At 41.0% G+C, this 57671-nt stretch carries 55 protein-coding genes, 1 rRNA gene and 1 pseudogene (1 of these 57 running past the window's edge); 30 read left to right on the forward strand and 27 right to left on the reverse strand.

The features are described 5' to 3' along the window. A 16S ribosomal RNA gene (locus N523_RS0109340) occupies positions 1-207 on the reverse strand; the annotation flags it as partial. A gap of 581 nt (positions 208-788) precedes the next feature. Here N523_RS0109340 and N523_RS0109345 point away from each other — a divergent pair. Next, positions 789-1328: a gamma carbonic anhydrase family protein gene (locus N523_RS0109345; protein WP_028834916.1), complete on the forward strand. Its 540-nt coding sequence runs from the start codon at positions 789-791 to the stop codon at positions 1326-1328. Positions 1329-1342: 14 nt separating this feature from the next. Here N523_RS0109345 and N523_RS18970 read toward each other — a convergent pair. Continuing rightward, a pseudogene (locus tag N523_RS18970) lies at positions 1343-1597 on the reverse strand (DUF1488 domain-containing protein). Further along, positions 1594-2418: a shikimate dehydrogenase gene (gene aroE / locus N523_RS0109355; protein ID WP_028834915.1), complete on the reverse strand. Its 825-nt coding sequence runs from the start codon at positions 2416-2418 to the stop codon at positions 1594-1596. Before aroE ends, N523_RS18970 begins: the two are co-directional and overlap by 4 nt. Before the next feature lie 52 nt (positions 2419-2470). On the opposite strand from aroE, the gene N523_RS0109360 reads away from it, so the two are divergent. Continuing rightward, the gene (locus N523_RS0109360; protein WP_013463674.1) at positions 2471-2908 is read left to right on the forward strand and encodes a group II truncated hemoglobin; all 438 of its coding nucleotides are present in this window, start codon (positions 2471-2473) and stop codon (positions 2906-2908) included. 102 nt (positions 2909-3010) lie between these two features. Further along, a complete protein-coding gene (locus tag N523_RS0109365; protein ID WP_028834914.1) occupies positions 3011-4615 on the forward strand; it encodes a methyl-accepting chemotaxis protein in 1605 nt (534 codons plus the stop codon). A 46-nt stretch (positions 4616-4661) separates the two neighbouring features. Here N523_RS0109365 and hemF read toward each other — a convergent pair whose 3' ends face one another. The 6 genes from hemF to N523_RS0109400 form a co-directional block, all read right to left on the reverse strand. Further along, the gene (gene hemF, locus N523_RS0109370) at positions 4662-5579 is read right to left on the reverse strand and encodes an oxygen-dependent coproporphyrinogen oxidase (protein WP_013463672.1); all 918 of its coding nucleotides are present in this window, start codon (positions 5577-5579) and stop codon (positions 4662-4664) included. A gap of 2 nt (positions 5580-5581) precedes the next feature. Then, positions 5582-6145 (reverse strand): L-threonylcarbamoyladenylate synthase, encoded by a 564-nt coding sequence (locus tag N523_RS0109375; RefSeq protein ID WP_028834913.1) that lies wholly within the window; start codon positions 6143-6145, stop codon positions 5582-5584. Between the two features lie 23 nt (positions 6146-6168). Beyond that, positions 6169-6744, reverse strand: a complete 576-nt coding sequence (locus tag N523_RS0109380) for a DNA topoisomerase family protein (RefSeq protein WP_028834912.1) — start codon at positions 6742-6744, stop codon at positions 6169-6171. A 111-nt stretch (positions 6745-6855) separates the two neighbouring features. Continuing rightward, positions 6856-7329, reverse strand: coding sequence for a DUF494 family protein (locus N523_RS0109390; RefSeq protein WP_013463668.1), 474 nt, complete (start codon positions 7327-7329; stop codon positions 6856-6858). A 1-nt stretch (position 7330) separates the two neighbouring features. Then, positions 7331-8422 (reverse strand): DNA-processing protein DprA, encoded by a 1092-nt coding sequence (dprA, locus tag N523_RS0109395; RefSeq protein WP_028834911.1) that lies wholly within the window; start codon positions 8420-8422, stop codon positions 7331-7333. Positions 8423-8450: 28 nt separating this feature from the next. Continuing rightward, entirely contained in the window at positions 8451-9572 is a 1122-nt protein-coding gene (locus tag N523_RS0109400; protein ID WP_028834910.1) for a LysM peptidoglycan-binding domain-containing protein, read from the reverse strand. Between the two features lie 119 nt (positions 9573-9691). Between N523_RS0109400 and def the strand changes: the two genes are divergently transcribed. From def to trkA, 4 genes are all read left to right on the forward strand, one after another. Next, positions 9692-10198, forward strand: coding sequence for a peptide deformylase (gene def, locus N523_RS0109405; protein WP_013463665.1), 507 nt, complete (start codon positions 9692-9694; stop codon positions 10196-10198). Positions 10199-10229: 31 nt separating this feature from the next. Then, positions 10230-11183 carry a methionyl-tRNA formyltransferase gene (gene fmt, locus N523_RS0109410; RefSeq protein ID WP_028834909.1) on the forward strand — a complete coding sequence of 318 codons (954 nt, stop codon included), beginning with the start codon at positions 10230-10232 and terminating at the stop codon, positions 11181-11183. Further along, entirely contained in the window at positions 11176-12471 is a 1296-nt protein-coding gene (rsmB, locus tag N523_RS0109415) for a 16S rRNA (cytosine(967)-C(5))-methyltransferase RsmB (RefSeq protein ID WP_028834908.1), read from the forward strand. The genes fmt and rsmB overlap by 8 nt, the downstream gene beginning before the upstream one ends. 75 nt (positions 12472-12546) lie before the next feature. Then, positions 12547-13923 carry a Trk system potassium transporter TrkA gene (gene trkA, locus N523_RS0109420; protein WP_008112933.1) on the forward strand — a complete coding sequence of 459 codons (1377 nt, stop codon included), beginning with the start codon at positions 12547-12549 and terminating at the stop codon, positions 13921-13923. Between the two features lie 85 nt (positions 13924-14008). On the opposite strand, the gene N523_RS0109425 is transcribed toward trkA, so the two are convergent. The 9 genes from N523_RS0109425 to N523_RS0109465 all read right to left on the reverse strand — a co-directional run bounded on the left by N523_RS0109425 (position 14009) and on the right by N523_RS0109465 (position 21920). Then, positions 14009-14224, reverse strand: a complete 216-nt coding sequence (locus tag N523_RS0109425; protein ID WP_010392739.1) for an EF-hand domain-containing protein — start codon at positions 14222-14224, stop codon at positions 14009-14011. Between the two features lie 64 nt (positions 14225-14288). Next, positions 14289-14501: an EF-hand domain-containing protein gene (locus N523_RS0109430; protein ID WP_028834907.1), complete on the reverse strand. Its 213-nt coding sequence runs from the start codon at positions 14499-14501 to the stop codon at positions 14289-14291. Positions 14502-14639: 138 nt separating this feature from the next. After that, positions 14640-14852, reverse strand: coding sequence for an EF-hand domain-containing protein (locus tag N523_RS0109435; protein ID WP_013463659.1), 213 nt, complete (start codon positions 14850-14852; stop codon positions 14640-14642). A gap of 70 nt (positions 14853-14922) precedes the next feature. Further along, positions 14923-15135 (reverse strand): EF-hand domain-containing protein, encoded by a 213-nt coding sequence (locus tag N523_RS0109440; RefSeq protein ID WP_013463658.1) that lies wholly within the window; start codon positions 15133-15135, stop codon positions 14923-14925. A 513-nt stretch (positions 15136-15648) separates the two neighbouring features. After that, the gene (locus N523_RS0109445; RefSeq protein WP_028834906.1) at positions 15649-16311 is read right to left on the reverse strand and encodes a flagellar brake domain-containing protein; all 663 of its coding nucleotides are present in this window, start codon (positions 16309-16311) and stop codon (positions 15649-15651) included. A 24-nt stretch (positions 16312-16335) separates the two neighbouring features. After that, the gene (locus N523_RS0109450; protein WP_013463656.1) at positions 16336-17787 is read right to left on the reverse strand and encodes a TrkH family potassium uptake protein; all 1452 of its coding nucleotides are present in this window, start codon (positions 17785-17787) and stop codon (positions 16336-16338) included. A 93-nt stretch (positions 17788-17880) separates the two neighbouring features. Next, positions 17881-18495: a YigZ family protein gene (locus N523_RS0109455; protein WP_016900036.1), complete on the reverse strand. Its 615-nt coding sequence runs from the start codon at positions 18493-18495 to the stop codon at positions 17881-17883. A 98-nt stretch (positions 18496-18593) separates the two neighbouring features. Then, the gene (pepQ, locus tag N523_RS0109460) at positions 18594-19916 is read right to left on the reverse strand and encodes a Xaa-Pro dipeptidase (protein WP_028834905.1); all 1323 of its coding nucleotides are present in this window, start codon (positions 19914-19916) and stop codon (positions 18594-18596) included. 117 nt (positions 19917-20033) lie between these two features. Beyond that, on the reverse strand, positions 20034-21920 hold the full coding sequence (locus tag N523_RS0109465; RefSeq protein WP_028834904.1) for a lytic transglycosylase domain-containing protein: 1887 nt from the start codon (positions 21918-21920) through the stop codon (positions 20034-20036). Positions 21921-22223: 303 nt separating this feature from the next. On the opposite strand from N523_RS0109465, the gene fadB reads away from it, so the two are divergent. From fadB to tusA, 3 genes are all read left to right on the forward strand, one after another. Next, positions 22224-24383 (forward strand): fatty acid oxidation complex subunit alpha FadB, encoded by a 2160-nt coding sequence (fadB, locus tag N523_RS0109470; protein WP_028834903.1) that lies wholly within the window; start codon positions 22224-22226, stop codon positions 24381-24383. Positions 24384-24387: 4 nt separating this feature from the next. Beyond that, positions 24388-25557 carry an acetyl-CoA C-acyltransferase FadA gene (gene fadA / locus N523_RS0109475; protein WP_013463651.1) on the forward strand — a complete coding sequence of 390 codons (1170 nt, stop codon included), beginning with the start codon at positions 24388-24390 and terminating at the stop codon, positions 25555-25557. Positions 25558-25806: 249 nt separating this feature from the next. After that, positions 25807-26046 carry a sulfurtransferase TusA gene (tusA, locus tag N523_RS0109480; RefSeq protein WP_028834902.1) on the forward strand — a complete coding sequence of 80 codons (240 nt, stop codon included), beginning with the start codon at positions 25807-25809 and terminating at the stop codon, positions 26044-26046. A gap of 170 nt (positions 26047-26216) precedes the next feature. On the opposite strand, the gene N523_RS0109485 is transcribed toward tusA, so the two are convergent. The 7 genes from N523_RS0109485 to dnaA all read right to left on the reverse strand — a co-directional run bounded on the left by N523_RS0109485 (position 26217) and on the right by dnaA (position 35920). Then, positions 26217-26669, reverse strand: coding sequence for a hypothetical protein (locus tag N523_RS0109485; RefSeq protein ID WP_024601485.1), 453 nt, complete (start codon positions 26667-26669; stop codon positions 26217-26219). 79 nt (positions 26670-26748) lie between these two features. Then, positions 26749-28818, reverse strand: a complete 2070-nt coding sequence (gene glyS / locus N523_RS0109495) for a glycine--tRNA ligase subunit beta (RefSeq protein ID WP_028834901.1) — start codon at positions 28816-28818, stop codon at positions 26749-26751. Positions 28819-28820: 2 nt separating this feature from the next. After that, on the reverse strand, positions 28821-29723 hold the full coding sequence (glyQ, locus tag N523_RS0109500; RefSeq protein ID WP_013463645.1) for a glycine--tRNA ligase subunit alpha: 903 nt from the start codon (positions 29721-29723) through the stop codon (positions 28821-28823). 142 nt (positions 29724-29865) lie between these two features. Further along, positions 29866-32292 (reverse strand): DNA topoisomerase (ATP-hydrolyzing) subunit B, encoded by a 2427-nt coding sequence (gene gyrB, locus N523_RS0109505; protein WP_013463644.1) that lies wholly within the window; start codon positions 32290-32292, stop codon positions 29866-29868. Positions 32293-32304: 12 nt separating this feature from the next. Continuing rightward, the gene (gene recF, locus N523_RS0109510; RefSeq protein ID WP_028834900.1) at positions 32305-33399 is read right to left on the reverse strand and encodes a DNA replication/repair protein RecF; all 1095 of its coding nucleotides are present in this window, start codon (positions 33397-33399) and stop codon (positions 32305-32307) included. A gap of 15 nt (positions 33400-33414) precedes the next feature. Further along, positions 33415-34518: a DNA polymerase III subunit beta gene (gene dnaN / locus N523_RS0109515; RefSeq protein ID WP_008112965.1), complete on the reverse strand. Its 1104-nt coding sequence runs from the start codon at positions 34516-34518 to the stop codon at positions 33415-33417. 13 nt (positions 34519-34531) lie between these two features. Then, positions 34532-35920: a chromosomal replication initiator protein DnaA gene (dnaA, locus tag N523_RS0109520; protein ID WP_008467048.1), complete on the reverse strand. Its 1389-nt coding sequence runs from the start codon at positions 35918-35920 to the stop codon at positions 34532-34534. Between the two features lie 506 nt (positions 35921-36426). On the opposite strand from dnaA, the gene rpmH reads away from it, so the two are divergent. The 4 genes from rpmH (at position 36427) to yidC (ending at position 39039) form a co-directional block, all read left to right on the forward strand. After that, positions 36427-36561 carry a 50S ribosomal protein L34 gene (gene rpmH, locus N523_RS0109525; RefSeq protein WP_008112968.1) on the forward strand — a complete coding sequence of 45 codons (135 nt, stop codon included), beginning with the start codon at positions 36427-36429 and terminating at the stop codon, positions 36559-36561. 7 nt (positions 36562-36568) lie between these two features. Continuing rightward, positions 36569-36994 (forward strand): ribonuclease P protein component, encoded by a 426-nt coding sequence (gene rnpA, locus N523_RS0109530; RefSeq protein WP_008467046.1) that lies wholly within the window; start codon positions 36569-36571, stop codon positions 36992-36994. Positions 36995-37120: 126 nt separating this feature from the next. Next, entirely contained in the window at positions 37121-37396 is a 276-nt protein-coding gene (yidD, locus tag N523_RS0109535; protein ID WP_008467044.1) for a membrane protein insertion efficiency factor YidD, read from the forward strand. 8 nt (positions 37397-37404) lie between these two features. Then, a complete protein-coding gene (gene yidC, locus N523_RS0109540; protein WP_028834899.1) occupies positions 37405-39039 on the forward strand; it encodes a membrane protein insertase YidC in 1635 nt (544 codons plus the stop codon). Positions 39040-39093: 54 nt separating this feature from the next. Here the strand turns inward: yidC and N523_RS0109545 are convergent, their stop codons facing one another. Then, entirely contained in the window at positions 39094-40302 is a 1209-nt protein-coding gene (locus N523_RS0109545) for a PepSY-associated TM helix domain-containing protein (protein ID WP_028834898.1), read from the reverse strand. 9 nt (positions 40303-40311) lie between these two features. Continuing rightward, the gene (locus tag N523_RS0109550; protein WP_028834897.1) at positions 40312-42441 is read right to left on the reverse strand and encodes a TonB-dependent siderophore receptor; all 2130 of its coding nucleotides are present in this window, start codon (positions 42439-42441) and stop codon (positions 40312-40314) included. A gap of 205 nt (positions 42442-42646) precedes the next feature. Between N523_RS0109550 and mnmE the strand changes: the two genes are divergently transcribed. The 16 genes from mnmE to glmU all read left to right on the forward strand — a co-directional run. After that, on the forward strand, positions 42647-44011 hold the full coding sequence (gene mnmE / locus N523_RS0109555) for a tRNA uridine-5-carboxymethylaminomethyl(34) synthesis GTPase MnmE (RefSeq protein ID WP_028834896.1): 1365 nt from the start codon (positions 42647-42649) through the stop codon (positions 44009-44011). Positions 44012-44972: 961 nt separating this feature from the next. Next, positions 44973-45422, forward strand: a complete 450-nt coding sequence (locus N523_RS0109560) for a flavodoxin domain-containing protein (RefSeq protein WP_024601476.1) — start codon at positions 44973-44975, stop codon at positions 45420-45422. A 428-nt stretch (positions 45423-45850) separates the two neighbouring features. After that, positions 45851-47740: a tRNA uridine-5-carboxymethylaminomethyl(34) synthesis enzyme MnmG gene (gene mnmG, locus N523_RS0109565; RefSeq protein WP_013466270.1), complete on the forward strand. Its 1890-nt coding sequence runs from the start codon at positions 45851-45853 to the stop codon at positions 47738-47740. A gap of 15 nt (positions 47741-47755) precedes the next feature. Further along, a complete protein-coding gene (rsmG, locus tag N523_RS0109570; RefSeq protein ID WP_008464169.1) occupies positions 47756-48376 on the forward strand; it encodes a 16S rRNA (guanine(527)-N(7))-methyltransferase RsmG in 621 nt (206 codons plus the stop codon). Between the two features lie 14 nt (positions 48377-48390). Beyond that, on the forward strand, positions 48391-49176 hold the full coding sequence (locus tag N523_RS0109575) for a ParA family protein (RefSeq protein WP_008112117.1): 786 nt from the start codon (positions 48391-48393) through the stop codon (positions 49174-49176). A gap of 20 nt (positions 49177-49196) precedes the next feature. Then, entirely contained in the window at positions 49197-50123 is a 927-nt protein-coding gene (locus tag N523_RS0109580; RefSeq protein ID WP_016900011.1) for a ParB/RepB/Spo0J family partition protein, read from the forward strand. 142 nt (positions 50124-50265) lie between these two features. After that, on the forward strand, positions 50266-50646 hold the full coding sequence (locus N523_RS0109585; RefSeq protein ID WP_013466267.1) for an ATP synthase subunit I: 381 nt from the start codon (positions 50266-50268) through the stop codon (positions 50644-50646). Positions 50647-50661: 15 nt separating this feature from the next. Next, positions 50662-51519 (forward strand): F0F1 ATP synthase subunit A, encoded by an 858-nt coding sequence (gene atpB, locus N523_RS0109590; protein ID WP_028834895.1) that lies wholly within the window; start codon positions 50662-50664, stop codon positions 51517-51519. Between the two features lie 59 nt (positions 51520-51578). Further along, a complete protein-coding gene (gene atpE / locus N523_RS0109595; protein ID WP_008112128.1) occupies positions 51579-51821 on the forward strand; it encodes a F0F1 ATP synthase subunit C in 243 nt (80 codons plus the stop codon). Positions 51822-51862: 41 nt separating this feature from the next. Then, positions 51863-52333, forward strand: a complete 471-nt coding sequence (gene atpF, locus N523_RS0109600; RefSeq protein WP_013466265.1) for a F0F1 ATP synthase subunit B — start codon at positions 51863-51865, stop codon at positions 52331-52333. Between the two features lie 16 nt (positions 52334-52349). After that, positions 52350-52883, forward strand: a complete 534-nt coding sequence (gene atpH, locus N523_RS0109605) for a F0F1 ATP synthase subunit delta (protein ID WP_016900009.1) — start codon at positions 52350-52352, stop codon at positions 52881-52883. Positions 52884-52897: 14 nt separating this feature from the next. Further along, the gene (atpA, locus tag N523_RS0109610; protein ID WP_013466263.1) at positions 52898-54439 is read left to right on the forward strand and encodes a F0F1 ATP synthase subunit alpha; all 1542 of its coding nucleotides are present in this window, start codon (positions 52898-52900) and stop codon (positions 54437-54439) included. A 59-nt stretch (positions 54440-54498) separates the two neighbouring features. Beyond that, positions 54499-55359 carry a F0F1 ATP synthase subunit gamma gene (gene atpG, locus N523_RS0109615; RefSeq protein WP_008464174.1) on the forward strand — a complete coding sequence of 287 codons (861 nt, stop codon included), beginning with the start codon at positions 54499-54501 and terminating at the stop codon, positions 55357-55359. A 33-nt stretch (positions 55360-55392) separates the two neighbouring features. Beyond that, positions 55393-56778 (forward strand): F0F1 ATP synthase subunit beta, encoded by a 1386-nt coding sequence (gene atpD, locus N523_RS0109620; RefSeq protein ID WP_008464175.1) that lies wholly within the window; start codon positions 55393-55395, stop codon positions 56776-56778. Between the two features lie 13 nt (positions 56779-56791). After that, positions 56792-57214, forward strand: a complete 423-nt coding sequence (locus N523_RS0109625; protein ID WP_008464176.1) for a F0F1 ATP synthase subunit epsilon — start codon at positions 56792-56794, stop codon at positions 57212-57214. Between the two features lie 298 nt (positions 57215-57512). Beyond that, a protein-coding gene (gene glmU, locus N523_RS0109630) for a bifunctional UDP-N-acetylglucosamine diphosphorylase/glucosamine-1-phosphate N-acetyltransferase GlmU (RefSeq protein ID WP_028834894.1) crosses the window boundary here: on the forward strand, positions 57513-57671 show its 5' end (the start). Its footprint extends 1200 nt past the window's final position; 159 of the gene's 1359 nt are visible here — the first part of the coding sequence; its start codon is at positions 57513-57515; its stop codon lies off the right edge, out of view.

Consider the following 57671-nt stretch of genomic DNA (forward strand, 5'->3'; position numbering starts at 1 on the left):
CGAAGCCCCCTTTGGTCCGTAGACATTATGCGGTATTAGCAGTCGTTTCCAACTGTTGTCCCCCACCTCAAGGCATGTTCCCAAGCATTACTCACCCGTCCGCCGCTCGTCAGCAAAGTAGCAAGCTACTTTCTGTTACCGCTCGACTTGCATGTGTTAGGCCTGCCGCCAGCGTTCAATCTGAGCCATGATCAAACTCTTCAATTAAAAAGTTTTATGTCTTTCGACAGCTCAATGAATTCTGAATTTATTTAATATCTTTCGATATTGAATTGACTGTGCTGCAATTCCTACCGAAGTAGTTATTGCTGTTGGTCACTCAGTTTAAATTGAGACTCTAAATTTGTTTGCCTCACTACCTAAATAGCTTGGCTGTTAGAACTCAATCTGTACGAGTGCCCACACAGATGATTGCTTTATATTGTTAAAGAACGTTGCGACGTTGTCGCTAGGGATGCGTATAATACATCCTTTATTTTTCGAGTCAACACTTAATTTTAAACTTTCTTTCGATGATTTGAATTTAAGTTTTACTTAACTCTCTGAGTAGCTCATGCCTCGCTATGCGTTGGCGTTCCCCGTCTCAGTGGGGTCGCATTATAGGGAGAACAGATTTTTACGCAAGTACTTTTTTAAAGAAAAACTAAAAAAACACACTGTTCGGTCAGTATCTGAGCTAAAACAGATGAAACAGCTAGTTTTATAATCAAATCAGGCTTTGCTGGTACTTAAATAAGCGCTACTGTTACACTGATACTATTCATATTGTTTAATTTAAAGGTGCTTATATGGCAATACGTTCTTATAAAGGAATAACTCCTGCGTTTAATGATTCTGTTTATATAGACGAGTCGTCTGTATTAGTCGGTGATATCACCCTAGGTGATGATAGTAGTGTATGGCCACTAGTTGCTGCCCGTGGTGATGTTAATCATATTCGTATCGGTAAGCGTACTAATATACAAGATGGCAGTGTTTTACATTTATCAAGAGCGACTAAAAGCAATTCTGAGGGTTACCCACTTATTATTGGTGATGATGTTACCGTGGGTCATAAGGTAATGCTGCATGGCTGCGTATTAGGTAACCGCATACTCGTGGGCATGGGCGCTATTATTATGGATAACGTGATTGTAGAAGACGAGGTGATTATTGGTGGTGGTGCTTTAGTACCTCCTAATAAGCGTTTAGAGTCTGGCTATTTATATGTAGGTAGCCCAGCGAAACAAGCCCGCCCTTTAACAGAGCAAGAGCTGAGCTTTTTAAAAGTGTCTGCCGATAATTACGTGCAGCTTAAAGATGAATACTTAGCTGAAGACGCGAAATAACCACAACTTTTTGCTTAATTAAGTAAACTCACTTCTATTTGCCCTGCCGAGTTATAGCTTTCGTCTTCGATTAGCTGCTCGGCACGCTCTTCATAATCAAATCGGTATTATTCAAAATAACGCGTTGCATGACTCTCATCGGCTAAATTTAAACTACTTACAGCAATCACACACTCAACTAGCATTCCGCTTACTTGTGCAAAAAAAACTAATTGATGAGTTGGCTCTCTAAATTCGAGTCTGTCTATAAACTGTATTGCTTGATTCATTTAAGTACTCCCTGCTTTAATGCAATAACAACGGGAACAATGTCCGGCATTTTATTTCGCCATACATAATAAGCTTGTGCAGCTTGCCCTACTAACATGCCACTGCCATCTAATAGCTTAGCCGCTTTATTGTGTTCGCTCACCCAATTCATAAATAGCGTATTTTGCGTCGCATAAAACATATCATAAGCCATTTCACATGCGCTTAAGTGCTTTTCGCTTAACGCAGGTAACTCGTTATTCATGCTACTTGAGGTTGAATTTATAACCAAGTGATAATCAACTTGAGGAAGGTCGTCAAAACCATACCCCGAAACATTGCCGTGCTCGGTAAAGAGTTTTGCCAAAGTTTGGGCTTTATGTGCAGTGCGATTAACAATAGTGATTTCTTTAGGCTGCTGCTCAAGTAAAGGTAAAATAACACCACGGGCAGCGCCACCCGCACCAATGATCAACAGGCGTTTACCTGTTATTGTTATTTTATTCACTAGTAAATCGTTCACAAAACCTATGCCGTCGGTGTTATCACCGAGTAAACTGCCATCATCGCGCTTTTTAAGGGTGTTTACTGCGCCTGCAAGTTTAGCAACTGGAGTGAGTTCATCGGCTAAAGCAAAGGCCTGCTCTTTAAAAGGAACAGTGACATTTGCGCCTTTGCCCCCTTGCTCAAAAAAAGTCGCGACTGTTTTTTCAAACTCATCGATAGGTGCTAAGATTGCGCTATAGTCGATTTGCTCTCCCAATGACTTAGCAAACTGCTGATGTATGCTGGGAGATTTTGAATGTTTGATTGGATTTCCAAAAACCGCATATTTGTCCATTTTAAACAACCTCTTTGCAGTTTTAGTACTGCCTATTAACGATGATAAAACTATGATTAAAAGACTCTTTTCAAGATCAAAGCCGTCTACAACCACTCAAGCGCCTACGCCAGAGAAAACCCCGTATGAAATCATCGGCGGAGAAGCGCCCACGCGTGCAATTGCCAATAGATTCTACGACATAATGGCCAGCGATGAATACGCTAAACCGTTATATGATATGCATCCTCAACCATTAGATAGAATTCGCCAAGTATTTTTTGAGTTTTTATCCGGTTGGCTTGGTGGCCCAGACTTATTTGTAGAAAAACATGGCCATCCAATGCTGCGCAAACGCCATATGCCATTTCCTATTGATCAAGATTTACGTGATCAGTGGATGTATTGCATGAATAAAACCTTAGACATAGAAATTGATAACCCCGTTTTACGCGAAGGTTTACGCCAATCACTGGCACAGCTTGCCAGTCATATGATTAATCAGCATTAATCTATCCCGCTTTTTAATTGGGGATTATTTGCGCTAAGTCAAAACCCGCTTTTCTAAAATAAAGATAATACCCTATTAAATAGTTAGAAAAGCGTGGCGCGTGTGAAATCAATCCAACATAAAATTTATGCTTTGTTAGCATTAACCGGCATTATAGTACTCATAGCCAGTATTTTTAGTAGTGCGAGTCAACAGCGCACGCTCGCACAAGATACGGTGGCAGAAAACATCAAGCTACTTGCCGATAACTATTTTGATTCAATAAACACCATGATGCTAACGGGTACTATGGCTAATCGAGAATTGTTGAGCCAAAAGCTTCGTAAACATCCTAATATTGAAGACGCTCATATTACTCGCTCTGACATAGTCAATAAGCTGTATGGACCAGGCAATAAAAACCAAACAGCGAGTAATAATAGTGAACGCGAAGCGCTGCGAGGCAAAGAAAGTTTATTTATAGAGCAAAGCAATAATAACCGTAGTATGACCTATCTTCGCCCTATGTTTGCTAGTACAGACTACAAAGGTACAAACTGTTTAGGCTGCCATCAAGCACAAGAAGGCGATGTACTAGGTGTGGTAAAAATTAGCTATTCCTTAGCCGATATTGATAGCGAGGTAACTTACAACACCTTAATAACCACCAGCCTACTGTCTACTATTTTTATTATTGCCTTTGTGCTGCTAGGTATAGTGTTTAGAAAAATATTTATAGTACGCCTTAAAAAGCTCGGCCATGCAATGCACTTAGCCACTACTAATAAAGATTTAACCTTACGCATTGAAGATAACGCCGAAGATGAACTCGGCTGGCTTGCCACTAGTTTTAACCAAATGATTGCTACGTTTAAAGATAACATTGCTCAGGTATCTCACTCTTCAAAAGTGCTTATTCATTCAGCAGAGAAAATTTATACTTCTGCCGATACTACTGAGCGCGCTATTTTAGAACAAAAGAAAAGTACCGACTCGGTAGCTGCAGCAATTAATGAGCTAGAAAGCTCATCCAATGAAGTAAGAAACACCACTCATTTTGCTCAAGAAAAATCTGAGAACAGTAATGAGCTAGCACAGCAAAGCATGCAGGTTGCAGAGCAAACCGAACTCAGTATAAATCAACTAGCTGAAGATGTACGCCAAGCGGCAGATCAAGTGAGACAACTGCAAGAGCAAACGCTTGAAGTGGGTAAAGTGCTTGAGGTGATCAGCAGTATCGCCGAGCAAACAAATTTATTAGCGCTTAATGCTGCCATTGAAGCTGCCCGTGCAGGTGAAGCTGGCCGAGGCTTTGCCGTTGTTGCTGATGAAGTACGTACTTTAGCAACTCGAACTCATGCCTCTACCGATGAAATACGCCGCACCATTGATAAGTTGCAATCAGAAGCAGCGCAAACAGTTAAAACCATGGGTGAGTCGTGTGCAGAGGCAGACGAAAGAGCGCAACAAGTACAACAAGTTGCACAGGCTTTAAAAGATATTTCTAGCCAAATGAATGAAATAAATGAGCTGAATATTCAAATAGCCGATGCGACAGAGCAGCAAAATCTAGCCGCGGAAGAAATAAATAGAAGCGTTGTTGGTATCAGTGATAATGCAGAGCAATCGTTAGTAGATGCGGATGAAAATCAAAAAGTCAGTGAAGAGTTACTCAATTTAGCTCGCTCGTTAGATGAGCAGGTACGAAGCTTTAAACTAAAACAATAACTTTAAAAGCCAGTCAATAAGTAGTTTATTGACTGGCGGACAATTTCTAGCCTAGAGCTAACCAATCACGTGGCTTTAAGAAATCTTTATATAGTAATGCCTCTGCACTGTCTTCGGCTGGGGTATAGTTATATTCCCAACGTGCTAAAGGTGGCATCGACATTAAAATAGATTCAGTTCGGCCACCGCTTTGTAAGCCAAATAATGTGCCGCGGTCCCAGACTAAATTAAACTCAACATAACGACCACGGCGATATAATTGAAAATCGCGCTGTTGTTCGGTGTACTTATCGTTTTTGCGACGCTCAATAATAGGAACGTAAGCATCTAAAAAGCCATTACCCACCGATTGCATAAATGCAAAACTTTGCTCAAAACCTAACTCATTCAAATCGTCAAAAAATAAGCCGCCTACGCCGCGAGTTTCATCACGATGTTTTAAATAAAAGTATTCGTCACACCATTTTTTATATTTTGGATATACATCATCGCCAAACGGCTGACACACATCGTGCGCAACTTGGTGCCAATGCACTACATCTTCAAGTACAGGGTAAAACGGGGTTAAATCAAAACCACCACCAAACCACCAAATCGGTTCTTCACCTTCTTTCTCGGCAATAAAAAAGCGCACATTGGCATGGCTTGTTGGTATATGTGGGTTTTTAGGGTGGATCACTAACGATACACCACACGCATGAAAACTGCGCCCGGCAAGCTCAGGTCTATGTGCAGTGGCAGAGCCCGGCATAGAGGCACCAAATACATGAGAGTAATTAACTCCCCCTTGCTCTATCACATTACCATTGGTGATAACGCGAGTACGACCACCGCCGCCCTCTTCTCGCTGCCAGCTGTCTTCAACAAACTGTGCTTTCCCGTCTGCTGCTTCTAAGCCTTGGCAAATGGTATCTTGCAAAGCCATAAAGTACGCTTTTACTTGTTTTAATAATTCGCTTTGCATCGTTAACCTCTGAATACATTGCCTGTCATGGCATCTTTAATGGTACTTGGTTGCGTATTACCACCTAACGGTTCATCAACATAAAAACTAACCTGCTCGCCAAACTGCTGCTGAGCTTCAACAATACTTGTTACCGTTGCTTGGCCGGTTAAATTTGCACTTGTTGATACCAGTGGTTTACCAAACTGTTGGCATAAACGTTTAACTGTAGGGTGGTTAGTTACTCTTACTGCAATAGTATCAAACTGCCCTGTTAACCACTTTGGGGTAGACTTAGCTGCAGGCATCACCCAAGTGAGTGCGCCTGGCCAACTTGAAAAAATATCGGCACGTTTATCCATAGGCAGCTTAGCGTCATCGACGTATTTTAATAATTGCCCGTAATTGTCAGCAATTAAAATAAGCCCTTTTTCAACGGGGCGTTGTTTAATATCAAGTAAACGTTCCACCGCCTGTTGATTGTCAGGATCGCAACCAAGGCCATAAACAGCTTCGGTTGGGTATAAAATAACATCGCCTTGTTCTAAGCTAGTTATTGCAGCAGATAAAGAAGAAAGGTCAGACAAAATTGTCTCCAGAGATATTTACGTTATACAGTGGCAGCAAACTTATGCATACAGCTTTTTTGTGGGCATTGTAACACAACACCACTCGCGGTTTTTTTCTCAGTAACAACTGGCCAGTCACATACAGGACACGCTTGAGCTACTGGCTTGTGGTTTAGCGTATATTTACAGCTTGGATAACAGTCGCAAGAATAAAACACTTTCCCAAATTTATTGCTGCGTGAAACCAAGTGGCCTTTTTTACATTTAGGGCAACTAATCACAGGCTCTTCACTTGGCGTATTGTCATGCTCACTGGCAATATAATGACATTCAGGGTAACCGGTACAGCCAATAAACATACCGTAGCGGCCATTTTTCACCACCAGCGGCTTGCTACACTCTGGACACTCGCTGTCCTCAAGTATTTTGATTTCATTGCTATCATGATGTGCAAGCGGGCGAATAAAATCGCACTTAGGATAACTAGCGCAGCCTAAAAAAGGCCCAGATTTACTATTACGAATGACGAGTTCTGAACCACATTGCGGGCATATCTCATATTCTTTTTCTAAGGCGTGTTTATTAGCCGAGAAAAGTGAATGATCGATTTTACTCATGTAAATCCTAGTGGTTGGTGAATTTTCGCCTAATATACCCAAAACCCTTAAAGATACAAGCTATGGCAGTTGGTTTGTTAACGCTGAAAATAATAAAACACGCAATAATGATTAATGTAACACTTCACTGGGCTCATCAAAAATAAGATCTTCCATTTGCTCATACGCCTGCTGAGAATCAGGGGCGTTAAATAACACCATAAGAATTAACCATTTTAAATCTTCCAAAGTAATAGCTGAATTATCAAGCGCCGCTAAACGGTCCATCACCATTTCACGAGTGGTGCTATTAATAACGCCCGTTTGTTCAACAAACATTAAAAAGCCGCGACACTCGGTGTCGAGAACTTGGCACTCACTGTCGGTAAAAATACGCACTGCATGTTGTGGAGTGGCTAATAAATAAGGCGATTCATTGCTGTATTGTAATGCGGCAAGTTGATCTAACCAGTCAATGGCTTTGTTAATTTCGGGTTTGTTAAACCCAGCGCGGAGTAACTCATCGGTAAGTGTGCTTTGCTCAACAAATACATCACTTTCGCTGTGAACATAGTTTTCAAATAAATACATGAGAATATCAAACATATTATCCTCCAGCGCTTAATTTAATATAGCCGTCTAATACACGTTCAATTTGATCGTCTAACTCTAAATCAAGCAATCGCGCTTGTACTTTATCAATTGGCCACTGTACTCGACGCATAATATCGTCCACACTGGTCACCTCAAAACCAATACTGTTAAGCACCTCGCAATCTGAGGTTACAGCATCAGTTAACTCTTTATAGTTTAGACCAGAAGGGTATGAAAAGTTCATCTCATCAAGAATATCGGCGACGTTTTCTACCAGCTTAGCACCTTGCTTAATTAAAAAATGGCTTGCTTGTGCCAGCGGGTTTTTAATTGAGCCTGGCACCGCAAAAACGTCTTTATTTTGTTCAAGCGCATAACGTACGGTGATCAGTGAGCCACTTTTAATTTCGGCTTCAACAATTAAAACGCCTAAAGAGAGTCCTGAAATAATACGATTACGCCGTGGAAAGTTATGCGCGTTGGCCGCGGTGCCCGGTAAAAACTCACTTACCAATAAACCCTGTGTTAATACTTGCTCTGTAAGTAACTTATGGCGTTTAGGGTAATAAACATCAACACCAGTCCCCAGTACGGCAATGGTTTTACCATTTCCTGCCAGCGCTCCTTTATGGGCAGCACCATCAATGCCACGCGCCATACCAGAGGTTACTGTTATGCCAGCAAGCGTTAGCTGATATGCAAATTCTGCAGCAATTTCAAGTCCTGTAGTGGTTGCATTTCGACTGCCAACAATCGCAATTTGTGGAGAAGACAGTAAGCTGATATCGCCTTTACAAAAAAGTAATAATGGTGCACTGGCTATTTGTTTTAGGTGTTCTGGGTAGGTGGTATCAAAAATACTAATAACAGTAATATGTTGCTGGCTAATAAGCTGTTCATAATGCGCAACTTGCTGCCAATTTGTATTAAGTAAATTGCTTGCTTGACTCGCTGTTAAGCCCAACATAACCAGCTGGGAATGCGATAAGGAAAACAGCGACTCTAAACTGTGCTGCTTAGAGAGGGCTAATAGCGTTTTTATTCCAAGCCCTTTGCATAAGTAAAAGGCAAGCCAATGGCTTAGCTTGCCAAACGATTGCTCCATGTTCCCTCCTAGAACACCGACTCGCTACTTAATGAATTACTGCCAAATCTCCAATGCGAATTGGGTGCTGATTTTTAGTGATCAGCGCATAACTAACTTTGTCATACACTTTAAAGATAATCATTTCACCAACTTTCTCTGCTGGCATTTTCCAAGTAACGCTATCTTCATCGGTTTCTGAGCCAAATAATTCGCTAGTAGCCGATACCAATTTTTCTAAACGACTTGAATCTTCGGTATAACGCGGGCCTCTGGCACCATCAATCACCTTAGGTGACTGACGTTCAATATCCAGTACATGACCTACTTTAACTTGTTGCTCTGAACCTAAGTTTAGCACCACTACATCCATCGTGCTAAATTCTCTCACCTCGCGCGGAGAGGCAATCACTTGACCCTGCATTGGCTGTTCAGGACGATGCATCTCAAAATATACTGGCAGCATCTGCCCTTCCATTGCAGGTAATAAAAAGTCACCCTGTTTGATCTCACGTTTTACTGATTCAACTCTTACTGAGGCAGGTTCGCCATTGGCCGCATCACCTGTTCTAAATGCACGAGCCATACCCACATAAGATGCTCTACTCGCTAACTCTTCACCGGTATTAGGGTCAGTATAAGGCGCACCTTTATGATAAATAGCATATGCCTGATTACGTTTTAAGTTACCTTTTACATATAAAATATGGTCAATAGTTTGGGTTTTGGTATTTTCGTTGGCGCCCAAAATATAGGGCTTTTCTTTTATCGAATCGCTGTTAATAGCTTGCTCAAACGACAAATACGGTTTAATCAACGCAAGAGGTAAAGTTGTTATCGCATCTTTCCCTTTTGGCGTAATACGTCCCATAGGTGATAGCTTTCGATACGCTTTATTAATCACTAAACGCGGATTACCGTCTGTATCGTAAATTAATGCTAACGCATCTCCCGGATAAATAAGGTGAGGGTTGTCTATTTGTGGGTTCATTTGCCATAGTTCAGGCCATAACCAAGGTTCGTTTAGATATATAGCTGAGATATCCCAAAGCGTGTCACCTTTTTTCACAACATACTGTTTAGGTGCATCTTTTTTTATAGTTAGTACATCTGCCAGCACAGGAAAAGTTGCACCTAATGCAAGTATAATTGCAATTAATGGAGATTTCATTGAGCTTCCTCATAGTGTTTTTTCATTATTATTAACCAAAACCTGTTAAAGGGGAACGTGAATGGCTAAAATAAGAACATACAATACCCTAAATTTAAGCATAAGTGTAAAAGGTAACTATGGCTAGGTTAGAAGTTTTAAGATTTCCAGATGAACGTTTACGTACAATCGCAAAAGAAGTAACTGTTGTTGACGATCAAGTGCGTGAAATTGTCAAAGATATGCTAGAAACTATGTACGATGAAAATGGTATTGGGCTTGCTGCTACACAGGTTGATATTCACCAGCGTATTGTGGTGATCGACGTATCAGAAGAGCGCAATGAACCACTCGTGCTTATCAATCCGCAAATTATCAAAAAAGATGGCTCAACCGTGAGCGAAGAAGGCTGTTTATCAGTTCCTCATTCGTATGCAAAAGTTGACCGTGCAGAAACCGTTACCGTAGCTGCACTGAACGAAGAAGGTAAAGAATTTATTCTTGATGCTGACGAATTATTAGCGATTTGTATTCAGCATGAACTTGATCACCTTCAAGGTAAATTATTTATTGATTATTTATCTCCATTAAAGCGCCAACGCATTCGTAAAAAGCTTGAAAAAGAAGCGAAGTTTGCAGCGCAGTAATAAGCACCTTAGTAAATAATTAGGAAACTCAGTGACACAACCATTACGCATTATATTTGCCGGTACGCCGGACTTTGCTGCACGCCATCTGCAAGCACTCATAATTAGTGAACACCAAATAGTGGGCGTTTACAGTCAACCAGATCGTCCAGCGGGTCGCGGAAAAAAACTAAAAGCCAGTGAAGTAAAAGCGCTTGCATTAGAACATGACCTACCCGTTTTTCAACCGCAATCACTCAAAACAGACGACGCACTTGAAGAGCTAAGCAGCCTCAATGCCGATATCATGATTGTCGTTGCCTACGGTTTAATTTTACCTAAAGCCATTTTAGATGCCCCACGTTTAGGGTGTTTAAATGTACATGGTTCTATTTTACCGCGCTGGCGTGGCGCCGCACCTATTCAACGCGCTATTTGGGCAGGCGATCAGCAAACCGGTGTAACCATAATGCAAATGGATGAAGGGCTAGATACCGGCGATATGCTGCATATTAGCCGCTGCCCTATTGATAGTACTGAAACCAGTGCAAGCTTATACACTAAGCTTGCTGAACTGGGACCTGATGCATTAATCGACACCATAAATCGTTTAGCCAACGGGGACATAACGCCTGAGCCACAAAACGACGCCGATGCCAATTACGCTAAAAAGCTCTCAAAAGACGAAGCCAACATTGATTGGTCTATGGATGCCGAGCAAATCGAGCGTAACATTCGTGCCTTTAACCCATGGCCAGTATGCTTTACCCAAATGCGTGGTAATACGGTAAAAATATACCAAGCAAACGTGGTTGAACAATCAGGCGCAGCTGGCACTGTATTAACAAGTGATAAAAACGGTATCGTTGTGGCTTGTGGTAAACACGCTTTATCTATTGGCGAATTACAACCACAAGGCAAAAAGCCAATGGCAATTAATGATTTTTTAAACGGTCGTAGCGACTGGGTCACACCCGGCACCGTATTAGGCGAAAATAATGAGTAATGTAAGCAATGTCAGAGCGCTAGCCGCTGAAACTTTATATAACGTGGTTGATAAAGGCGCATCGCTTAATCAAGAACTCCCTTTCGCTAGCCAAGGCTTATCACCTAAAGATAAAGCCTTACTGCAGCAAATTTGCTATGGAGTATTGCGTTATTTACCTAGCCTAGAAAATTATTGCCAGCATTTAGTAGAACAACCGCTTAAAGGCAAACGCCGTATTTTCCAGTTTTTGTTGTATGTGGGCATTTACCAACTACAACACATGCGTGTACCACCGCATGCAGCAATTAGCGAAACCGTTAATGCGTTACAACAATTACGCGCTCTTGGCTTAAAAGGGCTTATTAACGCCATTTTACGAAGCTTTCAGCGCCAACAAGCTGAGCTTGAAGAAAAAGCCAAACAAATTCCGGTGTGTTTATACAACCATCCAAACTGGTTTATAAAGCAAGTAAAAGAAGCCTACCCAGATAGCTGGGAAGACATTCTAGAAGCTAATCAGCAACAAGCGCCAATGTGGCTTCGAGTGAATCAATCGCAGTTTAGCACCCAAGAATATAGCGAAATGCTAACCGCTAACGATATTGAACATACTCTAAATCCTGATTTTATTGATGGCATTAAACTAAGCAAACCACGCGATGTGTTTTCACTTCCTGAGTTTGATACCGGTGCCTGTTCAGTACAAGATGCGGCAGCGCAGCTTGCTGCACGCTACCTAGACCCACAAAATGGTGATGCAATACTCGATGCCTGTGCAGCGCCTGGTGGTAAAACCTGCCATATTTTAGAGCTTGCCGACGCAGATGTGCTTGCGCTTGATAGCGATGCCACACGCCTAGAACGTGTTAAACAAAACCTAGAACGCATAGGTTTGGGCGCCGACTTACAATGTGGTGATGCATCGCAACCTCACACTTGGTGGGATGAAGAACAGTTTGATCGTATTTTGTTAGATGTACCCTGCTCTGCAACTGGCGTAATTCGTCGTCACCCAGATATAAAATGGTTACGTCGCGCATCCGACATTAACGATTTATCGATCCTCCAAGGCGATATACTCGACAGCATTTGGCCATTGTTAAAGCCAGGCGGTACATTAGTGTATGCAACCTGTTCGGTGCTTCCACAAGAAAACCAACAACAAGTTGCTAAGTTTTTAGCTAAAAATGAAGACGCAGAGCATATTCCTTTGCACAGCGAAGACACTAAAACCATACCAGGCTTGCAGTTATTACCAGGCGAAAGTGACGGTTTTTACTACGCTAAATTAGTTAAAAAAGCCTAGGCAACACATTTAGCTACTTCAGTTTAGAGGTAGCTAATACTTTGATGTAATTAGTATTAATAATACGGGTACATAATGAAAATAATCATACTCGGTGCTGGGCAAGTTGGCGGCACACTCGCAGAAAACCTAGTGGGTGAACAAAACGAAATAACCGTAGTTGATATCGACGGTAACCGCTTGCGCGAACTGCAAGATAAATACGATTTACAAGGTGTTGCAGGCCATGGCGCTCATCCCGACGTGTTAAGTCGCGCAGGGGCTGAAGATGCCGATATGATTATTGCGGTGACCAGCTCAGATGAAGTTAACATGGTGGCATGCCAAGTTGCCTACAGTATTTTTAATACACCGACCAAAATAGCCCGTATTCGCTCTGAGCAGTATTTAAAATACCGCGAAAAACTCTTTCATAATGATGACTTACCTGTCGATCATTACATAGCCCCAGAAGCACTCGTTACTAAGTATATTCGCCGCCTAATAGACTACCCTGGCGCATTACAAGTACTACAATTTGCCGATGGCATGCTCTCTTTAGTGGCTGTAAAAGCCTACTATGGCGGCTTATTGGTAGGCTATGCCCTATCTACACTTAAGCAGCATATTCCTAATGTTGAAACTCGAGTAGCCGCTATTTACCGCCAAGGTAAAGCGATAAAACCCTTAGGCACCACCGTAATAGAAGCCGATGATGAAGTATTTTTTATTGCTGCAACCAAACACATTCGTGCGGTAATGAACGAGCTACAAAAGCTGGAACGCTCGTATAAAAAAATCATGATTGCCGGTGGCGGTAATATTGGTGCAGGTCTAGCCCGTTCACTGGAAAGAAACCACAGCGTTAAGTTACTAGAGCGAAGTAAAGAGCGTGCCGAACAGCTTTCTGAAATGCTCGACAACACCGTGGTATTTTGTGGTGATGCATCCGATCAGGAGCTGCTCTCTGAAGAACACATTGAACAGGTTGATGTTTTCATTGCCGTTACCAACGACGATGAAGTAAATATAATGTCGGCTATGCTCGCAAAACGCATGGGGGCACAAAAAACCATGGTACTTATTCAACGAGGCGCTTACGTTGATTTAGTACAGGGCGGCGAAATTGATATTGCGATTTCACCACAACAAGCGACTATTTCTGCATTGCTGACTCACGTGCGCCGTGGTGATATTGTAAACGTGTACTCGTTGCGTAAAGGAGCTGCAGAAGCCATAGAAGCGGTTGCCCATGGTGATGAAAATACCTCTAAAGTGGTAGGTCGCGCAATTGCCGATATTAAATTGCCTGCAGGTACCACAATAGGTGCAATTGTGCGAAATGACGATGTACTGATTGCCCATGACGATACAATTATTTTGTCAGGCGATCATGTAATCATGTTCTTAATTGATAAAAAGCACATTAACGTGGTTGAAAAGTTATTCCAAGTTAGCGCTATTTTTCTATAATTAAACTGCTTGAGTTAAGTAATCAACAAACACAAAAAAGCCGCTGACTATTAAGCGGCTTTAGTGGAGTATGATGGGGTAATACTTATTGTACTCTTGCAAACTCTTCTTTAGAAAGTTCACCATTTCCGTCAGTATCTAAGTCATCAAAAATATTCATTAGTTGTTTATTAGACGCAGCTTCCTGCTGACTAATTACACCGTCGCCATTACTATCAAAAGAGGCAAAATCTACCGCTGCATAAGCTGCTGATGATGACGCTAATACTAAAATCGCAAGTGTTGTGTTTAATGCTTTCATAATAAGTCTCCTATAAGAGGGAAATCCTTTTCTGAGATCCCTGTGCAATGAAAAAAGTCAAAAATTAAAAGTTTGCAAACTCAGCTTTAGAAAGCTCACCATTACCGTCAGTATCAAGCTCAGTAAATGCGGCTGTTAAATCAGCGTTTACAGCGGCTTCACTTTGACTAATAGCGCCGTTACCATCATTATCAAGCGCGTCAAAGTCGCTTGCTGCAAAAGCAGCTGATGAAGAAGCTAGCGCGATAAGTGCAAATGTTTTATGTAATGTTTTCATAATTTAATCCTTCAAAATGTAATGCAATGGTTTATCAAAAAATTGTGTCTAGCTATCACGGTCCTTGTTATTCTCTTTCATAGGCTTCCTTGCCTATTTAGGCTGTCTTTGGCAACTCAGAATATACTTAGCCTTATCTTATGCTTTCGAAAATTCTTCTTTTGATAGCTCACCGTTTTGGTCAGTATCAAGCTCTGAGAACATGCTCATTAATTTTGCATCAACCGATGCTTCGCTTTGGCTAATAGCGCCGTTACCGTCGGTATCTAGTGTGTCAAAGTCGCTCGCTGCAAAGGCAGCTGATGAAGAAGCAAGAGCGATAAGTGCAAATGTTTTGTGTAATGTTTTCATAATGAGTATTCCTTAAAATCGTTTAAATAATGAGGGAGCTTTTAACTCCCAAAACTTTAATAGCTTAGGGTTATGCTTTAGAGAACTCTTGTTTTGATAACTCACCGTTTTGGTCAGTATCAAGCTCTGAAAACATGCTCATTAATTTTGCATCAACCGATGCTTCGCTTTGACTAATTGCGCCGTTGCCGTCAACGTCTAGCGTGTCAAAGTCGCTTGCTGCAAAAGCGGCTGATGATGAAGCTAATGCGATAAGTGCTAAAGTTTTATTAATGCTTTTCATAATCAATCTTCCTTCAAAGTTTATGTTTTATGCGATTAAGTGTTTTACTTTAAATCACGTTTCGTTCTATACAGCCTGACTATTACAACTTCGATGCCAAAAATATAAAAACCATAATTTTCAATAAATTAACCAGCAACTAGCTGAAAATGGCGCTATTTAACTCGTTATTTTGTTGCTTTTTAGCAACAGTAGATAAGGCAATAAAATTAAAACAATAAAAATCAAAGAGTTGAGTTTAAGAAAAACCCCACACAGTCGGTGAGCAACCGCTAAAAAAGAGGATTAAATAAACAAAAAAGAGGAGGAATTGAGTTTAATTTTGTTATAAACAAAAAAATTAGAATAAAAAACATATTTAACTAATTGTTTTTAATGAATTTATAAAATAAATTTGAAATGGCTTTTAAAAATAACAACAACACATGGCTATTTGTTGCAAAAGAGCGAAAATGTTAGAGCTTGTTGATATTTTAGAATTGTAAAATGTTCAGCGTCGAAAGATAACAGGCCTTATACAATTTCAACTTCAAGTGCACTAGGGTCAATGAAGTGATCCCCCATCAGGGTTTTCATTTGCTCTTCACTGGCAAATAATCGAATTCCGCAATATATGCCCTTAGCATGTTTTTTCACACTGCATATTTGCCCTTCGTGCTTTGTATCTTCATCAAACACTACGATGCAACGCATATCTTTAATGTCGTCGATTTCTTGGGTTGTTTTAATATCAAACATAACACCCGTTAACGAAATATCTTTTATAACGCCTTCAAAGGAAGGGCGATCATCCGATAATTTTAACTTGGCTGGAAACAGCGTCGGTATACGCGCTTGCGAGCGCAGTTCAAATAGCTGTACTTGTGAAGGATAGTCGATAAACAATAACTTAGCCGGGTGAGATGCTACAGACATAAGCTGCTGACGAAACGCTAAAACATGCCCACCACTGCCCTCTATAAGCGCTCTTACCACCACCATCACACCATCGCGTAAATAATCACTTGCCATGGGGAGCCGTTTTGCATTGGGGTAATTTAAAATAATAAACTTATTTTCTAATAAGCCTATAAACTCTGTTTTTACGCGTCGGCTACTCGTGGGGGTGAGGATTTCTAAATCAACTATGCCACCCGTGACGATTTGGTTTAACTTTTCCAAATTGGTTTTTCGCATATTTCCTTCCTGATATTTATAACGTTATCCACGCCAAAATGTTGGGGTAAATAGCACAAGTAAGGTAAATATCTCTAAACGACCAAATACCATTGCCACGGTTAATATCCATTTTGCAGTATCGGTAATAGCGCCATAATGAGAAGCAACATCACCTAAACCAGGCCCAAGGTTATTTAAACACGCTGCCGTTGCTGAGAATGCCGTTATATTGTCTAACCCGGTGCCCATTAACGCTAACATAATAATAATAAAGACTAGTGCATAAGCCGAGAAAAAACCCCATACCGCTTCAACTACTTTATCTGGTAGCGCCTTTCGTCCTAACTTTATAGAGTATATAGCTCGAGGATGCACTAAGCGGTTTAGCTCTCGCACCCCTTGTAGATAAAGTAAAAACACGCGCACTACTTTCATACCGCCACCAGTTGAACCAGCACAGCCACCAATAAAACTAGAGAATATTAATAAAATAGGTAAAAACAAAGGCCAAGCAGAAAAGTTATCTGTGGCAAATCCTGCGGTGCTGCTTATAGATACAGCTTGAAACAATGCCTGATCGAGGGTTTCATCGCCATTGGCATAAACATCGTGAGATGAAAGTACCGTGAAACAAATCACCACCAGCGCGAGCTGAATACATAGAAACACTTTGAATTCAGGGTCACGAATGTAGACACTAATATTACGACTCGCTACAGCAGCATAATGCAGAGAAAAGTTAATGGCTGCGATAATTAAAAAGAACACACAAATAAAGTTAATTACTGGGCTATCAAAATGCCCCATTGAAGCGTCATAAGTAGAAAAACCACCAATGGCCACCGTAGAAAAAGCATGGCAAATTGCATCAAACCAATTCATGCCAGCGCTCCAATACGCCAAAGTACATGCAAGGGTAATAGACACATAAATATACCAAAGGTGTTTAGCGGTGTCGGCTATACGCGGGGTCATTTTGGAATCTTTTACGGGGCCTGGAATCTCAGCCCGATACAACTGCATACCACCTACGCCAAGCATTGGCAGGATTGCTACCGCTAATACAATGATCCCCATACCACCAAACCACTGTAATTGTTGGCGATAAAACAATACCGATTTAGGCAGATACTCTATGCCGGTCAGTACGGTAGCTCCTGTAGTGGTTAAGCCAGAAAAGGCTTCAAACACGGCATCGGCCAAAGAGAGGTTGGGTTCTTGTAAAAATACCAGCGGTAAGGAGGCAAACGCGCCTAGTACCAGCCAAAACAAAACCACGATTAAAAAGCCTTCGCGGGCTTTTAAATCGCCATGCTCATGCCTATTTGGGTAATAAGCCATTAAGCCAATAACAACACTGAATATAAAGGCTAAAACAAACGGCACCCCTCCACCATCTTTATAAATTAAAGACACTAGCGCTGGTGGCACCATAGTAATACTGAATAGCGCAACCAATTGGCCAAGAATTTTTATGATGGTACGAAATTGCATTGAGCGTATCGCTTTTTTATTAGTAAATTAAAATAACTACTGTATGACTCGAAATTTAATGTTTAATCATTAAATGGAATGAATGTAAGACTATTACTCTTTGATTGTTAACTCAACTGCGCCGTGGCTTAAATCAAAAATATCTTTGATGGCTTGCTGCGCTTGGCGACTATCAATGGTAATAGTCCACTCAATATTTGCAGTAAACTGCTTTTCAATATTAAGTACCTGAAAGTTGGTTTTTAAGTATTGCTCTATCGCCCCTTGCATACTGTATTCACTAAAGCCCACCAGCTCAGCACTCGGCACTTTCACCACGGTTTGTAGTTTTGCTAAGGCATTATTGAGTGAACCACCATAAGCACGCACCAGCCCACCCGTACCGAGCTTTATACCTCCAAAGTAACGTGTTACCACAGCGGTCACTTCACCTAAGCCTGAGCCCACTAGCACATTGAGCATGGGTTTACCGGCGGTGCCATTGGGCTCTCCGTCATCAGAAAAGCCATAAACATGGCTGCCACCTGGGTTACCTGCAACATGTGCCCAACAATTGTGGCGTGCATCACTATATTTTTCTTCAATATTTTTAATAAAGGCTTTCGCAGCATTTAGATCGGGCGTGTGACCTATATGAACGATAAAGGTACTTTTTTTAATTTCTTCTTGATGAAATACAGCTTCGGCTGGGTATTTATATTCAGACATAGCACTTACTTAGGCTTTAATTAAAAAAATGGGGCCAAAAGGCCCCTTTGTATCCGTTTATTTTAGCGCGTATTGACTAACTCGTCTTTAATAAGGATTTAGTCGAGTAATAAATTACGCGTCATATTTTCTAGGCTATCTTCGTGAACAATAATATTGTCCTCGATACGAATACCGCCAAAAGGTTTAAACGCTTCGACCTTTTCCCAGTTAATAAACTGCTTATTGTCTGTTTGTGCTAAATCACCCAATAAAGAGTCAATAAAGTACAAACCTGGCTCAATAGTAAACACTTGGTTTTTCTTAATTAAGCGAGTACAGCGCAAGAATGGATGACCCTCTGGTGGCGCTTGATGTGCCCCTGTTTCATCACGCATAAAACCACCCACATCGTGAACCTGTGCACCTAAATGATGCCCTAAGCCATGCGGGAAGAAAGTTGAGGTAATTTGACGCTCAACAATTTCCGCTGCAGGTAGTTTAACAATATCAAAATCACTTAATAGCTGAGCAATACGGTTATGGCAATCAATATGCAGATCGCCATACAGTAAACCTGGCTTTAAGCTTTTTCCTAACTCAATTTGATGCGCTGTCATAGCGTTAACTAAGTCAGCAAACTCACCCTGCTTTTTAAAGTCGTAGGTACGGGTAATATCCGCAGCGTAACCATTAAAATTAGCGCCCGCATCAATTAAAAATGAATTATGCGTTTGTGGTGCTTTTGGCTCAAAATGGGTGTAGTGCAAAATAGCGCAGTTTTCGTTAAGTGCCACAATATTGCCATATGGCATTTCGTTTTCACTTTGGCGCGTTGCCATTAAGTAAGCTTGCTGAATATCAAACTCGCTACCACCATTAAAAAACGCATCACGCGCTGCTTTATGGCCATCAACCGCAATACGGTTCGCATTACGTAAACATTCAAGTTCATATTGCGTTTTATAAGCACGGTGGTAATGAATATAGTTAAGTACTGGCTCAGGGTTCATAATACTAAAGCCAAGTGCTTGTGCTACTTCGAGGTATTCACCAATGTAGGCAAATTTAGCTTTATCGTAAGGTAGTAGCTTTTCAACCTGATCGGGTTGTAATAACAATTCAATATCGAAGTATTCTGCCCAAAAATCTCTTGGCTCATCAGGTACTTTATGCCAAAAATCAATTGGGCGATAAAAAATAAGTTTTGGCTTATCGCTACCATTTACCACAATCCAGCAATGTGGATTATCAATAACCGGTAGCCACGCTTTAAAATGAGGGTTAACTTTAAACGGGTAATACATATCATCTAAAAATTGGCGCTTAGCTTGGCCTGAATGAATGACTAATCCTTCTAACCCTTCTTGCTCACAAATAGTACGTGTACGCTGCTGCAATGTTGCAATATGTTCGGCGTATAAAACGGCTAATTTTTCCATAATAAACCCATCTGTTAAATTTAACTTGCTTTGAGTCTACCACTTATACACAAAGCGCTCAAAAAAGAGGGATACTTACTGTGTAAATATCCCTCTGTGGTTGTAGATTTATTTTTACTATCCGCCCATCGTCATTTCTAATATGGGGGCTAGAAGGTTTCCCTCCCGACCAAGGCGAGTATGATAAACCTGCCGATAAGCAAATACATTTTTTACATAATCTCGGGTTTCTCTGTAAGGAATAAGTTCAACCCATAGCTCAGCCGGCATTGCTTCTTCTGGTAACCAACGCTTAATACGATGATACCCAGCGTTATAAGATGCTGTAGCTAACACCTCATTGCCGTGGTTTTTCTTTTTTAAATACTGTAAATAACGAGTCCCAAGACGAATGTTGGTTTTTGGTTGATACAAACGACGATTAGAAACCGTGCCTTTATTAATATACTTTGCCGTACTCGGTAATAGCTGCATTAACCCGCGTGCATTTGCATGGGAGCGCGCATCAGGTGCAAATGAGCTTTCGCGACGAGCAATAGCAATACTCCAAGTTAGGTCAATTTTGCTTCGCTTGCTGTAACGCTCAAACATTTCTTGAAATGCAAAAGGGAAACGCAAATCCACATAATCCCATGCTTTTATTTTTGCTAGGGTGAATATAGTACTATCAAACCAATCCAGCTCGGCTGCAAGTACCGACGCAGCTAATTTTTCATCATCCGCTGAGGTATCAGTTAAATAATTCCACTCTCGTCGAGCAGCAGTAAAGCGCTCTAACTCATACAAAGCTTTGGCACGCTTAAAGCCCGGTGCGTTACTCACTCTTGTTACTAAAGCTTGATTTACATTAACGGGCAACTCATTTAAGTCAACCGGTATGCCCAAACGTGCAGCGGCTAAAAAGCCGTAATAATCACGATTAGCGGCCACTTTAGTCCAAATTGCCTTGGCTTTTTCATGATCTGCGCGTTTGTCATAACTATAAGCAAGCCAATACTGTTGCCCTAAGCTAAGATTTTCTTTACCTGTAAAAAATGCCGCAATTCCCTCCCAATCTTGGGTTTTGAGTAGATTAGCTAACTGCCATTGCATTAATTTACGATCTTGGCGCTCTTTGGGTACTTTATTTAAATAGAAGCTAGCTTGGCTATGGCCGCTCGACGCCAATGAAAGCGCAAAGGTATAATATACATCCGCTTTTTCATCATCAGTGTAATCAAATAACCCCTCAATTTTTTGCCATGCCTTTAATGCCAACTCTTTATCACGCCAAATTAAACGCTTAATACCATAAAGCGCTATTTCACCCTCTTTCACTGTTTTGCGCTTATAGCGGTATAATCCCGCCGCTGCACTTGGGTCACGTCTTACTTTTGAGTATAAATCGGCTAAGTAGCGCTCATTGGCTGGCAACAATGTTTTTAAATAAGGCAGTAAACGATAAGACCCGCCTTGTGCCGCTAAAGTGACACGTTGCCAAACAACATCGGGCGTTAAATAACCATTTTGACGCCAGCGTTTAAAAAGGCCATCGCATTCACTTGGCTGCGACTCACCCACTGTCCATAAGTCGGTTACCTGATTGAGTATTGCTTTTTTAGGCGCACCAAGATCAAGCTGAAAAGTAAGGTGGGTACAAGTAAGCTCACTGTCAGAGGTTTCACGGTAGTTTTTAATAAACGCTGCTTTTTGATTTCTGCGTTTTAAATAGTTTAACCATGCTTTACGCACTGGCCACTCTAATGGCGTATGTTCATAAACAGTGAGAAAATTTTCTATCTCTGTTTGGTGGGCTAAGCTGGGGTAACGTTCCCAATAGGCTTTTTCAACATACGGTTTAAGCGGATGAGACAATGAATCCACCGCTTCTTTAAAATTTTGATAATTGCCATAGCGCGCCTGTTTTTCAGCGTCTAAAAATGCATCAACATCAGTTTTCGCGTTGGCAGAGGGGAAAGAGAAAAATAGAGTCGCTGCCGCTACGCTTAATAAGTATTTTTTCATAATGTCCTTTAGGGCATAGTAACCTTCAAGGCTGACGAAGTGTGGCGAAGAGTAAGTAAACAACAGCACATACACAGCTGTACTATTTATTCTAATAAAACCCAAGCTATGAACACTAAGACAGCGCAATAAAATGAATAAAGAAAACTTTCAAACCCACCTTAGCACCAAACCAGCTATATTTTAACCAGACGTTTGTAACCAAGATAAATTTTTCGTTGCATTTTTAATTTAAAGCAAGCACACTGGTCTGAATATGAACTCATCGTACCAGTCTTAGTTCATCAACTAGGGAGAATAATAATGTTATATAAAAGCGATTCCTTTGAAGTTAGCTTCGTGAAGGAAAACATCGCCGAGTTTAAGTTTTGTGCTACAGGTTCTGTAAACACATTATCTCAACAAACTCTTTCAGATTGCGCGGCAGCATTAAAAGAATTAGCCGCTAACGCTGATATTAAAGGCATGATTTTTACCAGTGATAAAGACCACTTTATTATTGGTGCCGATATCTTCGAATTTTTACCTACTTTTACTAAACCTGAAGCAGAATTAGTAACGTGGATCAAAAATGCAACTGACGTTTTTGATGCAATTGAAGATTTACCATTTCCAACACTAAGTGTTATAAACGGCTTGGCGCTTGGCGGCGGCTGTGAGTGGGCACTTGCTACCGATTATCGTGTTGCAAGTGACTCAGCAAAAATGGGTTTACCAGAAGTTAAATTAGGCATAATGCCTGGATTTGGCGGCACAGTCCGCCTTCCGCGCATTATTGGCGCCGATAACGCGATGATGTGGATCACCACAGGTAACGAAAATCGCGCAGCTGATGCCCTTAAAGTAGGTGCGTTTGACGCAGTAGTTAGTGCCAACAAACTACAAGAGTCAAGTATAGCAACATTAGAATTAGCGATTGCTGGCAAGCTAGATTGGCAAGCAAAACGCGCTGTAAAATTACAACCGCTTAAATTAAACCGTGTTGAGCAAGGCATGAGCTTTGCAATGGCAGAAGGTATGGTAATGGGTAAAACCAAAGGCCACTATCCTGCTCCAGTTATGGCCGTTCGCACTATTAAAGCGGCAGCAAACTGCTCACGCGCCGAAGCAATGGCAATTGAAAATGCCAACTTTGCAAAGCTTGCTCGTACCAACGAAGCAGCCGCGCAAACAGGTATCTTTTTAGCGGATCAATACATTAAAGGTAAAGCACGTAAATTTGCTAAGCACAGCGATGTAGAAATTAAACAAGCTGCTGTATTAGGCGCAGGTATTATGGGCGGCGGTATTGCATACCAATCTGCTTATAAAGGTACACCAATCATCATGAAAGACATCCAACAGGATGCACTTGATTTAGGTATGGGTGAAGCGTCTAAGCTATTAGGTGCAAAAGTTAAGCGCGGCCATATGCCAATGGAAAAAATGCTAGCAACGCTTAGCAAAATCAAACCAACGCTTAACGATGCAGACCTACAAAACGCCAACATTATTGTTGAAGCGGTAGTAGAGAACCCTAAAGTGAAGCAAGCCGTACTTGCTGATCTTGAAAAGAATATGCCAGAAGGCACTGTGCTCACGTCAAATACATCGACTATTTGTATTGACCTACTTGCAGAAGCACTTGAAAAACCAGAAAACTTCTGTGGTATGCACTTTTTCAACCCAGTACCAAAAATGCCATTAGTAGAAATTATCCGTGGTGCAAAAACCTCAGATAAAACCATTAATGCCGTAGTTGATTACGCACTTAAACTAGGTAAATCGCCGATTGTTGTTAACGATTGCCCAGGCTTTTTTGTAAACCGTGTTTTATTCCCTTACTTTGCAGGCTTTAGCAAATTAGTGGTTGAAGGCGCTAACTTTGCAAAAGTAGATAAAGTCATGGAAAACGTATTTGGCTGGCCTATGGGTCCGGCTTACCTACTTGATGTAGTCGGTATTGATACTGCTTTCCATTGTACTGGCGTAATGGCAGACGGCTTCCCTGAACGTATGGCACGTGCAGAGAAAGATCCAGTGACTGTTTTTGCTAACGAAAAACGTTTTGGTCAAAAGAACAAAGCAGGTTTTTACAAGTATGAAACAGACCGTCGCGGTCGTCTTAAAAAATCGCATGACCAAACAGCGATTGAACTACTTGCACCAATTACAGACGCACCAAAAGAATTTGATAAACAAGAAATCATTGACCGTTGTATGATCCCAATGATCAACGAAGTGCTACTTTGCTTACAAGAAGGCATTGTTGCTTCTCCTCAAGAAGCTGATATGGCACTTGTATACGGTGTTGGTTTCCCTCCATTTAGAGGCGGCGCGTTCCGTTACTTAGATCAAACAGGTTTAGCTAATTTTGTTGCAGCAGCAGACAAATACGCTCACCTAGGTGCGATTTACCAAGTATCAGAGCAAACTCGCAAGTGGGCTGAAGAAGGCCGTGTTTTCTATAAGGTGGAAGGTTAATATCATGAATAATCCAGTAATTGTAGATTGTATCCGCACACCAATGGGTCGCTCAAAAGGCGGCGTATTTAAAAACAAACGTGCGGAAGACTTAAGCGCTCATTTAATGAAAGGCTTATTAGAACGTAATCCAGCAGTTGACCCTGCGTCAATTGACGATATTTATTGGGGTTGTGTACAGCAAACTTTAGAGCAAGGCTTTAACGTTGCACGTAACGCATCTCTACTTGCAGGCATTCCACATTCAGTGCCAGCAACCACAGTTAACCGTTTATGTGGCTCATCAATGCAAGCATTGCATGATGCTGCTCGCGCTATTATGACTGGCGCTGGCGATACTTACCTAATTGGTGGTGTTGAGCACATGGGCCACGTACCTATGACTCACGGTAACGACTTTCACCCAGGCTTAGCTACATCAATTGCACAAGCATCTGGCTCTATGGGTTTAACTGCTGAGTACCTTGCTACTATTCACGGTATTAGCCGTGAGCAACAAGATGAGTTTGCTTACCGCTCGCATCAACGTGCACATGCTGCAACAGTTGAAGGGCGTTTCCGCCGCGAAATTTTAGCAATGGAAGGTCACGATGCTGACGGTTCACTTATCCTTGTTGAAGATGATGAAGTAATTCGCCCTGAAACAACCGTTGAAGGCTTATCGCAACTTCGTCCAGTATTTAACCCTGCTACGGGTTCTGTTACAGCGGGTACGTCTTCAGCACTTTCTGATGGCGCATCAGCTATGTTAGTGATGAGCGAAGAAAAAGCAAAAGAACTTGGCTTACCAATTCGTGCATATATTCGCGCGATGGCCGTTGCCGGTTGCGATCCATCAATCATGGGTTACGGCCCAGTACCAGCAAGTAAAAAAGCATTGGCACAAGCTGGTATTACTATTGATGACATCGATGTTGCTGAACTTAACGAAGCATTCGCAGCACAATCATTACCCGTACTTAAAGACTTAGGTTTAGCGGATGTGGTTGACGAAAAAGTGAATTTAAATGGCGGCGCTATCGCACTGGGTCACCCGCTGGGTTGTTCGGGTTCGCGTATTAGCACCTCACTTATTCACTTAATGGAAGACAAAAACGCAAAATACGGTTTAGCGACTATGTGTATTGGTTTAGGCCAAGGTATTGCTACTGTATTTGAACGTGTTCAAGACTAATTAGTTTTTAACATGTAAAACCAGCTTGGTGATTAAAAGGCGAACTAGCGCAAGTTAGTTCGCCTTTTTTATACCACCCGCTTTTGCAGGTTTAAAATGAATAATGTGAGCGGGTGCATTAAATTTATCTCAGATTATCTATTAATAAGTTGGGCTGTTTTGTTATACGTAAAATAGTTAACCAACAGCTTTATTTGCGCTAAACTACCCGACCTAACCAAGCCACGACTATTTTTACAGGTAATTTTTATGAGCTTTGATAACCCCGATCACCAATTAGATGCTATCGGCCTTCGCTGCCCAGAACCTGTGATGATGGTGCGCGCTGCAATTCGCAAAATGAGCGAGGGTGAAACACTGCTTATTATTGCCGACGACCCCTCAACTACCCGTGATATACCCAGCTTTTGTACGTTCATGGATCACACGCTAGTGGCTAAAGAAGTTGAAGAGTCACCATATAGATATGTGGTGAAGAAAGGGTTGTAAAGCTATCAGCTATCAGCTATCAGCTATCAGCTATCAGCTATCAGCTATCAGCTATCAGCTATCAGCTATCAGCTATCAGCTCAAAATTAAAAAAACCGTGTTTGTTAAATCAAGCACGGTTTTTTATTTTATCTTTAAACTAACGACTGACGGCTGATGACTTACAGCTTTTACTTCTTCGTTATCGTCACTTGCGGCTCATCGTAGTCACTAAAATCAATGCTGACTATGTAGGAGCCTTTAATCGCTGGTGTGTAGCTAAAGTAATTATAAATGGTATTACAGTCGGCGCGTGTTGATTGGCCGAGTGTTAGGCTTTGCCCTGATGGCTGTGAATCGCTGTAGCCACAGTTAAAACCTTCACTAAAATCTGCATCCGCTATTTTAAATTCGTACACTTTGCCTGGGGTCGAAAACCTAACTTGGGCTTGGTAAAGCGCAGGGCCGACTTGTTTAAATTGATATTGAGGTTCGGCATCCCATAATGTGAAGTCCCCTCTTAAATAAATACTGCGATCCAATTCTTGCTGCGGCAACACGTCGTTAATTGAAATTTGGCTGGTACAGGCACTCAATAGGCCCACTAAGGCTAACGTGAAAATGCGTTTCATTGGGAGCTTCATGGTGAATCCTCTATTAACTAATATAAATAAAACACTAAAAAGCCAGCATAATGCTGGCTTTTTAAATAGCTATTGGCTGTTATTTTTGTAATACAGAAATATCTGCAATTTCTAAAAATAACCCGCTAAGCTGGCTTAAAAGCGCAAGGCGGTTTTGCTTAACCGCTTCATCGTCGGCCATTACCATGACATTGTCAAAAAAGTTATCAACACTGTCACGAATACCAGCTAATTGGCTTAATGCCTCTTGGTAGTTTCCATCACTGTATAGTGGCGCTAAGTCGGTTGCAAATTTTGCAACTTGCGCAGCCAGTACTTTTTCTGCGTCGTCACTTAGTAAGCTCTGATCAACATCACCTTGCGTTGTAATGTTGTTTTTAGCCAGAATATTACTTACACGCTTATTAGCGGCTGCAAGCGATTCTGCGGCGTCTAGAGTGCGGAAATGGCTTACGGCTTTAACTCGTCGATCAAAATCAACAGGCTTCGTTGGACGGCGCGCAAGTACCGCTTGAATTACATCTACCTCAATGCCTTCATCTTGATACCAAGCACGGAAACGCCCTAGCATAAATTCGAATACATCGGTCGATACATTTAGGTTGGTTAGCTTTTCACCAAACAAGGTTTGTGATTTAGCAACCAGGTCTAAAATATCAAGTGGTAGCTGCTTTTCTACCATGATACGTAATGCACCAATAGCCGCACGACGAAGTGCAAATGGGTCTTTATCACCTTTTGGTGCTTGGCCTATACCAAAAATACCCACCAGCGTGTCAAACTTATCTGCAATAGCCACTGCACAGCTGATCAAACTCGTTGGTAAGTTATCGCCGGCAAAGCGTGGCATGTACTGCTCGTTTTGCGCAACAGCGACATCTTCAGCTTCACCGTCATGACGTGCGTAATGCATTCCCATTACACCTTGTACGTCGGTAAATTCCATCACCATTTCGGTCATTAAATCGGTTTTACTTAATAAGCCAGCACGCGCTGCTAGTGCTTTATCTGCACCTAGTTGCTCTGCAATGTAACCGGCAAGTTCACTAATACGCTGTGACTTATCTTTAAGTGTGCCCAACTGCTTTTGGAATAAAACGCTGTCTAGCGACTCAAGTCGGCTTTCAAGTGTTTTCTTTTTATCTGTTTCAAAGAAGAACTGCGCATCAGCTAAACGCGGGCGCACTACTTTTTCGTTACCAGAAATAACCACACTTGGATCTTTACTTTCGATGTTAGAAACAAACAAAAACTTATTTAAAAGTTTGCCGTTTTGATCTAATAACGGAAAGTATTTTTGATCGTCTTTCATGGTGTAAATAAGCGCTTCGGCTGGCACATCTAAAAATGCTTCTTCAAATGTAGCTGTTAGCGTTACTGGCCATTCAACCAATGAAGTAACTTCTTCAAGTAAATCTTCATCCATAGCAACTACGGCATTAACTGCTTTTGCGGCGTCTTCTATTTGCGCACGAATTTGTTCTTTACGCTGTTCGTAGTCAGCTATCACGTAAGCTGATTTAAGTACGTCAAACACATCATCAGCATGGTTAATGCTAATTTTTTCTGGATGATGAAAACGATGGCCTTGCAGTTGATTGCTCACTTGCTTACCCAGTATCTCACCTTCTATTAGTTCACTACCCAGTAGAATAGTGACTGTATGCACAGGGCGAATAAATTGTGTTTTATTCGCGCCCCAACGCATTGGTTTAGGAATAGGTAATTTAGCAAGCGCTTTACTAATTGCATCAGCCATTAGTAATTTGGTTTCTTGCCCTGCTACTTTAGCAATATGTAATAACCATGCGCCTTTATCGGTTTCGAGTGTTTGCGCATCTTTTACTTCAATTCCACAACCACGAGCCCAACCCATGGCTGCTTTGGTTGGGTTGCCCTCAGCGTCAAATGCCGCTTTAGTTGCAGGGCCGCGTTTTTCAACTTCTTTGTCTTGTTGTTTAGCGTCTAGCGCTTTTACTTGTAAACCTAAACGACGAGGTGATGCATACCAGCTCACACCTTGGTGAGCAAGTTCTAAGCTTTCAAGTTCTGCTGTTAAGTTTGCAGCAAAGGCTTCGGCTAATTTACGAAGTGATTTTGGTGGCAATTCTTCGGTGCCAATTTCTACTAATAAATTTTCTGCTGACATGCTTACTTATCCTTACACAGCGGGAAACCAAGCGCTTCACGTGCATCGTAATAACTTTGTGCACACGCTTTTGATAATGCACGAACGCGTAAAATGTAACGTTGACGCTCGGTCACCGAAATAGCATGACGTGCGTCTAATAAGTTAAATGCGTGCGATGCTTTCATTACTTGCTCGTAGGCAGGTAATGGTAAGTTTGCTTCAATTAACTTTTGGCTTTCTGCTTCGCACTTATCAAACTGTGCAAATAAGTCTTCTACGTTTGCATGTTCAAAATTATAAGTAGACTGCTCTACTTCGTTTTGATGGAATACATCACCGTAGGTTACGCGCCCTAATGGACCGTCTGCCCATACTAAGTCGTAAATGCTATCTACGCCTTGAATATACATTGCTAAACGCTCTAGGCCGTAGGTAATTTCACCTGTGACCGGTGAGCATTCTAAGCCGCCCACTTGCTGGAAGTAGGTAAACTGCGTTACTTCCATGCCATTTAACCAAATTTCCCAGCCCAGTCCCCATGCACCCAGCGTTGGTGACTCCCAGTTATCTTCTACAAAGCGCACTTCGTGAGTAAGGGTATCAATGCCCATCGCCGCTAAAGAGCCTAAATAAAGCTCTTGGATATTATCTGGAGATGGCTTTAACACAACTTGGAATTGGTAGTAATGTTGTAAGCGGTTTGGGTTTTCACCGTAACGACCATCGGTAGGTCGACGACACGGTTGAACGTAAGCGCTCGACATAGGCTCTGGGCCAATTGATTTTAAAAATGTTTGCGGGTGAAATGTCCCTGCGCCCACTTCCATGTCAAGTGGTTGAATAATGACACAGCCTTGCTGTGCCCAATAATCCTGTAAAGCCAGGATCAAACCTTGAAAGGTTTTAACGTCATATTTTTGCATATTTTGGCTTTTTACTATCTGAGAAGTAGCGTGAAAATTACCCTCAGTATACCTTGTGCACACTCAGGTTTTAAGCAGTTTGTGCAATTGAGAAAATAAAAAAGGAGCCTAAGGCTCCTTTTTTGTGATTAGCATAATTTAATTATACGTCTAAGTTAACCACACGCAGTGCATTCGTTTCTATGAACTCACGACGAGGCTCAACTTGATCGCCCATTAACGTGGCAAATAATTGATCCGCTGCAACAGCATCTTCAATCGTCACTTGCAACATACGGCGTGCGCTTGGATCCATGGTGGTTTCCCAAAGTTGATTTGGGTTCATTTCACCTAGTCCTTTATAGCGTTGAATATAGATCCCACGCTTAGATTCTGCGATCAACCATTCCAATGCATCCACAAAGTTATCAACAGGTTTTGTTTTTTCACCGCGTTGGATGTAAGCACCCTCAGTGATGATATTAGCAATATTTTTACCTGTTACAGCAATACGTTGGTAATCTCTTGAAGTAATAAAGTCATAATGAAGTACATGCGCTTTATCCACACCATGCTGACGAATATTCACAACAGGGTAATATAAATTACGCTCTGTATCGTGTTCAGTACCTGCGTGGAAAATAGTTGCATCTTCATCACGCGCAACTAAGTCATCAACAAGCTCTTTGGTCCAAGCAATTACCTTAGCCTCGTCTGAAAGGTCTTCTTTTTTCAGCTCGCTTTGGTAAATCAAACGGTTCATCACTGTGTTTGGATACTTACGCTTTAAGCGCTCGATAACTTTAACCGTGTTTTGGTAATCATGAACGATTGCTTCTAACGCTTCACCATCAACCGCTTCTGCACTATCACTCGTGTAAAGAGCAGCATTACTTAGCGCTAAAGATGTAAGGTAATCAACTAATGCAGGGTCATCTTTAATATAGCGCTCTTGCTTACCTTTTTTCACTTTATAAAGAGGTGGCTGAGCAATATAAATGTAACCACGTTCAACAATTTCCGGCATTTGACGGTAGAAGAACGTTAGTAGCAAGGTACGAATGTGAGAGCCATCCACGTCGGCATCGGTCATGATGATGATACGGTGGTAACGTAGTTTTTCTGGGTTATATTCGTCACGGCCAATACCACAACCTAATGCAGTAATTAGCGTTGCCACTTCTTGTGAAGAAAGCATTTTATCAAAACGTGCTTTTTCTACGTTTAAGATTTTACCTTTAAGCGGAAGAATCGCTTGATTCTTACGGTTACGACCCTGCTTGGCTGAACCGCCAGCTGAGTCACCCTCCACTATGTATAGTTCAGATTGGGCTGGATCTTTTTCTTGGCAATCAGCTAATTTACCTGGTAAACCAGCTAAGTCCATAGCGCCTTTACGACGTGTCATTTCACGCGCTTTACGCGCTGCTTCACGGGCGCGTGCTGCATCAATAATTTTGCCAACAACAATTTTTGCATCCAATGGGTTTTCCAATAAAAACTCAGTGAATTTTTCAGCCATTGCTTGCTCAACTGCCGACTTAACTTCGCTAGAAACTAGCTTGTCTTTTGTTTGTGATGAGAACTTTGGATCAGGTACTTTAACACTCACAACTGCAGTTAAGCCTTCACGCGCATCATCGCCCGTTGCATTACTGGTTGTTTTAGCTTTTTTGTTAAAGCCTTCTTTTTCCATGTAGTTATTGAGCGTACGCGTTAGCGCCGATCTAAAACCAGCTAAGTGAGTACCACCATCACGTTGAGGAATATTATTTGTGAAACAGTAAATGTTTTCTTGGAATGCATCATTCCACTGCATTGATACTTCTACACTAATACCATCTTCTTCACGTTCGTGAGTAAAATGGAATACCCCTTTATGCACTGGTGTTTTATTGCGGTTTAGGTATTCAACGAATGCTCTGATACCGCCTTCGTACTTAAAGTGGTCGCTTTTATTTTCTTCGCGCTCATCGCTTAATATGATACTTACACCTGAATTCAAAAACGACAGCTCGCGTAAACGCTTTGCCAAAATATCGTAATGAAAATCAAGGTTAGTGAACGTTTCGCCACTTGGCCAAAAACGAATTTCAGTACCATTTGTTTCAGAATCACCAATTACAGCTAGTGGTGCATCAGGTACACCCATAGTGTAAAACTGCTCATGAAGTTTACCTTCACGACGAATGGTTAGTTTTAATTTTTCTGATAATGCATTTACTACCGATACACCAACACCGTGTAAGCCACCTGATACTTTATAAGAGTTATCATCAAACTTACCACCGGCGTGTAGCACCGTCATAATTACTTCAGCTGCAGATACACCTTCTTCTTCATGTATAGAAGTAGGAATACCACGGCCGTTATCTCTTACAGATACCGAACCGTCTAAGTGAATAGTGACATAAATATCATCACAGTGACCCGCTAAGGCCTCATCGATAGAGTTATCAACGACCTCAAACACCATGTGGTGTAAGCCCGTACCATCATCGGTGTCCCCTATATACATACCAGGACGCTTTCTTACTGCATCTAATCCTTTAAGTACTTTAATACTCGACGAATCATAATTCTCAGACATGGTTAATCCCACTTATCTTGTTATTAGGTTGCCATGTTTCACGTGGAACATTTTTAGTTCTCGTTGCATGGGTTCCACCACAGCAGAAATACTTTCAGATAAAATTGAAGAAATAAATATTTGAGAACTACAGTGAGTCAATAACTGGCCCACTTTCTCTTTTGTATCTTCGCTTAGTTCTGAAGGTAGATCATCTATTAGCAATATTGATTGCTTATCTGTCTCTGACTCAATTAAGCTATTTTGCGTTACTTTTAACGCATACAACAATAACTTTAATTGCCCGCGTGAGAATACATTCTCAACACTGCTGCCAGCGACACTAAAACTAAAATCAGCCTTATGAGGGCCTTTACTTGTAAAGCCTTGGCGAGCATCTCGCTCAAAACTTTGCTCTAACGCATCACAAAGAGATTCACTCTCTTTCCAGCCCGCATTGAAGCTAATTTCTAAATCGCGTATTAGCGTTAATTCTGCACACATTTTATCAAAAAATTGCTGCTTAAACCTAGTTATATACGCGATTCTTAATTTATTTATTTGTTCTGCCAGTCTAACAAATTCTTTGTCCCAAAACTTGATTTGGTCAAAATAATTCTTAGGCTTAGATTTTAATAAGGCGTTGCGTTGTTTAAGCACTTTATTAAACGATTGCCATAAGAAAAAAAACTCATGTTCCACGTGGAACAAACCTAAGTCTAAAAACTTTCTGCGCTCCTTAGGACCGCCAAAAAATAGTGAGTAGCTTTCTGGTGTTATTATTTGTACCGGCATTAACTGGGCAAGTTCAGATACTTTTCGACTCGCCTTACCCTGGATTTTTAAATTGGTTTCACCCGCTTGGGTTTTACTAATACCAATAGGGATAGATAAATCGTATAACGCTTTGCGGCCATGAATAACAAACTGATCTTGCTGGTGTGCAATAATACTTTTATGTTTAGAAGTTCGAAAAGATTTGCCGTGAGAAAGGTAATATATAGCCTCTAAAAGGCTGGTTTTTCCGCTGCCGTTTTCACCATAAATTATATTAACGCCATTAACTGGTTCTAGCGTCAGCGCCTCAATATTACGAAAATATTTGAGGCTCAAATGACTTAAGCTCATTATGTATTTATAATCTTATAAACGCATAGGCATAACGACGTACATCGCTTCTTCATCGCCTGCACCTTCTATTAGTGCACTGCTATTTGAATCGGCAAGTGTAAATAACACATCTTCAGTTTTTAATGTATTTAATACATCAAGCACGTAAGACACATTAAACCCTATTTCTAGGTCATCGCCCTCGTACATTACTTCAACTACTTCTTCCGCTTGTTCTTGCTCTGGGTTGTTAGCCGTAATTTTTAATAAACCATTTGATAAATTTAAACGTACACCACGAAATTTTTCGTTCGATAAAATCGATACGCGTTGAAATGCATTACGTAACCATTCTCTGTTTGCTGTAATAACTTTATCGCCACCGCGTGGTAAAACACGGCGGTAATCAGGGAAACGGCCATCAACTAATTTACTCGTAAAAGTAAACTCAATATCAATAATACGGATGTGATTAGCACCAAACTGAATAGTCACTAACTCTTGGTCGGCCACCATTAGGCGCATAATTTCTTGCACGCCTTTGCGCGGTATAATTAATTGGCGCTGTGTATTTAATGACTGACCTAGTTGCTTTTGTGCAATCGCTAAACGGTGCCCATCAGTGGCGACTGTTTTTATATCGCTGTTATCAACTTCAAACGACATGCCGTTTAAGTAATAACGCACATCTTGGTTTGCCATTGAAAAGTGCGTGCTTTCAAGTAATTTACGCAACTCTAAACGCGTTAGTTGAAACTCAACCTCACCATCCCACTGCTCTAAATTAGGAAAATCTTCAGCCGCTAATGTGGTCAATGAAAAACGACTTTTACCACTGGTTAAAAGTAGCTGATGGTCTTGCAAGCTTAAAGTAAGATCAGAACCATCCGGTAAACTTTTACAAATATCGAGTAATTTTTTAGCCGGTAATGTGAGCTTGGTATCGGCAACATCATCACCTACAAACACGCTCGCCACTAATTCAATTTCAAGGTCGGTCCCTGTCATTGAAAGCTGGCCATTTTCTACCACGAGTAATACGTTAGATAAAATAGGTAACGTATGCTTACGCTCTATGGCACCCGATACTTGCACCAATGGTTTTAAAAATTGTTCTCTTGATATTGTTATTTGCATAATAAAGTCAGCCCTAAGATGACAATGTTCTTATTAAATTTTGGTAATCTTCTTTAATCTCGTGGCTTTCGTCACGTAATGATTTAACTTTGCGACACGCGTGCAGTACTGTTGTATGGTCACGCCCACCAAAGGCATCCCCAATCTCAGGTAAGCTGTGATTAGTGAGTTCTTTAGATAATGCCATGGCAACTTGGCGCGGCCTTGCTATAGAGCGACTGCGGCGCTTAGACAGTAAATCAGACACACGTATTCTATAGTATTCTGCTACCGTACGTTGAATATTGTCTATGGTGACTAGTTTATCTTGCAGTGCGAGTAAATCACGCAGTGCTTCTTTTACAAAGTCGATAGAAATTGGGCGGCCGGTAAAGTTTGCATTAGCAATTACACGGTTTAAAGCCCCTTCAAGTTCACGTACGTTTGAACGTAATTTTTTAGCGATAAAAAATGCCACTTCATGCGGTAAATTAATTTTACTTTGCTGGGCTTTTTTCATCAAAATGGCAACGCGTGTTTCAAGCTCTGGCGGCTCAATCGCGATAGTTAATCCCCAACCAAAACGAGATTTAAGGCGATCTTCAACCCCTTCTATCTCTTTAGGATAACGGTCAGAGGTTAAAATAATTTGCTGGTTACCTTCTAATAATGCATTAAAGGTATGAAAGAACTCTTCTTGTGAACGTTCTTTATTAGCAAAAAATTGAATGTCATCAATCATGAGTGCATCAACACTGCGGTAATAACGCTTAAACTCTTCGATCGCATTATTTTGCAGTGCTTTAACCATGTCTTGCACAAAGCGTTCTGAATGCATGTACACAATTTTAGCATCTGGCTTATTGGCCATAATACCGTTGCCTACCGCATGTAATAAATGCGTTTTACCTAAGCCCGTACCACCGTAAATAAAAACAGGGTTAAATGCAGAGCCAGGATTATCTGCTACCTGAGTGGCAGCCGCTTTTGCTAATTGGTTAGATTTACCCTCAACAAAACTGTCAAAGGTATAGTTTTCTTTAATGTTTGATTTATAACCCGATTTAGGAGCGGGCTCAACAACTGGTTTTTGTTCTCGTGGTTGTTGTTTTGCCGTTGCTTGCGTACTTGGTGCTGATTGTGTTTCAACTACCGGCGCAGCTTGTGCATTTAATAGCGGCTTGCTGCCTACATCAAAGCGTAATTCAGGGGCTTCTACACCACAAATTTCAACCAGTAACTCATTTATTCTATTTAGGTATTTTTCTCTTACCCAATCAAGTACAAAACGATTAGGCGCATAAATCGTCAAGGTATCTTCGGTACTTTCTGCTTGAAGTGGTCTGACCCACATACTAAATTGCTGCGAAGGCAATTCATCTTGCAATACATATAAACAACTTTGCCAAACCGACAGATACACAGTAAAACTCCCAGAGATATAATTTTTATTCCCGCACATCAATAATGATTCAAAAATCACACCTGTATTGCGTTTAAATGGCTCAATAAGCAGCCCAAGACCGACTATTATGAATGCACTTTATCCACAAGTAAAAGATTGATTTTTATAAAATTGTTGATATCGATGTATAAATATAATAACAGACTGATTTAAATAGCTTTTTATTTTAAAGCCTGATTAGAGATCATAACAAAACTGGCAGCAGATCGCGACTATAATTTATGATCTAATTTACTTTTCCCATGCTTTTATTCACTTTTTATACAGGGGCTGTGGAAAACTTCTTATTTATGATGATCCTATCGGATCATGAAAATTGATCATAAATAAACATGCTTTACGCGCTCTATTATGATTGACTTTTCGTCACTTCATCTATAATATCTCGCGCTCGCAATGGCACCTGTGCCAGGATCGCGACCTGCATAGGATGTTTTAACTTTAACCGATCGGATGAGATTGTTATGAAAAGAACTTTTCAACCTAGCGTTTTAAAACGCAAACGTACACACGGTTTCCGTGCTCGTATGGCAACTGTAAATGGCCGTAAAGTATTAGCTCGTCGCCGTGCTAAAGGCCGCAAAGTTCTTTCTGCTTAATTTATAAGTGGAAGACTTTAGCTTTGGCAGGGAGTTACGTCTGTTAACTCCCTCGCATTACTCTCGCATATTTAATGAACCCGCTCGGGCTGCAACTCCTTTCTTTACTTTATTAGCAAAACCAAGTGACCAGTCAAAACCTAGGTTAGGCCTTACTGTTGCTAAAAAACGTGTAAAAAAGGCATGTCAACGAAACCGTATTAAACGTCTTGCTCGCGAAAGTTTTCGTTTAAACCAACATACTCTCGATAATATAGATATTGTGTTGATGGTAAAAAGTGGCATTGATGAACAGTCCAATGAAGAATTAACCAAACAACTAACAAAGTTGTGGCGTAAAATTAATGAACGCTGCAAACCCGGTGCCCCTAAACCGCCACCATTTAAAAAACGCCCAAACAAATCAGCTAAATCGACTAAACAAACTCAATAGCAATAGAATTACAGGGTTAATTAAGGTATCTTTAGCTCACCTTTTAATCATGCGTTTAAAATCTTAAAGTAAGTCTTTAAATACATGGTATCTATTCACTAAACATAACGTAGGGGCATGTACAACATGAGGTTACTTAAACCACTTGCTGCGTTACCAACACGTTGTTTAGTTTTATTTATCCGCGGTTATCAAAAGTGGATTAGCCCGCTATTGGGTCCGCATTGTCGTTTTAATCCAACCTGTTCTAGCTACGCTATTCAAGCAATTAATTTGCATGGTGCAGTAAAAGGCAGTTGGCTCGCAGTTAAACGCATATTAAAATGCCATCCTTTACATTCAGGTGGAGACGACCCCGTTCCTGAAAAATTAACCCGTATTAACCACCAACACGAGAAATAAGAGCTGTTATGGAATCGCAACGCACGTTTTTATTCATCGGCCTAATGCTAGTGTCGTTTTTATTATTTCAAGAATGGAATAATGACTACAACACGCCAAAAGCCGATCCTAGTGCCACTACACAAACACTAAAAGCAAACTCACCGGAATCAGATGATTATGTTCCAGCTTCATCAGACTCTGGTTTACCTGCTTCAACTACTTTAGCTAAACGCTCAGTCATTGATATTACAACTGACGTGTTCAAAGTTAAAATTGACACCAAAGGCGGTGACATTGTTGAAACAGACTTAATTAATTATAAAGAAACCAAAGGCAGTGATGTTCCTTACATGCTACTTGGTGAGTTTGATGGTAAACAATACTTTTCACAAAGTGGTTTAATAGGTTTAAATGGCCCAGATGCATCTGCAAATGGTCGTCCTACTTACCAATCAGAGCAAACCTCTTACACCTTAACAGGTGATGAGCTTCGCGTTCCACTGCAATTTACCGACAGCAACGGTGTAAGCTTTACTAAGACTTATGTATTCAAAAAGGGTCAGTATGATGTTGGCTTAGAATATAAAGTTAACAACACCACCAGCGCGCCTGTACAAGTACAGCTTTACACACAAATAAAGCGTACCGTACAAGAAAAAGGCAGCATGGTTGATCAAAACTATTTAGGGGCTGCATACGGTACAGATGAGGAACCATACGAAAAGTATAGTTTTTCAGATATGGCCGATAAAAACCTAAACATTAATACCCAAGGTGGTTACGTTGCATTTATTCAGCATTACTTTGTAAGTGCTTGGGTACCAATGCAAGATCAAGCGAATACACTTTATAGTTTAATCACTAAAAGTAACGCAGCTATTATTGGTGTTAAAGACGAAGCGGTAAATGTTCAAGCTGGTAGTGAGCAAGTACTTACTGCAACTTATTACATGGGCCCTAAAGAGTCAGATAAACTTGAAGCGATTCACACTGACCTAGACTTAACCGTTGATTACGGTTGGTTATGGTTTATCTCTCAGCCGTTATTTGTACTATTAAAATGGTTACACAGCATTTTAGGTAACTGGGGTGTAGCAATTATAGCCATCACTATTATCGTTAAATCATTAATGTACCCACTGACTAAAGCACAATACACCTCAATGGCTAAAATGCGTGCATTACAGCCTAAGATGAAAGCGCTAAAAGAAAAGTATGGCGATGATCGTCAAAAATTCGGCCAAGCGACCATGGAAATGTACCGTAAAGAAAAAGTAAACCCTATGGGTGGCTGTTTCCCTATTTTACTACAAATGCCAATCTTCTTAGCCTTGTTCTATGTATTCTTAGAGTCTACAGAACTTCGTCACGCTGAATTTGTACTTTGGCTAACTGACCTTTCTGCGAAAGACCCATACTACGTATTACCAATCTTATTTGGTGCGAGTATGTTTATAACGCAAAAACTACAACCTATGACGATTACCGATCCAATGCAGCAAAAAATGATGACCTTTATGCCGGTTATCTTCTCTGTGTTCTTCTTATGGTTCCCATCTGGTTTAGTACTTTACTGGTTAGTGTCTAACCTTATCTCTATTGTCCAGATGTTAATCATCTACCGTGGCATGGAAAAGAAAGGTATTAAAGTAAGGGGCTAACTCCCCTTACCTACAAAAAAGGCGACCTAGGTCGCCTTTTTTAATATCTGAAATTTACTCACTAAGAATAGGCGAATAAAGCGACTTTGGTACACTGCGCTCACTAAAGTTCACACCCGTTATTGTCAGAGAGAAAATAGCTAAACCTATCGCCACGTAACCTGATATGCCTAACCACTCAAAAACAGTTTTTTTACGCCTCACTCTGAGCCAACTCATATATATGCCAACAGCACTAACAAAACTCATAAAACTGCCGAATAGCGCCCAAATAAGTTTAGTGCCGAGGCCTGCAAAGTTACCAAAATGCAAAGGATCGGCAGTATCTTTAATACGAGGAATAAGCGGTAAATCCTCTCCTTTTTGTACTGCTAATACTGTGCCTGTCGTTGGCTTTAAATACACGCGATTAGCGCGTAAGCGAAGTAAAATATCATCGTTATAACCACGTACTTCAATAGGTTGATTCTTTTTATTACCATAACGTATATAGCGAATATCAAGCGTCGGAAATGCCTGCTGAGCAGCGTTATAAGCCTGAGTTAAGCTTATTGGTTTTGCATTAACAGTGGGTGTTTGTTTTTTAAATTCACTAACAGCGACTGGTGGTGCAATATAATGCTTTATTTTCGCTGTTTGCAAACCATGTTCAATAAGGTACCACAGACCTGTTATGGCTATGATAGCCATAAACCACATACTCCATAACCCAAGAAACTTATGCCAATCAGACCAGCCATTACGTTTATCTAAAACCAGCTGGGCAGGCTTTTTAAAAAAGCCCTGCCACCAGCGACGATACACATAAAAACTCGAAACCAGCAGAATAACCAATAAAATACTTAAGCTTGTAACAATTAGCTTACCTATCCAGCCCATGGATAAATACATGTGCCAGTTACGTAAAAACCGTGAAGCACGTGCCCATTCACCCTCACCTAACACATGCCCTGTGGCTGCATCTAAATAAATAAACCGAAATGCGTCATCTATTTTTAGTGCAACTTCCAAAGCCAAGTACTCTTGCTTATGGCGCTGAAGATACAACACTTGTGCACCTGAATAATGCTTGTTGAGGGTATTTTCAATGGCTTGATAGTTGGTGATTGAAGAGGACGTTAACGCACGATACTTACTGTCTGTCAGGTATTCAATTTCATGACTTAACGTCGCAAGTGTACCAGATAAACAAACAACAAAAAGCAGGACACCAACAAAGAGCCCTGCCCATGAATGCAGATTAAACCATTGTTTAGCGTTCACACGCCACCTTTAAAAGCTGTATTTAGCACTAAGATAAATACGGCGAGGTTCACCTGGGAAGTGCCCTGTACGTTCAATAAAGCCACTACTAGCATATTCTTTATCAAACAAATTTTTAACCGACAATTGCCACTGCCAATTATCTACTGTGGTTTGCCATGCCATATTATAAATAGTGTAAGGCTTAACTTGTTGACCACCTAAGCTTAGCTGTTCGTCAACATAGTCTAAACCGGCAGAAATAGAGGAAGATAAGCGAGGAAGCTCGTAGCGTGTCCAAATGCCCACTGTATTTTGTGGGGCATTAGCAAACTTATCACTATCAGGGATTTGATTACGAATGCTTTCATTCGCTTTAGTGATACGGGTATCATTATAGGCATAGTTAGCGGTCACAACCCATCGCTCGGTAATATCACCAACCACTTCAATTTCAAATCCTTTACTTTCTACTTCACCTACAGCCACTAGGTCGTCAACACCATCGCCAGCCACATCACCTAATAAGCTTGCTTGGAGGATATTTTCACGAACAATATTGTAAGCAGCCAAATTAACTGCCAAGCTATCATCAAGCAGTTTACTTTTTAAACCAACTTCATTGATACGGCTTGTTTCTGGAGAAAATGGCCCACCCTTTGCCGTTTCTTGATCACTTGCACTTTGTGGAACAAAGCCCGTACCGTATAAAGCATAGGGGTAGAAAGTATCGTTAATGTTGTAAGTTGTACCCACACGATAAGTCACATCACTATCTGAAAACTCAGTTTGATTTAACTCGTCTTTATCTTCAAAGCGATCATATCTTAACCCTGCGGTGATACTCCAATTAGTGGTAATATCGAGCTGATCTTGAACATAAGCACCAAAACGAGTGCTATTCGTTCGACCTAACCGTGGTGTAATGCTATCTAAATTATAATCATCAGCCGCTGTAAGACCATACTCAGGGTTGTAAAGATCAAGCCCGGATACAGGCCCACCTTGACTCTGTTGCTTTGCCGTACGATAAACACTTTCAAAGCTATGCTCATACCAATCACTACCCAGTAATACTTGATGTTGCATATCAGCCAATACAAACTCCGCAACCGCATTAGCCGTTAAACTAAAACCTTCATTCTCACGAACTTGATCACGAAACTCTCGATCACTCCAATCAAGCACACCATCGCCATCTGTATCATCGAGTCCTTTCGGTTCATGATAGTTTTGCACTTCTTTATTATCGAAATAACGAGCCGTAATATCCGTTCGCCAAATATCATTAATATCGTGCTTTAAAGTAGCTTGATAAACATGAGCTTCAACATTTTGAAAGTCAGTCGCTTCATTATGATTCCAGCTAATATCTGTAATAAATTGGCCATTATCATCAGCGGGTACACCGCGTAAACGTGCACCACCTAACTCTTGCTCAATAAAAGTGTATTGCGTAGTCAGCTCTGTCGCACTATTAATTAACCAAGTATAACCAAGATCAACAATGGTGTTATCGCTACTGGTATTAGTACGAAAGGGATTTTCTGAATCACGATATAAACCAACACGGTAAGCATGGTTATCGAGCGATTCACTTAGCGTACCAGTACTTTGTATTGCCCCACTGAAAAAGTCATCATTACCTACTTCAACTTCAATGCTGTGCTCATCGGTAAACTTTGGCTTTTTAGTTACATAATTAATAATGCCGCCAGGGTTTCCGCTACCATAAATAGCGCCCGCAGGGCCTTTTAATACGGCAACTTGTTCAATATTAAATAACTGTGGGACAGCAAAACCATTAAATGGGTCGCCTTTTACACCATCGTATAAGATCTCATCTTGGCGAAAACCACGAAACGTCACCCCGGAATAACTAAATGCGTTAACCCCTGCAATATTGCTATATAAATCGGTAATTTGACGTGCAGCCTGATCGTTAATTAACGCTTGGGGAAGAATTTGAATGGACTGCGGGATTTTCTCAATTGGGGTATTTGTGCGAGTCCCAAAACTGGATTCTGTTGGTCTGTATAAAGAAAAAGCACGGCCAACAACATCAATAGTTTCTATTTCATTTTCAATATTTTGATTTTCAGCTAGTGAAGAACCTGAAAAACTGACTAGAACAGCCAATAAAACTGGAGAATAGCGCATAAAGTTTAAGTACGTAGAAAAATAATACGCATATGCTAATGAATATAGTTATCATTTTCAATAACTGGTTATTAATTAAAACTAAATAATGAAATGCTTAAAATGTATCTGCTGACGCATTTTTACATACAGCTATTCGCATGAAATAAAGCCATAGGTTACAATACAAACCAGCATTCACTTTCATATTGGCAATTTCAAACGCATGATTAATCAAGACACTATCGCAGCACAAGCAACCGCACCAGGACGTGGTGGGGTTGGTATTATTCGTGTTTCAGGCAGCCTAGCAAAGCAAGTCGCTGAGAAAATAGTAGGCAAAATACCTAAAGTTCGCTTTGCCGACTACGTGCCTTTTAATAACCTTGCAGGGGATCAGCTTGACCAAGGTATTGCAATTTACTTTGCCGGCCCACACTCATTTACCGGTGAAGACGTACTCGAACTTCAAGGCCATGGTGGCCCTGTTGTCCTTGATATGCTACTTAAAGAAATAAGTAAAATAGACGGTGTACGTTTAGCAAAGCCTGGTGAATTCTCTGAGCGTGCGTTCATGAACGACAAGCTTGATTTAACTCAAGCTGAAGCTATTGCAGATTTAATTAATGCAACCAGTGAGCAAGCGGCTAAAAGCGCCCTACAGTCACTTCAAGGCCAATTCTCTAAGCACATAGAAACCTTAGTAGAAAAAGTCATTCACTTACGTATGTATGTAGAAGCAGCTATTGATTTTCCTGACGAAGAAATCGATTTTTTATCAGACGGAAAAGTCGGCGGTGATTTGAATGCCATTATTGAGCAACTTAATGCGGTTACCAATCAAGCCAAACAAGGTAGCATAATGCGCGAAGGTATGCGTGTCGTTATTGCAGGTCGTCCTAATGCAGGTAAATCAAGCTTACTTAATGCATTAGCAGGACGAGAAGCGGCAATCGTAACTGAAATAGCCGGCACCACCCGCGATGTACTTCGTGAGCACATACATATAGATGGTATGCCACTACATATAATCGACACCGCAGGCCTGCGTGAAAGCCCAGATCGCGTTGAACAAATAGGTATTGAGCGTGCATGGGATGAAATAAACCAAGCCGATCGCGTGTTATTTATGCTTGATGGTACAGATACAGCCGATACCGACCCTCATGCTATTTGGCCAGAATTTATGGCTAAGTTACCCCAAGGTATGGGCGTGACCGTGATCAGAAACAAAGCCGATTTATCAGGTGATATAGTCGGTATGGATCAAGAGCAACAATATCCGGTCATCAGTTTAAGCGCTAAGAATGCTGACGGCATAGAACTAGTGCGTGAGCACTTAAAAGCCTGTATTGGTTTTGATGGGGCCACAGAGGGTGGCTTTATGGCGCGTCGTCGTCACTTAGATGCCCTTGAGCATGCAGCCTACCACTTAGATACCGGTAAAACACAATTAGAAATGCATGTTGCCGGTGAAATTTTGGCTGAAGAACTGCGTTTAACGCAGCAGTATCTTAACGAAATAACTGGTGAATTTACCTCAGATGATCTACTTGGCAAAATATTTAGCTCGTTCTGTATCGGTAAATAGTCGAATTAATAAGTAACGATATAATTTATTAAGGGCGCTTAGGCGCCCTTTTTAATGCCCAATCTTACAATAACAACTCACCTAGCTGTGCTTTAATAATCCACTTTAAAAACCAAACAGACTACAAATACAGTTTAAGCTGCACTTATATCAGCCTCAATTCGCCTTTAATAATGTACATAAAAAATGTAACAACGCTAATAATCACAGCTAATAGCGGCTAGAACGTTTTCATTTATAGAACAAAATAGCTGTAGTTATGCTTATTAAACACTCTAAAACTGAAGCTATAGCATTGGTTATCCATGTTTGAATAGGGGGAATTATCAAGTCATAAAAACAAAACGTAACTAAAAAATACGTTTTGTTCGTCTACACCACCAGCAAAATTCAGTTAAATATTCACTTTAGATCACTCAAATTTATTTTTTTGCAGATCAGTTATCCACAATTGCGTGTTTTTTTGCTTCAGCGAGGAATTAAACGTCTTTAAAATGGGGAAATAAGCTGTATTTAATTAAAAAAGGGCTGTTTATAAAAAATAATAATGGTTATTTAGCCTGATCTGACTAAATAGATCATTTTTTAAAATTATTTTCGATCCCAATTTAAGGTTATCAACAAGCTTTATATCCACATTAAGATCAACAAGCATCTATACGTTTATTTTCAATCGCTGGTGGCAAATACTAAATATAAAATCAATGACTTAGCAATAAAACTGCAACTTTAATTGATAGTTAAGCAGAGCTTTCCCCAACCTTATCAACAACTTGATCAGAAGATTACATTTAAAGATGTTTTGTTAAACCCTTAATTATCAAGTAGTTAAGCAGTACATTTAAGTGAAGGCTTAAATAAGTACAAAAATAGTTATACAAAATAGCACTCTTAACTTTACTGTTATACTCACTGGGCTATCATAGGCGGCAATTAAAACTAATAGTGATCACAAATATTCATGAGTTCAGTAAATCTTATCGTTGGTAGTCAAATGGGATCCGCAGAATACGTTGCCGAGCAACTAAGCGATGCGCTTAATAGCCAAGGTATTAATACCCAACTACATGATCAACCTGAATTTAGTGAAATAGATCAGCAAAATACCATTTGGTTAATTTGTACATCAACCTATGGTGCGGGTGATTACCCAGAAAACCTTATTAACTTTGTTGATGAGTTATCTCAAGTTGATGATTTATCGCACTTAAAGTACACGGTCATCGCTTTAGGTGATACCAGTTATGACACGTATAACCTTGCAGGGCGTAATATAGATACGCTTTTAAGCCAAAAAGGCGCGATACAATTAGCACCGCGGTTAGAACTGAATATTCTTGATGAAGCACTTCCAGAAGATACGGCCTTAGCTTGGTTAGACTCGTGGATAGCAAAAACAGGTCTAAAATAGAAAGATCAAGTAAAAAGTTATAAATAAAGTTACCCACAATTTACTAATAATTTAAAATATTTTGTGGATAAACACTGATTAAACTGCTTTTTTAACCATGCTTATCCATGGGATAAGATCGAGACTTGATCGGCCTGTGCATAACAGCCTGTTTTGATCAGAGCTTATTTGCCTGAAGATCCGATCATATTAACACCTTTAGATCCGATCTAATTATATGTTTTTAATCATGATCTAAAGCTTATCAACAGAAAAGCTGATCAGTAGTAGTAATAGTATTAAAAGATCTCTTTAAAAGATCCTTTATATTATTAGAGATCACTTACTTAGATCTTGAGCACTGTTTAATCATTTATCTTCTGCTAATTTCTAGGTAGAATACGCTCCCTTTTGAAGTTTACTGGTTTGATTTAAGTAGGATCCCATTAATGATTTTTCACGAAAATTTTGACGTTATCGTAGTAGGTGGTGGACATGCTGGCACTGAAGCCGCATTGGCAGCTGCCCGTATGGGGATGAATACCCTGCTGCTGACTCACAATATGGATACCCTTGGTCAAATGTCTTGTAACCCAGCGATTGGTGGCATTGGCAAAGGCCACTTAGTTAAAGAAATTGATGCCCTTGGTGGCGCAATGGCTCAGGCTATTGACAAAGGCGGGATCCAATTCCGTACGCTTAATTCTTCTAAAGGCCCTGCTGTACGAGCTACTCGTGCTCAAGCGGATCGTGCTTTGTACAAAGCGGCTATTCAGAACACACTTCAAAACCAAGAAAACTTAAAGATTTTTCAACAATCATGTGATGATCTTATCGTTGAAAACAACCGTGTAACAGGTGTCGTTACCCAAATGGGTCTGCGTTTCAGTGCTCCTAGTGTAGTACTAACCGTAGGCACATTCTTAGGTGGCCAAATTCATATCGGTCTTGAAAACTTTAAAGGTGGCCGTGCAGGCGATCCACCTTCAATTGCATTGGCTGATCGTTTACGCGAACTTCCATTTAGAGTGGATCGTTTAAAAACAGGCACACCACCACGTATTGATGCACGCACTGTTGATTTTTCTAAAATGCAAGAACAACCAGGTGATGCACCAACACCGGTATTCTCATTTATGGGTAAACAAAGTGACCACCCACAACAAATTCCGTGTTACATCACTTACACCAATGAAAAAACACATGATGTTATTCGCAAAAACTTACATCGCTCACCTATGTACTCAGGTGTTATCGAAGGAATAGGCCCACGTTACTGTCCGTCTATTGAAGATAAAATTGTCCGTTTTGCTGATAAAGATAAGCACCAGATATTTGTAGAGCCAGAAGGCTTAACGTCATACGAGTTATATCCTAACGGTATTTCAACCAGCTTACCGTTCGATGTGCAGTTAGAAATTGTGCAGTCGATCACCGGATTTGAAAATGCACATATCTGTCGTCCTGGCTATGCAATTGAGTATGACTTTTTTGATCCGCGCGACTTAAAACAATCATTAGAAACTAAATTTATTGATGGTTTATTTTTTGCTGGTCAGATTAATGGTACGACCGGTTACGAAGAAGCGGGCGCACAAGGTCTGATCGCAGGTATGAATGCAGCCTTACAAGTACAAGGCAAAGAATCGTGGACGCCACGTCGTGATGAAGCCTATGTTGGCGTACTAATTGACGACCTAGCAACACTGGGTACAAAAGAACCGTACCGCATGTTTACTAGCCGTGCTGAATACCGTTTGTTACTACGTGAAGACAACGCTGATATACGTTTAACTGAAAAAGGCCGTGAATTAGGTTTAGTTAACGATGAACGTTGGCAAGCATTCAACGAAAAAATGGAAGTGATCGCTAAAGAGAAACAGCGTATTAAAGATACCTGGATCCATAAAGATCATGCGGTTGTTGATCAAGTAAATGAATTACTAAAAACGCCACTTGTGCGTGAAGCCAGCTTAGAAGAATTATTACGCCGACCTGAAGTGCGTTATAACGACTTGATGGCCATTGAAGGACTCGGATCTGAGTTTACCAATAAGGCCGCCTTAGAGCAGGTTGAAATTCATACTAAGTACGCAGGTTACATTGCACGCCAGCAAGATGAGATCAATAAGCAACTTCGTCATGAGGAAACTATTTTACCAAAAGAGTTTGATTATAAAACCGTCTCTGGTTTATCAAATGAGGTTGTTGCTAAGCTAATTGATGCTCGTCCAGACACTATTGGTCAAGCTTCGCGTATTTCTGGTATCACCCCAGCGGCGATTTCGCTATTATTAGTGTATCTGAAGAAGCAAGGCTTGTTGCGCAAAACTGCGTAACGGTAAAGGTACATTGTGTTACAGCAACAATTAACAACTTTGTTAGCGCAAACTGATATTGCGCTAACACAAAAACAACAGCAACAACTTGTTCGCTATGTCGAATTACTCGATAAGTGGAATAAAGCCTATAATTTAACCTCAGTACGTTTACCTCAAGAAATGATGGTTAAACATATAATGGATAGCTTAGTTGTTGCGCCTCACTTGACCGGTCATCATTATATTGATGTTGGCACAGGTCCTGGTTTACCGGGCATAGTGTTAGCTATTGCCTTACCCGATACGCAGTTTGTATTATTAGATAGTTTAGGTAAACGTGTACGTTTTTTAATGCATGTTAAACATGAGCTTGGCCTTGATAATGTGACCCCTGTGCAGTCAAGAGTTGAAGAATATCAACCAAGTGTTAAATTAGATGGCGTACTAAGTCGTGCATTTGCATCGTTACAAGATATGATTGACTGGTGTTCGCACTTAATCGATCATTCAGGTAAGTTCATTGCACTTAAAGGGGTATTTCCAAGTGAGGAATTAGACTCACTCCCTGCTGGTGTTAAGTTTGAGCAAAAAATTGCATTAGAAGTACCCGATTTAGATGCACAACGACATTTAATAATTCTTTCTAAAGACTAGGGATCAGAGACACTGTGGCAAAAGTCATCGCATTAGCAAATCAAAAAGGCGGAGTAGGTAAAACGACCACTGCCGTTAATCTCGCTGCATCTATGGCTGCAACGAAACGTAAAGTGCTGTTAATAGATCTCGATCCGCAAGGCAATGCGACCATGGGCAGTGGCGTCGACAAATATGGTGACGTCCCTACTATCTATGATTTACTCATAGAAGATAAGCCTATTGATGAGGTGATTATTAAAGAAACCTCAGGCGAGTATCATATGATTGCTGCAAACGGCGATGTGACCGCTGCAGAAGTTAAATTGATGGAATTATTTGCTCGCGAAGTACGCTTACGCAATGCACTTGAAAAAATTCAGGATCAGTACGAGTTTATTTTTATAGACTGCCCACCTTCTTTAAATATGTTAACCGTTAATGCCATGGCCGCTGCCGATTCTATTTTAGTCCCTATGCAATGTGAATATTATGCATTGGAAGGATTAACCGCATTAATGGACACGATTACGCAACTTGCTAAGTTAGTTAATCCTAACTTACAGATTGAAGGCATACTTCGTACTATGTACGATCCGCGTAATCGATTAGCAAATGATGTATCAGAACAATTAAAACAACATTTTGGCGATAAAGTATACCGTACGGTGATCCCACGTAATGTTCGACTTGCAGAAGCCCCAAGTTTTGGCGCACCGGCAATGTACTACGATCGAGCATCAAGTGGTGCGAAAGCGTATTTAGCTCTCGCGGGTGAAATGCTACGCAGAAAAGAAAAAACAACTCCCGTTGTCGCCTAACTTTGAGGTAAAAAAATAACATGTCTGCTAAAAAACGAGGTTTAGGCCGAGGACTCGATGCACTTTTAAGTTCATCTAAACCTGCACCAAGCGAAAGCAAGGAACACGACAGCGCCAATGTAACAAACGCAGTTGAAAATGCGGCACAGCCTAGCAACAGTGAATTACAAAAACTACCCATCGAGTTTTTACACTCAGGGAAATACCAACCTCGTAAAGACATGTCTGAAGAGGCACTTGAAGAACTCGCCAGTTCAATTCGTTCACAAGGGATAATTCAACCGATTGTTGTGCGCCCAGTTGCGCATAACAGTTATGAAATTATTGCTGGTGAACGTCGTTGGCGCGCTGCTCAAATTGCCAAGCTTGAGTTTGTACCGTGTATTATTAAAGATGTACCCGATGAAGCGGCCGTTGCTATTGCCCTAATTGAAAATATTCAGCGTGAAGACTTAAACGCCATGGAAGAAGCGATAGCGCTTAATCGCTTGCTTAATGAGTTTGAGTTAACGCATCAACAAGTGGCGGATGCAGTTGGTAAATCGCGTACGACCGTGACTAACTTATTACGCTTAAATAATCTTAATAACGATGTAAAGATATTGTTAGAGCATGGTGACATTGAAATGGGTCACGCTCGTTGCTTATTAGCACTTGAAGGTGAAGTGCAATCAGATGCAGCCCGTTTAGCTGTTGCAAAAGCATTGACCGTTCGCGAAACTGAAAAGCTAGTGCGCTCTATTTTAGAGCCTGCTCCAGCAAAAGAAGTAATAGAAAAAGACCCAGATGTTAAACAGTTAGAGCAACAACTTGCTGATAACCTAGGGGCAAAAGTAGAAATAAATTACAACAAAAAAGGCAAAGGGAAGTTGGTTATTTCTTACACTAATCTTGACGAGTTAGACGGTATTTTAAACCGTATCAATCAAGACTATTCCCACCATTAATTCATTGGATGTCTAAAAAGGGACATTTACAGCGATTTTGTGTTACAAAGCACCTACTCAAGTTGCAAAACTGGCAGGATTAAGTATAATTTCGCCAGTTTTCATACCCTGACAATTAGAGCGTCATAAAGGTTAATTAAAAGTGACTAATAAGTTAGCAGGCCCGTATAGGCTTGCCGCATTAAAATTAATTTGCCTTCAGGGATTTGTAGCCCTTTTAGCTGCACTAATAATTTTTATAGGTTGGGAAACCAATGCCGCACTTTCAGCATTAGCTGGTGGCGCTGTCGCAGTACTTCCTAACTTTGTATTTGCGCTTTATGCATTCAGATATATGGGTGCAAGTCGAGCAAATCAAGCGTATGCCTCGTTGAAACGCGGCAATGGATTAAAATTTATGCTAACAATCGTTTTGTTTGCACTAATGCTAAAGCTTTATCCGGTAGTTTTATTACCTTTCTTTTGTGCTTATGTGTTGGTGTTGTTTACAGGATTGTTTACACCCGTTTTTTTTAAACATTAACTTTTGGGATATAACATGGCTGCAGAAGAAGTTACTCTATCTAGCCATATTCAGCACCACTTAACCAATGCTAAGATGTGCTCGACCGACGCTGGTCTTGCCTTCAATAAAGCATGTACGGATAGTGGCTTCTGGACATGGCATGTAGATACCCTCGCATGGTCTATCGGACTAGGTCTAATATTTTTATGGATCTTCCGTAGTGCCGCAAAAAAATCAACTCTGGGTGTACCTGGAAAATTTCAGTGTTTCATTGAAATGGTTGTTGAGTTCGTTGGCGACAACGTACGCGATACCTTCCACGGTAAAAGTAAGCTAATTGCACCATTAGCATTAACTATATTCGTGTGGATATTCTTAATGAACTTAATGGATTTAATCCCAGTTGACTTCCTACCAGCATTTGCCGGCTTTGTTGGCGAAACTGCGTTTGGTATGGATTCACACGACGTATACATGAAAATTGTACCAACCACTGATATCAACATGACAGCAGCACTTGCGCTGGGCGTGTTTATTCTAATGATTGGTTACTCAATAAAAATAAAGGGTATCGGCGGTTTTATTAAAGAACTAACACTTCATCCGTTTAGTTCAAACAATACAGCTTTGCAGATTCTTTTAATCCCATTCAACCTATTACTAGAACTTATCGCATTGGTTTCTAAGCCGTTTTCACTGGCTCTGCGTTTGTTCGGTAACTTATATGCAGGTGAATTAATCTTCATCCTTATCGGTGCAATAGGTTTAATGCAACTACCGTTGCACTTTGTGTGGGCTGTATTCCATATCTTGGTAATTGTATTGCAAGCATTCGTATTCATGATGCTTACAATCGTATACCTAAGCATGGCAAGTTCAGATAATCACTAATTACTATATTTACAATTTTACTTTTACTTTTAATTACAATTGAAACTTTGGAGAAATAAATGGAAGCTTTAGAATTATTAAACGGCTTAAAATACATCGCAGTAGCTTTACTTATCGGTTTCGGTGCAATCGGCACAGCAATCGGTTTTGGTAACATGGGCGGTAAATTCCTTGAAGCATGTGCGCGTCAACCTGAGCTTGCACCATCGCTACAAGTTAAAATGTTTATCCTTGCTGGTCTAATCGATGCTGTAGCAATGATTGGTGTTGGTATCGCGATGGTATTGTTGTTCGTACTTTAATTTTATTTTTTGAACAGCTTACTATTTAAGGAGGAGCGGTTGTGAACTTAAACGCCACTCTTATCGGTGAATTAATTGCGTTTACGGTGTTCGTATTATTTTGTATGAAATACGTATGGCCACCACTAAACGGTGCAATTGAAGCTCGCCAGAAGAAAATCGAAGATGGTTTAGCTGCCTCTGATAGAGCCGAAAAAGACTTAGAACTTGCGCAACACAAAGCTGCAGAACAGCTTAAAGATGCAAAGGCTCAAGCGGCTGATATCATTGAACAAGCTAAAAAGCGTGCCGTGCTAATTGTTGACGAAGAAACTGTTCGTGGTCAGCAAGAGCGTGAAAAAATTATTGCTCAAGGGCACTCTGAAATTGAATCAGAGCGTAACCGTGTGACAGAAGAGCTACGTAAGAAAGTAGCAACTCTGGCTGTGGTTGGCGCAGAAAGAATTTTAGAGCGCGAAATCAATCAAGCCGCACATAGTGACATCGTTGAAAAACTTGTCGCTGAGCTGTAATTAGGAGGGTATGAGCATGTCTGAATTGACTACTATCGCTCGCCCATACGCTAAAGCGGCTTTTGAACTTGCCGTTGAAAAAGGCACCATTGAAAGTTGGAATGACATGTTGTTCTTTGCTGGCCACGTTGCCAGCAATGAACAGGCATCAACCATTTTAGCTGGATTGCCTACTGCTACTGCACAAGCTGAGTTATTTATTAACTTATGTGGTGAGCAGCTCAACGAACAAGGTCAGAACCTAGTTAAGGTGATGGCTGAAAATGGACGTTTGATTGCACTACCTGAAGTTGCTCATTTATTTTCTGCTTTAAAAGCAGACTATGACAAAGAAATCGATATTGACGTGATTTCGGCAACGCCTCTTGCTGCAGCGCAGCAAGAATCATTGGTAGCGGCACTTGAAAAACGTTTCGCACGCAAAGTTAAGCTGAATTGTAGTGAAGACGCTACAGTTGTTGGCGGCCTTATTATCAAGGCGGGTGACACTGTAATTGACGGCTCTTTACGCGGTAAATTAAATCGCTTAGCCACAACACTACAATCGTAATTGGGAAAAAGAGCATGCAACTTAATTCCACTGAAATTTCAGATCTGATCAAACAACGTATTGAGAAGTTCGAAGTTGTAAGTGAAGCTCGTAACGAAGGTACAATTGTATCTGTTACTGACGGTATCATTCGCATCCACGGTCTAGCTGACTGTATGCAAGGTGAGATGATTGAGCTTCCTGGCAACCGTTATGCTATCGCACTAAACCTTGAGCGCGACTCAATTGGTGCAGTAGTAATGGGTCCTTACGCTGACCTTACAGAAGGCGTAAAAGTATACACAACTGGTCGTATCTTAGAAGTGCCTGTTGGTGCGGGTCTACTTGGTCGTGTTGTTAACACACTAGGTGCTCCTATCGATGGTAAAGGCGCTTTAGATAACGACGGTTTTGAACCTGTAGAAAAAATTGCACCAGGTGTAATCGAGCGTCAATCAGTAGATGAGCCAGTGCAAACTGGTTACAAATCTATCGATGCAATGATTCCAGTTGGTCGTGGTCAACGTGAGCTTGTTATCGGTGACCGCCAAACAGGTAAAACTGCACTAGCAATCGATGCAATCATCAACCAAAAAGACACAGGCGTTAAGTGTGTGTACGTAGCGGTTGGTCAAAAAGCATCTACTATTGCTAACGTAGTACGTAAATTAGAAGAGCACGGTGCACTTGCAAATACTATCGTAGTTGTAGCATCTGCTTCTGAATCTGCGGCACTTCAGTACTTAGCACCGTTCTCGGGCTGTACTATGGGTGAATACTTCCGTGACCGTGGTGAAAACGCATTAATCGTATATGATGATTTATCTAAGCAAGCTGTTGCTTACCGTCAAATCTCATTGCTACTTAAGCGTCCACCAGGCCGTGAAGCATACCCAGGTGACGTATTCTACCTTCACTCGCGTCTTTTAGAGCGTGCATCACGTGTAAACACTGATTACGTTGAAAAATTCACTAACGGTGAAGTGAAAGGTAAAACAGGTTCATTGACGGCATTGCCTATCATTGAAACTCAAGGCGGCGACGTTTCTGCGTTCGTACCGACAAACGTTATCTCTATCACCGATGGTCAGATCTTCTTAGAAACTGACTTATTCAACTCAGGTATCCGTCCGGCAGTAAATGCTGGTATCTCGGTATCGCGTGTTGGTGGTGCTGCACAAACTAAAATCGTTAAGAAACTAGGTGGCGGTATCCGTCTAGCCCTAGCTCAGTACCGTGAATTAGCTGCGTTCTCGCAGTTCGCGTCTGACCTTGATGATGCTACTCGTGCTCAACTTGAGCATGGTGAGCGTGTAACAGAGCTAATGAAGCAGAAACAGTACGCGCCAATGTCTGTTGCTGAAATGTCTTTGTCGTTATTCGCAGCTGAGAAAGGTTACTTAAAAGACATCGAAATCGCTAAAATTATGGATTTCGAAGCGGCTTTACTTTCTTACGCAAATAGCACATACGCAGAGCTTATGGCTCAAATCAATGAAACTGGTAACTACAACGCCGAGATCGAAGCGCAGCTTAAAGAACTTCTAGAGAAGTTCAAGTCTACGCAAACTTGGTAATTTAGTTATTAATGGTGTGCTTTATATCTTAAAGCACACCTTGATTCGGAGAGAGAGTCATGGCCAGCGGAAAAGAGATTAAAAGCAAGATCGGCAGTATTAAAAATACTCAAAAGATCACTAGCGCAATGGAAATGGTTGCTGCGTCTAAAATGAAAAAGGCGCAAGAACGAGTGGCTTCAAGCCGTCCATACGCTGAAAAATTACGTAAAGTGATTGGTCGTGTTGCTCAAGCAAATCTTGATTTTACTCACCCGTTCTTAGAAGAACGTGAAGTAAAACGAGTTGGTTATATTGTTATCTCTACTGACCGCGGTCTGTGTGGCGGTTTAAACTCAAACGAGTTTAAAAAAGTCGCATTAGAGATTAAAGCGTGGAAAGAAAAAGGCGTAGATGCTGATTTTGCTACTTTAGGTAGTAAAGCAGCTGGCTTCTTTCAACGTTTTGGTGGTCAAGTACTTGCTAAAAAAGCAGGTCTTGGAGATAAGCCTTCAGTACAGGACGTAATTGGTCCAGTAAAAATAATGCTAGATGCATTCTCTGAAGGTAAAATTGACCGTTTATTCCTGGTATATAACAACTTTGTTAATACCATGAAGCAAGAGCCAATAGTAGATCAGTTACTCCCTTTGCCAAAAGCTGAAGAAGAAGTATCTACACATGCGTGGGATTACTTATATGAACCAAACCCAGAGGCTATTTTAGAGTCTTTGTTAGTACGTTTCATTGAGTCTCAGGTATACCAAGGTGTAGTTGAAAACGCTGCCTCTGAACAGGCTGCCCGCATGGTTGCAATGAAAGCTGCAACTGATAATGCCGGTGACCTTATGGATGAGTTACAGCTTGTATATAACAAAGCTCGCCAAGCAGCAATCACACAAGAAATTAGTGAGATTTGTTCTGGTTCAGCAGCAGTTTAATGCTTCAGGCAAAGATTAACGAGAGGAATAGACATGAGTTTAGGTAAGGTCGTCCAAATTATCGGCGCCGTTGTGGATATCGAATTTCCACAAGACAGCGTGCCAGCCGTATATGACGCGCTAAAAGTAACAGATGGCGATTTAGCTGGTTTGACTTTAGAAGTTCAACAGCAGCTAGGTGGCGGTGTGGTACGTACTATCGCACTAGGTACTACAGACGGTTTACGTCGTGGTGCTGCAGTAGCAAACACAGGCGAAGCAATTCAAGTTCCAGTTGGTACTAAGACCCTAGGTCGTATCATGAATGTACTTGGTGAGCCAATTGATGAAGCAGGTCCAATCGGTGAAGACGAGCGTATGTCTATCCACCGTGCAGCACCTACTTACGAAGAGCAATCAAGCTCAGTAGAACTTTTAGAAACGGGTATCAAGGTAATCGACCTTGTATGTCCATTCGCTAAAGGTGGTAAAGTTGGTTTATTCGGTGGTGCCGGTGTTGGTAAAACCGTAAACATGATGGAACTTATCCGTAACATCGCAATCGAGCACAGCGGCTACTCAGTATTCGCAGGTGTTGGTGAGCGTACTCGTGAGGGTAACGATTTCTACCATGAAATGAACGATTCAAACGTACTTGATAAAGTATCGCTTGTATACGGTCAGATGAACGAGCCACCAGGTAACCGTTTACGCGTAGCGTTAACAGGTCTTACTATGGCTGAGAAGTTCCGTGACGAAGGTCGCGACGTACTTTTCTTCGTAGATAACATCTACCGTTACACACTTGCGGGTACAGAAGTATCAGCACTTCTTGGTCGTATGCCATCAGCGGTAGGTTACCAGCCTACACTTGCTGAAGAAATGGGTGTACTTCAAGAGCGTATCGCATCTACTAAGACTGGTTCAATTACTTCAATCCAAGCGGTATACGTACCTGCGGATGATTTAACGGATCCATCTCCAGCAACAACGTTTGCTCACTTAGATGCAACAGTGGTACTTTCACGTGATATCGCATCACTAGGTATCTACCCAGCGGTAGACCCTCTTGATTCATCTTCACGTCAGCTTGATCCACAAGTAATCGGTGAAGAGCACTACGGTATAGCGCGCGGCGTTCAAACAGTTCTTCAGCGTTACAAAGAGCTTAAAGACATCATCGCGATTCTAGGTATGGACGAGCTTTCTGACGAAGATAAGCAACTTGTATCTCGTGCACGTAAAATCCAGCGTTTCCTATCTCAGCCATTCTTCGTGGCAGAGGTATTTACAGGTGCGCCAGGTAAATACGTTTCACTTAAAGACACAATTGCAGGCTTCAAAGGTATCTTAAACGGTGAGTTTGATGATATGCCAGAGCAAGCGTTCTACATGGTTGGCTCTATCGAAGAAGCTCAAGAAAAAGCCAAAAGCATGTAATTAGGAGGGTAGTATGGCAGCTATGACTGTACATCTTGATGTAGTAAGTGCTGAAGAGAAATTATTTTCTGGTTTAGTAGAATCTATTCAAGTATCTGGTAGTGAAGGTGAGTTAGGTGTTAACGCCGGTCACGCCCCACTACTAACTGCCCTTAAACCTGGTATGGTACGTTTAGTTAAGCAATTTGGTGAAGAAGAACTCATCTATATTGCTGGCGGTACACTAGAAGTTCAACCGAACATAGTGACCGTACTTGCTGATACAGCTGTTCGTGGTGAAGACCTAGACGAAAAAGCTGCAGAGCAAGCTAAGCGTGACGCTGAAGCCCAAATGGCAAAAGGCGCATCTGCTGAACTTGATTACAATCAAGCAGCAATGCAACTAGCTGAAGCAATTGCTCAGCTACGCATTATTCAGCAATTACGTAAAAAGTAAGCCTATCTGGTTTTTAAAAGCCCACTTTATGTGGGCTTTTTTGTGCCACTAACTAACTACTTCAGCCTATCTGTAAATAAATTGATCGTTATGGCTAATATCTCATCATTATTACTTATATCTGCACGCGATCCTCGCTACAATAACCCTATTCTATTAGGTGTTACTTTGCTTAAGTTAAGATTCAGTAGTCATTGCTTAGCCTACTGAGTATTTGCACATGATGTGACTTACGTAATCTACTATGCAGCACACTTATTCTATTAAGCTAAAACAACGGAAAAAGGAAATTGTTTTAATGTCTTTAACAACGGTTATTCTTGCAGCGGGTAAAGGTACTCGTATGCGCTCTGCTCTTCCTAAGGTACTGCATAAAGTGGCAGGTAAACCTATGGTGCAACACGTTATCGATAATGCCAACGCGCTAGGTGCGACATCTACTAACTTAGTTTATGGT

It is taken from the genome of Pseudoalteromonas sp. 23_GOM-1509m, from assembly GCF_000518425.1.
GTDB lineage: Bacteria > Pseudomonadota > Gammaproteobacteria > Enterobacterales > Alteromonadaceae > Pseudoalteromonas > Pseudoalteromonas tetraodonis.

Bases quoted from the DNA above. Each gene is read 5' to 3' on its own strand.
- def (WP_013463665.1), top strand. From the start codon at position 9,692: ATGGCTAGGTTAGAAGTTTTAAGATTTCCAGATGAACGTTTACGTACA.
- glyQ (WP_013463645.1), bottom strand. From the start codon at position 29,723: ATGCAAAAATATGACGTTAAAACCTTTCAAGGTTTGATCCTGGCTTTA.
- N523_RS0109435 (WP_013463659.1), bottom strand. From the start codon at position 14,852: ATGAAAACATTACACAAAACATTTGCACTTATCGCTCTTGCTTCTTCA.
- atpH (WP_016900009.1), top strand. From the start codon at position 52,350: ATGTCTGAATTGACTACTATCGCTCGCCCATACGCTAAAGCGGCTTTT.
- dnaN (WP_008112965.1), bottom strand. From the start codon at position 34,518: ATGCAAATAACAATATCAAGAGAACAATTTTTAAAACCATTGGTGCAA.
- mnmG (WP_013466270.1), top strand. From the start codon at position 45,851: ATGATTTTTCACGAAAATTTTGACGTTATCGTAGTAGGTGGTGGACAT.
- fadB (WP_028834903.1), top strand. From the start codon at position 22,224: ATGTTATATAAAAGCGATTCCTTTGAAGTTAGCTTCGTGAAGGAAAAC.
- N523_RS0109625 (WP_008464176.1), top strand. From the start codon at position 56,792: ATGGCAGCTATGACTGTACATCTTGATGTAGTAAGTGCTGAAGAGAAA.
- trkA (WP_008112933.1), top strand. From the start codon at position 12,547: ATGAAAATAATCATACTCGGTGCTGGGCAAGTTGGCGGCACACTCGCA.
- atpD (WP_008464175.1), top strand. From the start codon at position 55,393: ATGAGTTTAGGTAAGGTCGTCCAAATTATCGGCGCCGTTGTGGATATC.
- yidC (WP_028834899.1), top strand. From the start codon at position 37,405: ATGGAATCGCAACGCACGTTTTTATTCATCGGCCTAATGCTAGTGTCG.
- N523_RS0109380 (WP_028834912.1), bottom strand. From the start codon at position 6,744: ATGAGTAAAATCGATCATTCACTTTTCTCGGCTAATAAACACGCCTTA.
- dprA (WP_028834911.1), bottom strand. From the start codon at position 8,422: ATGGAGCAATCGTTTGGCAAGCTAAGCCATTGGCTTGCCTTTTACTTA.
- N523_RS0109445 (WP_028834906.1), bottom strand. From the start codon at position 16,311: ATGCGAAAAACCAATTTGGAAAAGTTAAACCAAATCGTCACGGGTGGC.
- yidD (WP_008467044.1), top strand. From the start codon at position 37,121: ATGAGGTTACTTAAACCACTTGCTGCGTTACCAACACGTTGTTTAGTT.
- pepQ (WP_028834905.1), bottom strand. From the start codon at position 19,916: ATGGAAAAATTAGCCGTTTTATACGCCGAACATATTGCAACATTGCAG.
- rpmH (WP_008112968.1), top strand. From the start codon at position 36,427: ATGAAAAGAACTTTTCAACCTAGCGTTTTAAAACGCAAACGTACACAC.
- N523_RS0109580 (WP_016900011.1), top strand. From the start codon at position 49,197: ATGTCTGCTAAAAAACGAGGTTTAGGCCGAGGACTCGATGCACTTTTA.
- recF (WP_028834900.1), bottom strand. From the start codon at position 33,399: ATGAGCTTAAGTCATTTGAGCCTCAAATATTTTCGTAATATTGAGGCG.
- aroE (WP_028834915.1), bottom strand. From the start codon at position 2,418: ATGGACAAATATGCGGTTTTTGGAAATCCAATCAAACATTCAAAATCT.
- atpA (WP_013466263.1), top strand. From the start codon at position 52,898: ATGCAACTTAATTCCACTGAAATTTCAGATCTGATCAAACAACGTATT.
- N523_RS0109485 (WP_024601485.1), bottom strand. From the start codon at position 26,669: ATGAAGCTCCCAATGAAACGCATTTTCACGTTAGCCTTAGTGGGCCTA.
- glyS (WP_028834901.1), bottom strand. From the start codon at position 28,818: ATGTCAGCAGAAAATTTATTAGTAGAAATTGGCACCGAAGAATTGCCA.
- rsmB (WP_028834908.1), top strand. From the start codon at position 11,176: ATGAGTAATGTAAGCAATGTCAGAGCGCTAGCCGCTGAAACTTTATAT.
- atpE (WP_008112128.1), top strand. From the start codon at position 51,579: ATGGAAGCTTTAGAATTATTAAACGGCTTAAAATACATCGCAGTAGCT.
- N523_RS0109455 (WP_016900036.1), bottom strand. From the start codon at position 18,495: ATGTCTGAATATAAATACCCAGCCGAAGCTGTATTTCATCAAGAAGAA.
- N523_RS0109450 (WP_013463656.1), bottom strand. From the start codon at position 17,787: ATGCAATTTCGTACCATCATAAAAATTCTTGGCCAATTGGTTGCGCTA.
- N523_RS0109560 (WP_024601476.1), top strand. From the start codon at position 44,973: ATGAGTTCAGTAAATCTTATCGTTGGTAGTCAAATGGGATCCGCAGAA.
- atpG (WP_008464174.1), top strand. From the start codon at position 54,499: ATGGCCAGCGGAAAAGAGATTAAAAGCAAGATCGGCAGTATTAAAAAT.
- N523_RS0109360 (WP_013463674.1), top strand. From the start codon at position 2,471: ATGATTAAAAGACTCTTTTCAAGATCAAAGCCGTCTACAACCACTCAA.
- gyrB (WP_013463644.1), bottom strand. From the start codon at position 32,292: ATGTCTGAGAATTATGATTCGTCGAGTATTAAAGTACTTAAAGGATTA.
- tusA (WP_028834902.1), top strand. From the start codon at position 25,807: ATGAGCTTTGATAACCCCGATCACCAATTAGATGCTATCGGCCTTCGC.
- hemF (WP_013463672.1), bottom strand. From the start codon at position 5,579: ATGCAAAGCGAATTATTAAAACAAGTAAAAGCGTACTTTATGGCTTTG.
- N523_RS0109430 (WP_028834907.1), bottom strand. From the start codon at position 14,501: ATGAAAACATTACATAAAACATTTGCACTTATCGCGCTAGCTTCTTCA.
- N523_RS0109345 (WP_028834916.1), top strand. From the start codon at position 789: ATGGCAATACGTTCTTATAAAGGAATAACTCCTGCGTTTAATGATTCT.
- fadA (WP_013463651.1), top strand. From the start codon at position 24,388: ATGAATAATCCAGTAATTGTAGATTGTATCCGCACACCAATGGGTCGC.
- N523_RS0109550 (WP_028834897.1), bottom strand. From the start codon at position 42,441: ATGCGCTATTCTCCAGTTTTATTGGCTGTTCTAGTCAGTTTTTCAGGT.
- mnmE (WP_028834896.1), top strand. From the start codon at position 42,647: ATGATTAATCAAGACACTATCGCAGCACAAGCAACCGCACCAGGACGT.
- N523_RS0109425 (WP_010392739.1), bottom strand. From the start codon at position 14,224: ATGAAAGCATTAAACACAACACTTGCGATTTTAGTATTAGCGTCATCA.
- atpB (WP_028834895.1), top strand. From the start codon at position 50,662: ATGGCTGCAGAAGAAGTTACTCTATCTAGCCATATTCAGCACCACTTA.
- N523_RS0109465 (WP_028834904.1), bottom strand. From the start codon at position 21,920: ATGAAAAAATACTTATTAAGCGTAGCGGCAGCGACTCTATTTTTCTCT.
- N523_RS0109390 (WP_013463668.1), bottom strand. From the start codon at position 7,329: ATGTTTGATATTCTCATGTATTTATTTGAAAACTATGTTCACAGCGAA.
- N523_RS0109440 (WP_013463658.1), bottom strand. From the start codon at position 15,135: ATGAAAAGCATTAATAAAACTTTAGCACTTATCGCATTAGCTTCATCA.
- N523_RS0109400 (WP_028834910.1), bottom strand. From the start codon at position 9,572: ATGAAATCTCCATTAATTGCAATTATACTTGCATTAGGTGCAACTTTT.